Source organism: Corallococcus sp. AB018, assembly GCF_003986945.1.
GTDB classification, from domain to species: Bacteria; Myxococcota; Myxococcia; order Myxococcales; family Myxococcaceae; genus Corallococcus; species Corallococcus exiguus.
The window spans coordinates 1-57671 of sequence record NZ_RAWR01000021.1 but is presented as its reverse complement, the minus strand read 5'-3'; the positions used below and the strand labels follow the sequence as shown (position 1 = coordinate 57671).

Genomic DNA, 57671 nt, shown 5'->3' with positions numbered 1-57671 from the left:
GGCGTTCACCAGACAGGTGCCGCGCTCGATGATGGCGCGCGCTCCAATGAGAGCCCCCGGGCCGATCCGCGCACCGGCGCACACGAGCGCCTGGGGACCGATGAGCACGGGAGGGTTCACCTCGGCGCCGCGCTGGAGGAGGGCGCCGCGCGCCACCCAGACCCCTGGTGCCCGTTCGGCCGCGTGGATGAGGAGCCGCGAGGTTCCTTCCGCCCGCGGCAGCCGCCCCAGCAGCGCCTTGCAGGCCAGCCGCAGGGCCGCGCCCGGCGTCTCCAGGCGCGCGCCCCACCCGGGCAGCTCCTCCTCCGTGACGGGGCCGGTGGCCGCGGTGATCAGGTGCACCTCGGCTGGCGCGAAGGGCTCCACGGCCGGTGGTGGCGTCAGCCGGCCCACGCGCACGCCCCGCTCTGGCGCCCGGCGGTAGAAGGCCGCGAGGTCCGCGTTGCCCAGGACGGTGTCCGGCACCACGAGGAAGGGCGCGTGGGCGGGAAAGCCCGCCGAATCCGCGATGACGCCCGGCGGGAACCGCGAAGCCGTGGGGACGAAGATGACGTTGCGGGCCAGCGCCTCCTGCTGCGAGACGAGGCTTCGCAGTTCTGCTCCATGGGCGTCCGCGCCGATGTCGATAGCCACCTTCTCGAAGCCCGACGCGCGCAGCCACTGCAACTGGCGGGTGACGAGCGGGGGCCCGGCCACGGACAGGAACCCGGCGCCAGGAGCCGCGGCGCTGCGATGGATGACGGCGAACATGGTGTCGTCGGTTCCGTTCCTGGGGGGCCCGCCGGACGGAGGGCTGCCCTGTGATGACGCGCGCGAAGGCGTCTTCCTCTCAGCGCGGCTCCTTTCGCGGGACGGGCCCTTCCATGCCCCTCGACGCTCTGGATCCGGACCAGAAGCCCATGACGTCGCCCACGCGATCCGGATGGGTAGCAAGGTCGGTGCCGAGCCCCACCACCACGAAGCCGACGCACGCCTCGCTCCCGAGCAGGCGCCGCAGCGCCCACACCTCGAACACGGAGTGCGCGCCGGAGCTGGCGAGGACGAGCACCCGCGCTCCCGTGCGGACCGCGAGCCGCAGCGCCTGCGGACGCCGCGCCTCCTCCCACGAAACGAGCGTCGCGCCTCGCCCCGGGACGTCATCCCGGGCTGGGACGTCCATTGCCCCAAGCCGGGACAGCAGCTCCCGGGTCCGCTCCTGTTGCGATTCCCCGAGCGGCAACACCCGCGTAACGCCGCTCGCCTCGTCCAGCGCGGCCCGGAGCTCCACGACGAGCTCCTCCAGGCCCTCGGCGGTGGCGGGCCAGGGAGTGGCGGCCACCACCGGGCCGCGTCCCCAGAACGAGAACTCGGCCGGCGTCCACAGCTTGAAGCCGCGCAGCGAGGAGGCGGTGAGGGCCACCACGGCCAGCAGCGCGAAGGTGGGAGGCAGCAGCAGGGCCACCGCGCGGCGATAGGACTTCGAGGGACGCGTCGGCGGGGTGGCGGAGGTGAGCACGCGCAGCTCCATCGCTGGCTGGCGCACCTCGCCCTCCACCACCTTCTGACGCTGCTGGAGCTCGGTGAGGCGCGTCTCGGTGATGTGGATCCGCGCGAGCAGCGCGCTGGCCTGGCCCTCCAGGGCGGAGAGCCGTGCGATGCGCTCCTTCGCGGCCTCCTCCGCTTCGGCGTAGGCGCGCCACTTCTTCTGGGCCAGCTCTCGCTGTGAGCCAGCGTCCAGCAGGCTGTTCTGGAGGAAGGTCCAGGAGGGGTTGGTCCCCACGACGCGGTCGGAGACGGTGCCACCCGCGGGCCGGGACTCCAGGGCCCGCACGGCGGCGGTGAGCTGCACCACCTCGGGATGTTCCATGGAGAGATTGGCTCCGCGGGCGGCGAGCTCCGCGCGCAGCTCGGCCAGCTTGCGCAGCTCGAAGTAGCTCTCGGTCTCCGACAGCACCATCCGGCTGGGCTGCTCACGGGCCGCCTGCTTCAGCAACAGCGCCCTGGCGTCCGAGGACTCCGCTTCGATGCGGAAGCGGTTCTTCTCGGTGCGCAGCCGCGCCGCCTCCTCGATGGAGGACTGCCGGTCGAGCGTGAACTCCGCGATGCCGTTCTCCTGGCGGAAGCCGTCGTAGTGCGCCCGGGCCTCCTCCAGCTGCGCCTGGACCTTGAGCACCTCCTCGCCCAGCGCCTTCAGCTGCGCCTCGGCCCGAGTCCGCTCCGAGTCCCGCTGATGGTCCAGGAACACCTGGGTCATGGCGTCGGAGAGCCGGACGGCCTCCTCGGGGCTCGCCGCGGTCGCGGAGAGGGTGAGGATGTTGGAGCCGCGGGACACGGCGATGTCCACCCGCCGGGCCAGCGCCTCCAGGGTCACCGGCAGGCCCGTGCGCGTGCGCAGCGCCTCCAGGTTGTTGGGGAGCTTGAGCGTGTCCATCAGCGTCTGGATCTCCCGCTCGGGGTTCGCCGCCGCGCGCGAGCCCGTGGGCTCCCAAACGAGAATGGTGCGGGCGGTGAACTCGCGGGGCATCACGGTCTTGGCCAGCAGCACGCCCAGGACGATGCCCGCGACGAAGCACCCGGCGATGATCCGCCAGCGGCGCCGCAGCACCCGCGCGATGCGCAGGGGATCAACGGGATACCCGGAGCGCACCGACTCCTGTCGCACGGGCGCCGTCTGCGTTTCGGGCTCCGGGCCCTCTTCCAGCGAGAACATCCGGTGCGGACGGGTTGCACGGTGGATGCCAGCGTTCAGCCAGCCTGGATGGGCGCGGGTGGCGGAGCTCTTGCAATGTCAGACACCGTCGCGGACGGCGGGAGCGCTCGGAGCCGTCTCACATTGAGACAGAACCATGTCCCGGGAAGAGATGACACCAGGAGGAGACAGCGCCGGGGCACGGCCCTTCCGGCCGCGTCGTGTGCTCGTGGTCTTCGTCGATGCGCTGGGCCCGTCCCAGCTGGAGACCTTCGAAGGGTTGCGTGGGTTGCCGCACCGGGGCCGCCTGCGCGGCATCCTGGGCTATTCATGTGGCGCGCTGCCGACGATCCTCACCGGCGCGCCACCGGAGCGACACGGGCGGATGTGCCTCTTCGCGCACGCGGAGCGTGAGGACGAAGGCGTGCTGTCACCGCTGAAGTGGCTGGGGCTGCTGCCGCGCCAGGTGCATGAGCGGGGCATGCTGAGGCGTGCCGCGGCGCGGGTGCTGAAGAGGACGGAGGGGCTGACCGGGTACGTGGACCTGTACCGCGTCCCTCCGGAGCTGTTCCGCTGGCTCGACCTGCCGGAGCGGGAGGACCTGTTCAACGCCGAGCGCATCGGCGGGGTGGAGACGTTCCTCACGAAGGCGAGGCGCGCGGGCCTGCGGGTGTTCGCGGCGCCCTGGCAGCTGCCGGAGGAGGAGCGCTGGGCGCATACCTGCGCGGTGTTACGAGCGAGCAAGCCGGACCTGGCCTTCGCGTACGCCACCGCCCTGGACGGCGCCTTGCACCGTACCGGCAATGGCAGCCGGGACGCGCTCGCGACAGCCCGGCGGCTCACCGAGCGGATCGAGCAGGCCGTGGATGCGATGCGCGCGGGCGGAGGTGACGTGACGACGGTGATGGTGGGGGACCACGGGATGGCGGACATCCACGACGTGGTGGATCCACGGCGGATGCTCGGGGAGCTGCGTGGCACGCGGCTGTTCGTGGACAGCACGATGCTGCGGGTCTGGGGTGATGAGCGGACGCGCGAGAAGGCCCGCGAGCGGATGGTGGCGCACGGGCTCCCGGGGAGATGGCTGGACACGGAGGCGCTGGTGGAGCGACAGGCGCCGGTGCGGGGTGCTCCTTACGGACAAGCCCTCTTCGTGCTGCGGGAAGGAGCCCTGTTCGCCCCCAGCTTCGTGGGGGGCAACGTGCGAGGCATGCACGGCTACGACGTGGACAGCCCCTCGGCGTACGCCGCCATCGCCTCGGATGCGCCACTGCCCCGGGACCGAGGCGCGTTGATGGACGTGGCCGGATGGGTGTGCGCGATGCTGGGGCTGGAAGGGGAGACGAACCCGGACGGGAGACCGCCATGGGCCGCGGCTTGAGGGTCGCATGGCTCAACGACGCCGCCACCCCCGTGGGCGGCGCCGAGCGCTACGTGCGGGAGACCGCGCGGGAGCTGGGCGGGCGGGGCGTGACGTCGCTGCTCTTCTACGACGTGAACGTCTCGCCGGATCCGCACCCGGTGATGCGGGAGCCGTTCGAGGGCATCTTCCCCATCGTCGACCTGGCGCGGCAGCTGAGGGAGCTGGCGCCGGACGTCGTCTACGTGCACCAGCTCGCGAGCCTGAAGGCGCAGCGCGCACTGTTGGATTCGCCAGCGCCGGTGATCCGCTTCTTCCACGACCACCGGCTGTTCTGCCTGCGCGAGCACAAGTACACGACGCTGGGAAAGGAGCCCTGCACGAAGCCGGTGGGCGCGGCCTGCTACCCATGTCTCGGCTTCGTGGGCCGTTCGGAGGACTGGCCCGGGCTGAAGTGGGCCTCGCTGGGGAGGTTGCGGGAGGAGCAGGCGCTGGCCCGGAGTCATCACGCCTTCGTGGTGGGCTCGCGGTACATGGCGGACCACGTGGCGGCGCATGGCTTCCCGCGCGAACGAACGCACGTCGTCCCGCTGTACGCGCAAGCTCCGCTCCAGTCGCGGGTGCCGGTGGAGCGAGAGGAGGACCTGCTCCTGTTCGTAGGGCAGCTGACGACAGGCAAGGGCCTGGATGTGCTGTTCCACGCGCTGACACGCACCACGCAGCCGTGCCGCCTGGCGGTGGTGGGAAGGGGCCGGCAGGAGGAGGAGCTGCGCGCGAAGGTGGACGTGCTGGGGTTGTCGAAGCGGGTGGCCTTCCTGGGCCCGATGGCGCCCGAAGCGCTCTCCGGGCAGTACCGGCGGGCCGCGTGTGTCGTCTTCCCCAGCCGAGCGCCGGAGACGTCCGGACTGGTGGGCATCGAAGCACTGGCGCACGGGACGCCAGTCATCGCCAGCCAGGTGGGCGGAGTGGGGGAGTGGCTGACGGAAGGCGAGACGGGGCTGGGCGTGCCGCCAAATGATCCGGAGGCGCTCGCGGAGGCGATCGACAGGCTGATGGCGGCGCCGGGCCTGAGGAGGACGATGGAGGCGCACGCGCGAAGGACCTACGAGGAGCGCTTCGTCCCCGAGCGGCACGTGACGAGGCTTCTGGCGCTGCTGGAGTCGGTGGCGGGCGCGGGAGGGAGGGCGGCGTGAGGGACGGACGCTTCACGTTGAAGGGCTCGCCCGAGGTGGAGGCGAGGATCTCCCAGGTGGTGTCCGAAGCGGCGGCCGTCATCCACGGGCACGTGCGCCCGGACGAGCTGCGGACGCTGGCCCTCATTGGCGGCTACGGGCGCGGTGAGGGAGGAGTGGAGAAGAGGGACGGCGTCGAACGGCCGCACAACAACCTCGACTTCCTCCTGGTGCTGGAGCGAGCCCCGCGAGAGGGGCTGAAGGCGCGGCTGGACCTGGTGCTGGAGCCGCTGCGCGAGCGGCACGGGCTGGGGTTGGACCTGGGCGTGACGACGGTGCGGGCGCTGCGGAGGTCCCCGTGTCAGGTCATCTGGTACGACGTGCGGTTCGGCCACAAGACGGTGGCGGGGGATGCGTCGTTCCTTCCGGGGCTCGAGCACTTCACGCGAGAAGCCATCCCACCCGACGACGTGCGGAACCTGGCGGTGAACCGGGGCACGCTGCTGATCATCAACCAGGTGCTGCGGGACCAGGGCGCGCTGGACGAGGACGCGCGCCGCACCATCCTCCGGCACACGGCGAAGGCCATCATCGGCTACGGCGACGCGCTGCTGTACTTCCTGGGTGCATACGACTGGAGCTACGCGGAGAAGCGGCGGCGGATGGCGCTGCGGCACGACGTGCCGGCCGGGTTCCGGAAGCTGTACGACGAGGCGAGCGCCTTCCGCCTGGAGCCGGACTACGCGCGCTTCGCCCCAAGCGAGCTGGGGCCCTGGATGGACGAGGGGAGGGCGAGGCTCGCGGAGGTGCACCTCACGTGTGAGGCCGCGAGGCTGTCGGTGCCCGGGCTGAAGTGGTCCGGATACGCGGAGCGGGCGTTGAAGCACTCCCTCAAGGAGGGCGGCCTCCAACCGAAGGTCTGGCTGCGACGGGTGCGCAACGGCGTGAGGTTCCGGCCAAAGGCTTCACCCGAGCTGGGGCTCCGAGCGCGATTGGGGCTGAGGCTCGGAGGGCCGCGAGGGGTGCTGGCGGCGGCGTTCCCATTCGTGGCGTTCGAGGTGGGCGAGCCCCGGGACGCCGAGTTCGCGCGGCAACTGCTGGGAGCGGCAAGCCGAGAGCCAGCGGATTTTCGGCGCGCATATCTGAGGTACTGGGGCGAGTCGGGCGACCCCAACTTCGCGCACGTGGCGAGGAAGCTCGGCCTGCGCCTGGGGGATCATCCATGAGTCGCAAGGTCACCGTCATCATGCGCTCGAAGGACTCGGCCTGGGTCATAGGCCAGGCGCTCTCCGGCCTGTTCTCGCAGGCGCGCAAGGACTTCGAGTTGCTCGTGGTGGACTCGGGCTCCAGGGACGCGACGTTGGACATCGTCTCGCGCTTCCCCTGCCAACTGATCCGCATCGACGCTGGGGCGTACTTCCCAGGCGTGGTGCTCAACCGGGCCATCCGCGAAGCGCAAGGCGACATCATCGTCTTCCAGAACTCCGACGTGGTGCCGCTGACGCCGCAGGCGCTGGACCGGTTGCTGGAGCCCATCGAGCGCGCGGAGGCGGACGCGACCTTCGCGCGGCAGCTGCCCAGGCCCGAAGCGCACACGTGGGTGCGAAGGGATTACGAGGTCGCGTTCCCGGAGCAGGGAACTCCGCCGCCATGGATGACGTACTCGCTGCCATTCGCGGCGATGACGCGGGATGCATGGCTCAAGCACCCCTTCTACGAGGACGCGTGGGGTTCCGAGGACACGGAGTGGGGACACCGGGCGCGCGGCGACGGGCTCCGGGTGCGCTACGTGCCGGACGCGTGGGTGATGCACTCGCACAACTACACGCTGAAACAGTTGTACGGGCGCCGCTTCATCGAAGGAGAGGCGGATGCCTTCATCCGGGAGGAGCCCGCGTCGCTGACGGGACTGGCCCGGAAGCTGGGCGCGTCATGGGCAAGGGATGCGGTCGCGCACCTCCGGGCGCGCGACGCCGCGGGCCTGGCGCTCTCCGTTCCCCGGAGGCTCGTGTACCACTGGGCTTATTGGAAGGGACACCAGTGGGGAGAGCAGCGCCTGCGGAGCGGGAACGCGGACGCGAGCGTCGGTCAGCGGGTGGTGCTGCGGCGGCAGTGAGCTTGAGCCGCATCGAGTAGCAGTTCCTCGATGCCGCGAACGTAGGCGTCGAGTGACGCGTGTTCTCGCACGATGTCGAGCGCCCGCTGGACGAGCACCTCCTGCGCCGCCGCGTCCCGGTGGAGGGCCGCCAGCGCCTCGGCGAAGGCCTCACCCGTGCATGCCTTCACCAGCAGCGAAGCGTCGTGCCGATCAAGGAAGTCACGGGCACCGCCGCTGGGGGACGCCGCCACCGGCAGGCCACAGGCCATGGCCTCCAGATACGTGAGGCCCTGGCCCTCGTGCTCCAGCTTCGACGCGAACAGGAGCGCATCCGCATCCTGATACAGCGGAAGCAACTGCTCGCGGGGAAGTTGCCCGGCCCATGCCACGCGTCCGTCTACCCGCAGCACCCGCGCCCGTTGCCGCAAGGACGCGAGATACGCCGGATCGTCCGCCGCGCCCGCGAGCGTGAGGGTGGCCTTGACGCCGCGCTTCTCCAAGGCCGCCAGGGTGTCGATGGCCGCATCGGGGGCCTTGCTCGGATGGAGCCGGCCGACGAAGAGCAGCCGAGGCTCCGGGCGCATGGGCCGGAAGGGACGAGGGGTGAAGCGCGACAGGTCCACGCCCTGCGGCAGCACGACACCGAAGTCCAGCGGCACACCCGCCGTGAGGCACGTGCGCCGGACCGCGTCCGAAAGCCACGCGACCCCGGCGGGCTGGATGCCGGTCCAGGTTCGTGAAGGCACCAGCAGCGAGTCGAGCACGCTGCCCAGCCGAGCCCAGGGCCGCGCGTCGCGACCCACGCTGAACGCCACCGGCCAGTCGTCGTTCACCGTGACGATCGCGGGGACGCCTGCCTCGTGGAGCACCCGCAGCGGCGCGAGCCCCAGTCTCCGCAGGCTCATGACCAGCACCGCATCCGGCCTGCCATGGTCCTTCAAGTAGCGGCGCACCGCCGCCGTGTTCCGCACACCAGCCGCGAAGTGACGGAGGCGATCCCGTCCCGCGGGCCGGCCGAAGCGGCGAGCCAGGCACAGGGACCGCAGCACGCGCCCGTTCTCGGAGCCATCGCCGCTGGTGAGGACGTCGACCTCGTGGCCACGCCGCTCCAACCCCTCCACCACATCTCGTGCGAGCAGCTCGTAGCCGCCGAGGACGTCGGGCGGGTACAGGTTGGTAAGGACGGTGACTCTCACGGGCAGGCCCTTCAGCTTGCAGGGGACATGCCTCCCCGCGAGCTGACTCCTTGCCCATGCACCGCCCGGATGTCTCGGATTGAGACGTCTCGGAATGGGAATGGGGAAGGAGGGGCGCCGCGGGTGGGGCGCGGAGTGTCTGGTCCATGAATTGCGTCTTGCCCGTGCATATGACGGCTGTGGAGCGCCCCGGGCGGCGCGTGGTGCATGTCCTTCGCAAGTACGACCCGCGTGAGTGGGGCGGGACGGAGACGCACGTCGTGGAGGTAACGCGGCGGCTGGCGGCGTTGGGCTGGGGGCCAGAGGTGCACGCACCGGCGGGGCCCTCGGAGCCGGATCGAGCGCTGGGCCCCGAGGTGCCGCTGCTGCGCTATCAGGCCTTCTGTCCGTTCCTGGGCCCGGCCGAGAAGCGAAGGGCGCTCGTCGCCAATGCCGGCAACCTGGCCACCTTCGATGAGCCGCTCCGGCTCGCGAAGGACGCGGGCCTCGCCCTGGCGCACCTGCACACGGCGGGGCGCATCGGCGGAGCCGTGCGGACGGCCATGCGCCTCACGAGGCGCCCCTATGTCATCTCCGTGCATGGGCCACTGCTGGCGCGGAAGTCCTGGCTGGAGCAGGACACCGCGCGGCGGCTGTCGGGGCTCATGGACATGGGCCGGCCCATCGGGTGGCTCTTCGGTGCCCGGCGCGTCATCCACGACGCCGCGCGAGTCATCACCTTCAACGAGGAGGAGCGTCGCGCCCTGTCCGAGGTGGTCGGGGACCGGGCCGTGAGGTTGGATCAGGGGGTCGACCTGAAGCGGATGGCCACGGGAAGCGCGCAGCGGGCGAGAGAGCGTTGGCCCCGGTTCGCCCGCGCACGCGTGGTCACCCTGGTGGGGCGCATCTCTCCGCAGAAGAACCAGGTGCTAGCGGTGAGGGCCTTCGCCGTGGGGGCGCCCGAGGATCATCACCTGGTCCTCGCGGGCGCGACGGTGGACGCGGCCTATGGTGAACAGCTGAAGCGAGAGATCCAGGCACTGGGGCTCGGCGAGCGCGTCCATGTCCTCGGCAACCTGGACGCGGCCCGCGAGGTTCCGGATCTGCTGGCGCTCTCCAGGCTCGTGCTGGTGCCCTCGGCGCACGAGGCCTTCGGACTGGCGGTGTTGGAGGCGTGGGCGGCGGGGAGGCCGGCATTGCTGGCGGTGCACTCGGGCCTGGCGGATCTCGCCGGAGCCATTGGTCCGGAAGGGCTGAGCGTGCCGACCCTGGAGGTAGAGGACTGGGCCCAGGCGCTGCGGCAGGCACTCGCCAACCCCGTGCGGCTGGACGTGGCGGCGCGAGCGGGTGCCGCGCAGGTGCGTCAGCGCTTCAGCTGGGACGTGGTGGCAAGCAAGGTCGCGGAGCTCTACCAGGCGGTCCTCGAGGAAGGAGCGCGGCGATGATGGACGGAAGCCCGGTGAGGAGGGGACTTCGTCGCTTGCAGCGGCTGGCGCTGGGACGGCGAGCCCGCACGTTCAACGAGGACGAGCTCCGGTGTCCCGCGATGGTGTTCGCGCCGCACCCGGATGACGAGACGCTGGGGTGTGGGGGCGCCATCCTGCAGAAGCGGCGCGCGGGAGCGGCGGTGCGGATCGTCCTCCTGACGGACGGCGCCAGCTCACACGCGCACCTGATCTCACGCGACGAACTGAAGGCGCAGAGGGCGCAAGAGGCGCTGGGCGCGGCGAAGGTTCTGGGCGTGGAGGAGGCGGAGGTCTTCCTGCTGGGCTTTCCCGACGGCGCGCTGGACGCGAACCGGGAGGCGGCCGTGGCCAGGGTGGAGGACCTGCTGCGGAGGCACCGGCCGGAGCAGCTCTTCGTCCCGTACGCTCGGGGCGAACACGCGGACCACGTGAGCACGAACCACCTCGTGCATGAGGCAGTGGCAAGGGTAGGGCGGCCCGTCACGGTGTTCGAGTACGCGGTATGGGCCTGGAGGCACTGGCCCATGGTGGGCTTCGGAAGGACACGAAGGCAGCAGCGGTCGGTGCTGGCGGGGACGGTGTCGACGAGGCTGGGACTGCGGATGCTCAAGGACTTCCGGACGAAGGTGTCCCTCCGGGGCGTGGTGGAGCAGAAGCGCGCCGCGCTGGCGCTGCACGCCTCGCAGATGGAGCGCCGAGACGCGGAGCCGCGCTGGCACACGCTGCACGACGTGGACGGAGGCGAGTTCCTCCCGTGCTTCTTCGAGGAAGACGAGCTCTACCGGCGCATCGACATCGCGGCGCGCTGATGGAGACGAAGTTCCTCCTCTTCCTGGGCCTGTGCGCGGTCGTCATTCCCGCCGGGATTCACGCCGTCGGGAGGTCCGAACGCCTGAAGCACCTCTGCGTCATCCTGCTCGTCTGGGGCACCACCCACGCCTCGGCGGTGTCCCTCAACTTCTTCAGCCGAGCCTGGTACCGCGGCACCACGCGTGGCTTCGAGTTCAGCTGGCTCGACTTCCTGTGGATCTTCCTGTGGGTGGACGAGCTGCGGCATCGCAAGCCAGGCCAGCGGCGCGAGTGGCCCCACGGGCTGGCCATCATGGGAGTGTTCCTCGCCTACAACGCGGTGAACGTCCTGCTCTCCGAGCCCCGGTTGTTCGGCCTGTTCGAGCTGTCGAAGATGTTCCGCGCCGTCATGGTGTACGTGACGATCGCGGCCTGCGTGAAGAACGAGCGGGACCTCCGGCGCCTCGTCGCGGCGCTGGCCATCACGGTCATCTACGAGTGCTTCTGGGTGATCCACTCCCGGGTCGTGTTGGGGCACAGCCGAGCGGACGGGACGCTGTTCCACCCGAACACCGTGTCGATGTTCAACCTCATCGCGGTCCCGGTGCTGCTCGCGGTCGCGCTCTCGGACGTAGGGCCACGCCTCAAACGTCTGTGCGGCGTGGCCACCTTCCTGGGCTCCATCTCGGTGCTGTGCACCGTGTCGCGAGCGGGACTGGTTTCGCTAGGACTGCTCCTGGTGGCGGTGGCCTTGACGTGTGGGGCGTTGAAGCCAACGCCGAAGACAGCAGGGGTGGCGTTCCTGCTGTTGCTCGCGGCCATTCCCGTGGGCCTCAAGCTGGCACCGGCCTTCCAGGCCCGCTTCGATTCCGAAGGAGGACTCTCCAGTGAGTTCGGGGGCAAGGAGCACGAAGGGCGCGGCGCCTACGTCCACCTCGCCCGGTTGATGCAGGAGGACCATGTCTTCGGAGTCGGGCTGAACAACTGGTCCTACGCGGTGTCCAACCAGTACGGCCGGATGATCGGCTTCGGTTACATCCCCTACACCGGCACGGAGGAAGCACCGCCCAAGGGCCCCATCCCGGCGGGCTCGAACGTGGACGCGGCCCAGGCCCCTCCGGGACACAGCCTGTATCTCATCACGCTGGGAGAGACAGGCTGGCCCGGGGTCATCCTCTTCGCGGCGGTCTGGCTGAGCTGGTTCAAGATGGGAGCCAGCTTCTTCCTCAAGCGTTCGCCCGCGCTGCGCTCACGCTTCGGAATCGGAGTCTTCTTCGGCCTGCTGGGAGCCTTCGCCCAGAGCTTCTCCGAGTGGGAGTACCGGCAGACGCCACTGCTCTTCCTGCTGCACATCCTCTTGGGAACACTGGCGGCCGTGTACCCGGCCCGTCCGTCGGTGACGGCGCTCCCAACGAAGACTCTCTCCCGGATGGCGAGGGTGTCACTCAAACGCGAGTGAAGCGCCCCGTCCGGGTGACGGCTCCGTGTTGGAGCACGGAGCCGTCAGCGCGGGATGCAGCCAGGAGTAGGGCGGCTCCTACAGGCAGATCCACCTGTAGATTCCGGAGCCTGTGGAGATGGTGCAAGTAGCGCCCAACGGTGAGCAGGCCGTATCTGGGTAGAAGTTGGTGCAGTTGTAGTTCTGGCAGGACGGGGCCCCAAAGGTGCACGTCCCTGTGTTGGTCCATTTCCCGCCGGAGGCGACGCACGTTCCATTGCTGCACGTCTGTCCGCTGCCACAGGTCTGGACGTTGGTGGTGGAGGTGCCAGTACAGCCGCTGCCGCTGCAGAGGCCGGTGGTGGTCTTCTGGACGGTGTTGCCGTTGCAGGAGTAGCTGTCCACCGGGGAGCACGTCTGGACGTTGGTGGTGGTGCTGCCACCGCAACTGCCACCACTGCAGGAGCCGCTGGTGGTCCTCTGGACGGTGTTTCCGCTGCAGGAGTAGCTGTCCACCGGGGAGCATGTCGTGACGGGCTGCGGGCTGGACGCGCAGGAGCCTCCGCTGCAGCCGCCATTGACGACCTGGTAGACGGTGTTACCGACGCAGTAGGGGCTGCCGGTGCTGGTCGGGCACGTCTGGACGAACTGCTGGCTGGACGCGCAGGAGCCTCCGCTGCAGCCGCCATTGACGGTCTGGTAGACGCTGTTGCCGCTGCAGAAGGGGCTGCCCGTGCCGGTCGGGCAATTCATGATATCCGTGATGGTGACGCCACAGGAGCCACCGCTGCAACCGGTGCCCGTGGTCCTCCGGACGGTGTTGCCGCTGCAAGAGTCGCTGCTCGAAGTAGAGCAGGTCTGGACGGCGGTGTCGGTGGAGCCACAGGAGCCGCCGCTGCAGCCGGTGCCGGTGACCTTCCGGACGGTGTTGCCGCTGCAGTAGTTGCTGCTCGAGGTGGAGCACGACTCGATGAGTTGCGGGGTGGACGTGCAGGCGCCGTTGGAGCAGCCGCCGTAGACGGTCTGGTAGGCACCGTTGCCGCTGCAGTAGGGACCGCTGGTGCCGGTCTGGCACGTCTGCACGAGGGTGTCCGTGGAGCCGCAGGAGCCGCCGCTACAGGTGCCCGTGCCACTGGTGCGCCGCAAGTCATTGCCGCTGCAGTAGTTGGTGCTCGCGGTGGAGCACGTCTGGACGAGGGTGTCCGTGGAGCCACAGGAGCCGCCGCTGCAAGTGCCGGTGCCGGTGGTCTTCCGGACGGTGTTGCCACTGCAGTAGTTGCTGCTGGAGGTGGAGCACGTTTCGACGAGTTGCTGGCTGGACGAGCAGGAGCCTCCGCTGCAGCCGGCATTGAGGGTCCGGTAGACGCTGCTGCCGCTGCAGAAGGGGCTGCTGGTGCCCGTCGGGCACGTCTGGACGAGCGTGTCGGTGGAGCCACAGGAGCCGTCGCTGCAGCCGGTGCCGGTGGTCTTCCGCACGTCATTGCCGTTGCAGTAGTTGCTGCTCGAGGTGGAGCACGTCTGGACGAGGGTGTCGGTGGAGCCGCAGTTGCCGCCGCTGCAACCGGTGCCGGTCAGCTTCCGGACGGTGTTGCCGCTGCAGTAGTTGCTGCTGGAGGTGGAGCACGACTCGATGAGCTGCTGGGTGGACGTGCAGGCGCCGTTGGAGCAGCCGCCGTAGACGGTCTCGTAGGCACCATTTCCGCTGCAGAAGGGGCCGCTGGTGCCGGTCTGGCACGACTGCACGAGGACGTCAGTGGACTGGCAGGATCCACCGCTGCAGGTGCCGGTGCCGGTGGTCTTCCGGACGTCATTTCCGCTGCAGTAATTGGTGCTCGCGGTGCTGCAACTCAGCGCCGTGCCGCCGCAGCCGCCAGCACCGTTGCAGACGTCTCCCGTGGTGCATGTGTTGCTGTCATCGCAGCTGGCGCCCGAGGCCTTCGGCACGTAGGAACAGGTGCCGTTGGAGCAAGTGCCGGCGGACTGGTAGCACTGATTGGGCGGGCTGTTGCAGCTCAGCGCCGAGCCGCCACAGGTGCCAGCACCGTTGCAGACGTCGCCCGTCGTGCAAGCGTTGCCATCATCGCAGAGGGTGCCCGCGGCCTTCGGCGGGTAGGTGCACGCTCCGTTGGAGTACGTGCCCGGGGAGCCATGGCAGGCGTCCGGCGGCGTTGTGCAGGCCGGGACGCCCGCGCAGACGCCCGCTCCGCTGCACACGTCGTTGATGGTGCCGCCATTGCCGTCATCACAGGCCGTGCCCGCCGCCTTCGGCGCATAGGAGCACGCCCCACTGCTGCACGTTCCCGCCGCCTCGAAGCACTGGCTCGGAGGGCTGCTGCAAGCCACCGGTGTGCCCGCGCACCCGCCCGCCCCGTTGCACGTCTCATCCACCGTGCACGCATCCCCGTCATCACACGCGTCACCGGCCGCCTTGTACGAATAGGAGCACGTCCCGTCGCTGCATGTGCCCGCCGCCGCGTAGCACTGCCCCGGAGGACTGCCGCACTGGGTGGCTCTTCCCGCGCACACGCCCGCGCCGTTGCATACGTCCGTCTCGGTGCACGCATCCCCGTCATCGCAGGTGGTCCCAGCCGCCTTCAGCGCGTAGCTGCACACGCCATTGCTGCACGTCCCCGCCGCCTCGTAGCACTGACTCGGTGCGCTGTTGCACGTCACCCCAGCACATGCGTCGTACCCGTACACCTCCGCCGTCTTCAGGCTCGCGCCGGTGGCGCCAATACCGCCCGCCACCAACACCTTGGCCTGCGTCGCCAGCGACACCGCCACATGCGAATACCTCGCACCGGCCATGGGGCCCGCCGCGCTCCACTGCCGGGTGGCCGGGTCGTACACCTCCGAGCTCGCCAGTGCGGCCGTCGCTGCGCTGCCATACATGCCTCCAGTCACCAGCACCTTGCCGGTGCTCAGCAGGGTTGCCGAGTGCAGCTCCCTGGCCGTGCCCAGCGCGCCCGTCGCGCTCCACTGCCCGGTGCCCGGGTCGTATTCCTCCGCTGTCGCCAGCAGCCCGCTGCTGTTACGGCCACCCACCACCAGCACCTTGCCCGAAGGCAGCAGCGTCGCCGTGTGGTTGTAGCGCGCCGCCGCCAGGCTTCCCGTCGCCGTCCAGGTATTGCTCGTCGGGTCATACACTTCCGCCGTCGCCAGGCTCGCGCCCCCGACGCCGCCCGCCACCAGCACCTGCCCGGTCGTCAGCAGCGTCGCCGTATGGTCGCGCCGCGCCGCTCCCAGATTCGGACCCACGCTCCAGGTTCCCGCCACTGGCTCATACACATCCACACTGAGCTTGGGGCCGCCGGAGTTGCCCCCGCCCGCCACCAGCACCTTGCCCGAAGGCAACAGCGTCGCCGTCAGGGAAGCCCGTGCCACGCCCGTCGCGAAGCTCCCCGCGGAGGCCCAGGTATTGGTGTCCGGGGAATACACCGCCGTGGAAGCCAGACGGCCCGTCGCGTTCTCTCCGCCAACCACGAGCACCTTGCCCGAAGGCAGCGGCGTCATGGCGTGGATCTGCCGCGCCTCCGGCATGGAGGCGGCCGCTGTCCACGCGCCAGTAGCGGGGTCGAAGAGGGTGGAGGAGGACAGATACCCGCTGGCGTTGTAGCCGCCCGTCACCAGCACCTTGCCGGAAGGCAGCACCACGCTCGCGTGGTACTTGCGGGCCTCCGCCATCGGCGCGGTCTCGGTCCACCCTTCCACCACCAATGGGGAAGCGCTCTGGGCCGGTGTCTTCTCTTCCGGTGGTTTGCTGCTACAGCTTACGAGTACGCAGACAAATCCCAACAGCAGAGCCCTGCTGGCTCTCAACACATTCATGATAACTCCAGGGAATGGAGGCGCTCAGAGAGGCCTCCAAGGGTTTGCTTTGGCCAGCCAGCATGCCAGACAGAGAACCCGCATGCCTATGCCCCCTGGGGCATGATCAATGATTCATGGGATGGCGCTCTGTTTGGGTGCATACGGCAGCCCCATTCGTGGTCGTGGGACAGCTACCCGTGAGTATTCATTGAGCGCCCGGGGGTGTTGACTGACTCATTCGCGTCGAGAGCCAGCAACTCGGTCTGGCCGACGGCGTGCCCGAGCATTCGTTTCCGGCGAGGGTCTGGGCGTGTCGATACGGACACCGGATCGACCCATGTTCCATCGGAAGGCTGGATGTCTTCGAGGGTGATAGCGGCCTGAGGGTCCCACCGACCCCACGAGCGAGCCCCGTCAATGTATGCGCTTGGGCTGGCTGCTGGATCAATGACGCGCGGAGCAATACCGATAACGCATCACGCGATGAGACAGGCTGACGGATGTCTTCTTCGGCCTGCTGGCGCCTTCGCCCTTGGGTTTTCCGGGTGTACACCCCGTCGAGCCAAAGCCTCCGTGCGTTGGGACGCACGGAGGCTTCGACGCTGAATTCAACGGGTGTGACTGGGTTGATTCCTACTCACACTTCGACTCAGTACGGCGCGCACTTCCATTCGTTACGACCGGTGGGACCGCCGTAAGCGAAGCAGGTAGAACCCACCGGCCTGCAGTCCTGACCTTCCGGGTTGACGGGGGGCCAGCATTCATTGGATGGGCACCTCGTGCTGCACGAACCCACCAACTGCCAGAGCCCATCGTTGGAGACGCAGGCGCCATCGCTGCACATCTCAAATTGGCTGTTGCACGTCTGGACCAGGGTGTCGGTGGAGCCGCAGGTGCCGCTGCCGCTGCAACCGGTGCCGGTCGTCCTGCGGACGGTGTTGCCGCTGCAGTAGGTCGTGCTCGCGGTGGAGCACGTCTGGACCAGGGTATCGGTGGAGCCGCAGTTGCCACTGCTGCAACCGGTGCCGGTCGTCCTGCGAACGTTGTTGCCGCTGCAGTAGGTCGTGCTCGCGGTGGAGCACGTCTGGACGAAGGAATCGGAGGAGCCACAGGAGCCGCCGCTGCAACCGGTGCCGGTGGTCTTCCGCACATCATTGCCGCTGCAGTAGTTGGTGCTCGCGGTGGAGCACGTCTGGACGAACTGCTGGCTGGATGAGCAGGAACCTCCGCTGCAGCCGCCATTGACGGTCTGGTAGACGCTGTTGCCGCTGCAGAAGGGGCTGCTGGTGCCGGTCGTGCACGTCTGGACGAGCGTATCGGTGGAGCCACAGGAGCCGTCGCTGCATCCGGTGCCGGTGGTCCTGCGAACGGTGTTGCCGCTGCAGTAGTTGCTGCTCGCGGTGGAGCACGTCTGGACGGCGGTATCAGTCGAGCCGCAGGAGCCACCGCTGCAGCCGGTGCCGGTGACCTTCCGGACGGTGTTGCCGCTGCAGTAGTTGCTGCTGGAGGTGGAGCACGACTCGATGAGCTGCTGGGAGGACGTGCAGGCACCGCTGGAGCAGCCGCCATAGACGGTCCGGTAGGCACCGTTGCCACTGCAGAAGGGGCCACTGGTGCCGGTCTGGCACGTCTGCACGAGGGTGTCCGTGGAGCCGCAGGAACCGCCGCTGCAGGTGCCCGTGCCACTGGTGCGCCGCAAGTCATTGCCGCTGCAGTAGTTGGTGCTCGCGGTGGAGCACGTCTGGACCAGGGTGTCGGTGGAGCCGCAGGAGCCGCCGCTGCAAGTGCCGGTGCCAGTGGTCTTCCGGACGGTGTTGCCACTGCAGTAGTTGCTGCTGGAGGTGGAGCACGTCTCGACGAGTTGCTGGCTGGACGCGCAGGCGCCTCCGCTGCAGCCGGCATTGAGGGTCCGATAGACGCTGCTGCCGCTGCAGAAGGGGCTGCTGGTGCCCGTCGGGCACGTCTGGACGAGCGTGTCGGTGGAGCCACAGGAGCCGTCGCTGCAACCGGTGCCGGTGGTCTTCCGCACGTCATTGCCATTGCAGTAGTTGCTGCTCGAGGTGGAGCACGTCTGGACGAGGGTGTCGGTGGAGCCGCAGTTGCCGCCGCTGCAACCGGTGCCGGTCAGCTTCCGGACGGTGTTGCCGCTGCAGTAGTTGCTGCTGGAGGTGGAGCACGACTCGATGAGCTGCTGGGTGGACGTGCAGGCACCGTTGGAGCAGCCGCCATAGACGGTCTCGTAGGCACCATTGCCGCTGCAGAAGGGGCCGCTGGTGCCGGTCTGGCACGACTGCACGAGGACGTCGGTGGACTGGCAGGAGCCGCCGCTGCAGGTGCCGGTGCCGGTGGTCTTCCGGACGTCATTTCCGCTGCAGTAATTGGTGCTCGCGGTGCTGCAACTCAGCGCCGTGCCGCCGCAGCCGCCAGCACCGTTGCAGACGTCTCCCGTGGTGCACGCGTTGCTGTCATCGCAGCTGGCACCCGAAGCCTTCGGCACGTAGGAACAGGTGCCGTTGGAGCAAGTGCCGGCGGACTGGTAGCACTGATTGGGCGGGCTGTTGCAGCTCAGCGCCGAGCCACCGCAGGTGCCGGAGCCATTGCACACATCACCGGTCGTGCACGCGTTGCCGTCATTGCAGCTGGCACCCGAAGCCTTCGGCACGTAGCTGCAGGTGCCGTTGGAGCAGGTTCCCGCCGCCTCGTAGCACTGGCTGGGAGGGCTGTTGCAGCTCAGCGCCGAGCCACCGCAAGTGCCGGAGCCGTTGCACACGTCACCGGTCGTGCACGCGTTGCCGTCATTGCAGCTGGCCCCCGAGGCTTTCGGCACGTAGCTGCAGGTGCCGTTGGAGCAGGTGCCCGCGGCCTCGTAGCACTGGCTGGGCGGGCTGTTACAGCTCAGGGCCGAGCCGCCGCAGGTGCCGGCACCGTTGCAGACGTCTCCCGTCGTGCACGCGTTGCCGTCATCGCAGCTCGCACCCGAGGACTTCGGTGCATAGCTGCAGGCACCGTTGGAGCAGGTGCCGGCGGCCTGGTGGCACTGGCTGGGAGGGCTGTTGCAGCTCAGGGCCGCACCACCGCACGTGCCCGCACCGTTGCAGACATCGCCCGTCGTGCAGGCGTTGCCATCATCGCAGAGGGTGCCCGCGGCCTTCGGCGGGTAGGTGCACGCTCCGTTGGAGTAGGTGCCCGGTGAGGCGTGGCAGGCATCCGGCGGCGTCGTGCAGGCCGGCACGCCCGCGCAGACGCCCGCTCCGCTGCACACATCGTTGATGGTGCCGCCATTGCCGTCATCACAGGCAGTGCCCGCCGCCTTCGGCGCATAGGAGCACGCGCCCTCACTGCACGTTCCCGCCGCCTCGAAGCACTGGCTCGGAGGGCTGCTGCAAGTCACCGGCGTGCCCGCGCACCCGCCCGCTCCGTTGCACGTCTCATCCACCGTGCACGCATCCCCGTCATCACACGCGTCACCGGCTTCCTTGTACGAATAGGAGCACGTCCCGTCGCTGCATGCCCCCGCCGCCGCATAGCACTGCCCCGGAGGACTGTCGCACTGGGTGGCGCTTCCCGCGCACACGCCCGCGCCGTTGCATACGTCCGTCCCGGTGCACGCATCCCCGTCGTCGCAGGTGGCCCCAGCTGCCTTCAGCGCGTAGCTGCACACGCCATTGCTGCACGTCCCCGCCGCCTCGTAGCAGGCCCCCGGGGCGCTGTTGCACGTCACCCCAGCACAGGCGTCGTACCCGTACACCTCCGCCGTCTTCAGGCTCGCGCCGGTGGCGCCAATACCGCCCACCACCAACACCTTGGCCTGCGTCGCCAGCGACACCGCCACATACGAATACCGCGCACCGGTCATCGGCGTCGCCGCGCTCCACTGCCGGGTGACGGGGTCGTACACCTCCGAGCTCGCCAGTGCGGCTGTTGCTGCGCTGCCATACATGCCGCCCGTTACCAGCACCTTGCCGGTGCTCAGCAGGGTGGCCGAGTGCAGCTCCCTCGCCGAGCCCAGCGCGCCCGTCGCGCTCCACTGCCCGGTGCCCGGGTCGTATTCCTCCGCTGTCGCCAGCAGCCCGGTGCTGTTGCGGCCACCCACCACCAGCACCTTGCCCGAAGGCAGCAGCGTCGCCGTGTGGTTGTAGCGCGCCGTCGCCAGACTTCCCGTCGCAGCCCACGTATTGCTTGACGGGTTGTACAACTCCGCCGTCGCCAGGCTCGCGCCCCCGACGCCGCCTGCCACCAGCACCTGCCCGGTCGTCAGCAGCGTCGCCGTATGGTCGCGCCGCGCCGCTCCCAGATTCGGACCGACACTCCAGGTTCCCGCCACCGGCTCATACACATCCACAGTGAACTTGGGGCCGCCGGAGTTGCCACCGCCCGCCACCAGCACCTTGCCCGAAGGCAACAGCGTCGCCGTCAGGGAAGCCCGTGCCACGCCCGAGGCAAAGCTCCCAGCGGAGGCCCAGGTATTGGTGTCCGGGGAATACACCACCGCGGAAGCCAGGCGGCCCGTCGCGTTCTCTCCGCCAACCACGAGCACCTTGCCCGAAGGCAGCGGCGTCATGGCGTGGATCTGCCGCGCCTCCGGCATGGAGGCGGCCGCTGTCCACGCGCCAGTAGCGGGGTCGAAGAGGGTGGAGGAGGACAGATACCCGCTGGCGTTGTAGCCGCCCGTCACCAGCACCTTGCCGGAAGGCAGCACCACGCCCGCGTGGTACTTGCGAGCCTCCGCCATGGGCGCGGCCTCGGTCCACCCCTCCACCACCAACGGCGAAGCGCTGTGGGCCAGCGTCTTCTCTTCCGGTGGCTTGCTGCTACAGCCTGCTGCGACAAAGCCCAATCCCAGCAGCAGGACCCTGCTGGCTCTCATCACGTCCATGACAACTCCAGGGAATGGAGGCGCTCAGAGGGGGCCTCCATGAACTTTGGTGTAGCCAGCCAGCATGGCCGTCCCGCTCTGAAACACAAACATTTTGGCGAATGGTCAACACTTCATTTGGGTTCATACGTCGGCCCCTTTCATGGTCGATGCCTCCACCCGAGGTGGCCGGGTGCCAGGGGACTCATTCGCGCCGAGTTCGGGCGTGTCCAAAGGGACACCACGCAGGCCGATGCTCCAGCGGAAGGCCCGATTCCTCTCCAGGAGGAGGTAGAGGCCCAGGGGCCCCATCAGCCCTCCGAACACGCCCAGCGCCAGGTGCAGCGCGAGCGGCGCTCCTGGCAGCACCTTCCCCAAAGCCAACCTCACTCCGGACACGAAATAGATGTGGAAGAGGTAGAGCGGCATGCTGATCGAGCCCAGGTAGACAATCCACCTCGCCAACCCCTTCCACGTCGCACCCAGGCTCCGGGCAACACCCAGGAGGAAGAAGGCCAGGGTGAATTGCAGGCAGAAGCCCAGCGGCCCCGTGAGCAGGCGCGGATCCAGATGCCCCTCCGCGAGCCCCGAGACATGGAAAGAGACCAGCAGCCCCAGGAACCCCGAGGGCACCAGTCCCTGGAGCGCCAGAGGCAACTGGGACAGCCGGGTGCGCGCCAGCGCCAGCCAGGGGGACAGGCTCATTCCCAGACCGAAGAGGCAGTTCCAGAAGAGGATGAAGCGGAGGTATCTCATCCCAATGTCAGACATCGGAGATTCCAGGAACTCGACAGCGGCATAAGACACCCAGGACAGTGCCAGGTAGCTCAGTCCGTTCCAATTGTACCGGGCGGGCACGATGCGCTGATACACCCACGCCAGACAGGTACAGCCCACCAGGGCGTGAATGAACCAGAAGATGGCGTACGGAGGGAACCAGGCGGCGGGGAACCGGCCCAGCAGCGCCAGCCATCCGCCAGGTGTTCGCGGGCGCGCCTGGGTGAGCTCATGGGCAATGAGGAAGACGGGCGCCCACACCAACATCGGGACGACGAGCTTGCGCAGCTTCTTGTGCGCGAACTCCCGGAAGGACCTGTCCGGCGCGCCGAAGAGTGACACAGCCACGCCCGAACCGATGATCATCACCGCCATGTTGAAGCTGTGGATGAACTCCGAGGCGAACCGGAGCTCCGCTCGCTCCGGGGAGAAGAGCTTGCGCACTCCCTGGAAGGGCTCCACGCCGATCACATGGACCAGCACCACGAGCATCAGGCTCATGCCGCGGACGAAGAACAGTTCCTCGGAGAGTGTCTTGCGAATCACCGGCTTGCGCATTCACATGTGTCCCACGTGCTTCCTGCTGCCTGCGCCTCCATGCAGGTATCGTGCTCCATGCTTCACGGCCTCACCGCCGGCTGATTGTCCCTGCTGTCTCATGCTGGGACGTCAGGCTGTCTCGGATTGAGAGTCCATCGAGGAGGGCTCGCTCCCTCGAGAGGGTCGCCCGTCTCGGCTGTCCAGGGTCGAAATGAGGGGCCGTCCCCGAAACGGACGAGCGGAACTCGAAGGCCCGGATTGAGCTGCCGCTGGCTGGAACGGCAATTGCTCGGTCAGGCTCGTGCCTTCTTTCATGAGTCCCTTCAAGGATGGAGCGAGGGAGCCCGTGAAGATGCGGGGCCTCTTCGCCGCCTGGTTTCCGCGCGAGGAGCGACGGTGGCTGGGCGAGTTCCTCTCACCGGAGCGCTTCGCGTGCGCCTACGTGGGCCTGGAGGAGCCGGTTGACGCGACCCGGAAGTGCACGCCCGCTCAGAAGACGCACCAGGACGAGTCGAAGGAGCCGCTGCTGCGGACGCTGAGGCTGCTCGGCAGGATTCTGAAGGCTCAGCTCAGTCCGACCGCGAGGGTAGGGGGGGGCAAGGACTGGCTCCACTCTCGTGCCCACCTGCCCCGGGCCTGGCGGAAATGAGACTTCTCTGGCCAGGCTCGTGGTTTCCCCCCGTCCAGCCGCTTGGGCCGCGGCGTGATGACGACAATCGCCTGCGCTTCGTCGTCCGTGTGGTGGTCATTGCCTCCCTTGCCCTGGCCTTCGCGCGCGGCGTCGTCTTCAAGCGTATCGAAACAGGTGACGAGGGCGTCAATGGCACGATGGCCCTCAACATGTGCCGTTCGCTGGCGCTCGTGGTGCGGCCCTCGTACATCCCTGGCGGCTCGGAGGATTGGGTTGGCTTCGATCTGCCAGGCATCGGCAACACTCCATTTCACTCGGTGCTCCTCGCACTCGGAGGCTGTCCCCTGGGCGGCCGGCCCGAAGCCATGGGGCTCGTCTCATTCGCGGCGCTGGCCGCCACCCTCTGCTTCACCTACCGGCTCGTCGCCCTGTGGGAGCGTCGTGCGGCGCTCCTGACGACGCTCCTGCTCGCGCTCTCTCCTGCCGTCCTGTGGCAATTCCGGCTGATGGAGGCCGAGCCTGTCCTCGTGGCGTGGGGCATGGCGGGCACGTACTGGATTGCGCGAGGAGAGCTCACCGGGAGGAATTGGCACTCCCTGCTGGGTGGCGCATGCCTCGGCCTTGGCTTCTTGACGAAGCTGTGGCTCGTCACCCCCTTCGTGCTGGCTTCGCTAGGGCTCCTTGCCAGCGTGCGTCTCCAGCGGCGTCAATGGGCGCTGGTTCCTGTCGCCTGCATCGCCGCCGGCTTTCTCGCCACGGCGTCCCTTCACATCGCCTTCGTCGCTCTGCGGTCACCCACGGATGTCGCCCTCTGGCTCACCCAGGTCTACTTCGCACCCTTCCTGGGGCAGAGCATCGGAGGGTCGAAGCTGGCTGGGGCGGGCGTGCCCACGGAATGGAGTCATCCCTTCTGGTACTACCCGGCGATCCTCTACCGGGAGCACTTCTTCCTCTGCCCCCTCCTTCTGGCTGCGCTCCCCGCCTTGAAGCGGCGTGCGCCGACCGCGGCCGGGCTCTTCGGCGCCATCGGCTTCGGGCTCGCAAGCCTGGTTCCCCTCTCGCACCCCGCCATCAAGGAGTCGCTCTACATCCTGGGAGTCTTGCCATTCCTCTATGGGCTGGCCGGGCTTGGTGCTTCGGCGCTCCTTGCCGGGGAGGGCACCCTCGAACCACGGGGGGCATCGGGCCGTCGAGCCCTCAGGGTCGCGGGCGTCTTCTCGGCCGCGGCGGTGCTCCTCATCGGGGCGGCTCATGCTCGGGGGCTGAAGCGCGATGACATCACGCCTGTCTATGTTGGCGCGCACACGCTCGGGGTGGGGGGCGCCTGGCTCCTGGCGTATGCGGCGGCTCGCCTCGAGCGCGCGCGAGCGACGGCGCTCATCGGTGGCCTCTCCTCGCTGTCACTGGCTGGTTTCGGGGCGTACGAGCTCACTGCGCCTCAACCACCGTACAAGGAGATCTCGGAGATCCTTCGCCCCTATCTGGAACCACTGCCGCCCGGGCATGAGAGCTTCATCTCGCCCCGGTACAAGGTTCTTCAGCTCTACCTGTTTCGCAATGGTCGCTACTGGCAGTCCTTCTACACGGAACTCCGGCCGGAGACGCTCGTGGCGAGCATCGCGTCCGGCGAGTACTGCGCCTTCGTCTTCGGCCCGGAGGAGCGTGAAGACCCCCGGCTCGTGCAAATGGAGCGGGACATCGCGCTGCAGGCCTTGGACTTGAGCGCGGAGTTGCCGGAGGGCGCACGCGGGGGATTCCGCGTCTTCGTGAACCGAGCATGCATGCAGGAGGGCGCGAAGGGTTCACGCCACGCGGAGGGATGACGCCAGCATTCAACGCCGGCTGTCTTCAACGCGCCTTTCCCACCCACACCACATGACCAGCGATCGCTATAGCTGCTCCATGACTGCTCCTGTTGAGTCATGACATGACGTCGAAGCACCACGGCCCGTTCTGGAAAGTCCAGAGCGGGCCGCGGTAGGTCAAGGGCTGGAAGGTGGCGGCGTGGTCGGCGCTCTGTCCAGCGTCGTCAACGTTCCGGCCGGACCTTCAGTCCGCGCGGGCCTCCGCGCTGCTCAGGCCCCGGTGCCTCACCCTGCTACAGGTGTTCGCCTTGCTCCGGAATTGGTGTTCGGCTTGTCCCGGAGCCGGTGTTCGGCTTGCTCCGGAATCGGTGATCGGGATCGTCCGGAGCACGCATCCACCCTGAAGGGATGACGTTGAACCCAGAGGTGTCGCGGGCGCGTGACAGGTGGGCAGCGCCAGGGCGCTTCCTGGGGCAGGGAGAATTTCATGCGAGGGTGGCCCGGATGCGCGTTAGCCTGGAGTTCGCTTTACCAGCCACATCCCGCGCAACCATCGTTGAGATCCCTGCGCCTGCTCGGCGCGGAGAGGGAGAACCATGCAGCGCTTTGTCCTCTTGGGTCTTGCACTGCTCACGGCCTGTGCAACGCCTGTCCATCAGGCCGCATCGCCGGTCCAGCCCAGCCCGGTCTACGTGTTCGAAGGCGTGGAGGTGTTCGGCTCACGCAAGGTGCCCAAGGGCAAGCTGCTGGAGGTCATTGGGATGCCTGCGCCCGGCGCGCGCTTCAACCTCGAGAAGGGGGAGTTCACGCCGTACCTCATGGAGAGCAAGCCGCGGCTCCTGGCGGCCTACAAGTTCGCGTTCTGCAGGTACTCGATGGTGGCCTACCCGCCGACGCGGACGTTCCGGGTGACGGTGGATCTGGTCGATGCCGGAGATGAGTGGCGTATGCCCTTTTCACCCGCGCCGCAGGGCGATATCCCGGAGCCGGAGGGCCTCCTCACGGCCTGGGATGAATACCAGACGGCCTACTGGAAGCTGAGCAGGGAAGGGGCTGTCCCCGAGTACGGCAAGAGCAAGTGCCATGCCCTCAACTGCCATGGAGGATTCGACCACCCCGAGCTCGCGCCGCTGGAGCAGCGCTTCATGGATGGTGTTCCCCGCAATCTCGACACGCTGGTGCGGGTGCTGCGTGAGGATCGCAACGACTCCAAGCGAATGGCCACGGTCATGCTCCTGCCCTACATCAACTCACGCGAGCAACTGGTGAAGCTCGTTCTCCCGTCGGTGCGCGACCCCTACGAGGGTGTGCGCAACGAGGCGCTGCGCCTGCTGGGAACGATGCAGGAGGGACAGCCGCGGGTCATCATCCCGCTGGAGCCCGTGCTCGAAGCGCTCTGGTACCCGCTCGAGACCGACCGCAACAAGGCAGCCTGGGCGCTCGTGCACATCGTGGAAACCGAAGGCGCCGCCCATCAGCGGCAGATTCTCGACAAGGCGGGCGCGGTGCTGGTGGAGATGGCTGGAATGCAGCAGAAGACCGATGCCGAGCCTGCTCGCAAGGTGCTCGCCATCCTGGCGGGGCGGGACCTGGGTGACGAGCCGGCGGCCTGGCACCGTTGGGTCGAGCAGACGCTCGGCTCGAACAGTGCCCATCGGTGACGAAGATGCTGCGAAGGCGGCAGTACGGGGGGCGTAACCCCTGGAACGCATTGGCGGTAGGGCACGGGAATCGAACTCGCCAGGGACTGCTCTCGTAGCCCCTCACCGGTTTTGAAGCCCCGCCACACCGATCCGCGAGGTGCCCGGGAGGATTGAGGGGTGGCCCGTTTCCCTCTGGCGCGGGGTGGACCGCGAGTCCGTAAAGGTCCACCCGCGTCCGTTCATCTTGGGTACAGCTTGGGTACGCGGGTGGGGACGGCAGGGGTTAGGGGGCATTGGCTGCACCGGGGCCGGTCACGTCCGTGAACTTCGTGCCGGTGATGACCGCGCGCTCCAGGGCCTCCTTGATCTCCTCGGACACGATCAAGGCCACGGTCCAGCCCCAGGTGCGGAACACCTTGGCGCCTTCCACCTTCGCCGGGTCGATGCGCATCCCGGACACGGAGGAGTACGTACCCACCTTTTCGGGCATCCCGTCCTCCGGGGTCCAGTAACGCACCTCCTCGCACGCTGCATCGTCGATGCACTTCACCAGCCGGGTGGCGTTGAGGATGAAGTGCTGAGCGGGCTGGGAGTCGATCTCCACCGGGATGAGCTTCATGTCGTCGGGTGCCAGCTCGGTGAAGAAGGAGGCCGCCCGGGCGTGGACGACGGGGATGCTGAATGCCGCGTGGGAATAGTCGAGCGGTTTGCCGGAGATCTTGATGGGGATCCTGATGCGCTCGTCCGAGTGAGCCCGCTGCCCGATCCTGAACTGCCACGGGTCATAGAGCTTGCGCCCTTCCTGATCGAGAGGATGCCCCAGCTCCCACCGGCCGGAGAGGTACACATCATCGGTCAACTTGAAGAACCGCGTCGGCATGAGGTCGTCCATCCGAGGCGGGCTACTCTGGATCGAGCGCCCAGGTTCCTTCTTCCCAGCGCTTCAATGCCTGCCCGGCTTCAAAGGGAACGAGCCCCTTGCCCTTGGCGGCTTCCTCCAGAACCGCCTTCGCTTCGGCCGTCCGGTAGCGGAGCAGATGGGCGGCGGCCATGACACGCACATCCATGCGCTCATGCTTGAGCAGGACGAGGAGGGCATCACGTCCTGCGTTTCCATGGGCCAGGAGCTTATCGACGGCTGCACCGTACTTCCTGGCGTGCTTGTTTCCCGTCTTGGCATCTCCCCGGAAGATGGCCTCGGTCTGTGCCGCCACGTTCAGGGCGAACTGCTCGACCAATCTCTCCAACGTCATCACCAGACCCCCTTCGCCACGTTCTCCATGGCCAGCAGCCCGAAGTCACGCTGGGCCTCGTAGGACTGCGTGCTCAACCATTGCCTCACGGTCAATGGCGAGCCGGTGATACTACGCCGGATCGACGAGTAGAGCGCGCTGACGTCGGTGTGCAGGATCTTGTCCAGTGGGATGAGGTTCTCGGTGTTGTGGAGGGCCTGGGGGCCGAAGCGCTTCACGTTGCCCGGAGTTTGCTCGACGATGTGGTGCCACTCCTTGTTCTTGCCCGCCGGGCCCATGGCCTTCTTGAAACCACTGAACGAGCTCCAGGCCCTGTAGCCCAAGGGACGCGCCTTGGCGGAGGCGCTGCCGCCCGTGGCTTTGGCCCCCATGGCCACCGCGCCGGGCGCGAGGGCGATGGTGACGGTCTCGGCGCTCACGGCCACCGTTCCCACGTCCGCGACCGCCGCGAGCCTGATGCCCATTTGCGCTTCAGCCTGGACCGCCGCCTGCGCGGCGCCTGGGAGCATTGGCACCTTCGACCCCAGCCCCGCCGCCGTGTTCCCAAGGGCGGCCGTTGCCAACATGGCGAACGCGCGCGCCGCGTTGCGGCCCATGACCTTGCCGTAGCGCTCACCCGCCTCGCGGAGTTCGTCAAACGTGGTGGCCCGCTCCGCCTCCTCCACCAGCTGCTTGAAGCCCAAGATGAGGCTCCAGAACGTATCGACCCCCACGTAGGCAATGAGGGAGGCGGTCATCACGGCGGCCACGCCCTTCGAGAAAGGCTCGGGCACCGCGAGCAAGATGCAGTACGTGGTCCACGTCCAAAGAACCGCAGCCATCATGGCCTGGGGATCAGCCATCTCCTTGAAGGCGTCCATCATCTCGTCCCGCACGACGCCTTGGGCCAAGGCCATGGCCAGGGCGTAACGGCCATCTCCGGTGACAGTAGGGCTCTCCACCAGGAGGCGCAGGCAATCGCCGGGTTTGCTCGTTCGCTCGCACCAGCGCAGGTATGCGCGCGTCAGATCCACCTCTGTCGAGGGGAGATCACCGTCCAGGTGTTCGCCCGGTCCCAGCGGGATGACACGGTGGCTGCGCGGCTCGTACAGGTACGAACCGCTGCGCGGATCCATCTCGAAAAACCGCCGGGCCGTTTCCTGGGGATGAGTGGACGGCCGCACGTTCCGGGCGAGCACTGCTACGACTTCAACGAAGTCGTCTTCGTCCAACTCCACCGGCGCGGCATCGCCGCTGCGTGGGGTGAGGACGATGGGGTCGCCGTGGCCCGTGTGTAGGCGCACGGACTTCGTGGTGCCGCTGCATCCGGCCAGCATCACGATCAGTAGGGGAATCGACCATCGTGGCAGCATGCGGAGCCCTCCTGGCGCTGGCGCTCTTTGCTCGGGAGCGCATCGGTGGCGCAAGGTCGGGTAATACCAGGTAGAACTGACAAGCGCTCCGGGTGGTCACCGGCTGTCGTCGAGCGTGCGGGCCGACGGCGTGCCGGAAGTGTTCAGGTGCAGTGCGCCCAATGACTAGATTGCTTCCATGGGAGCATCCGGTCTGTCCAAACGCGCCTGCCAGCAGAGGTCCCACGATAGCCCACAGGACCAGCCGCCGTGCTGTTTTCCCGAGAGCCAAGCGACTCTCCATTGCCATGGGTTCACAGTGACTGGGGGCGATGCTGATCGTCAGGCCCAAGTCAGTCGTTCAAATCTAGTTCGGCATACTAGGGGAGCCGGACTGTCCCGATGTGAACTCCAAGTGAGAGGAACGCGTCTCGTCGTACGAGCCCATACTTTCCAGCGGATGAGCCGCGACCGGCCGACTCGCGGGTATGTTTGGAATAAATGCTGGACGGTAGTGACCAAATGTCAAAGCTGCCGTCGCTCTGTTGGAAAGCACCGAATACGCGGGACACGCGTGCAAGCATCTTGAAGGTGACACCGACGGTGTCGGTGTCAGGTTTGGCGCACTTGATCACAATCAATTCGTCGTCGAGTAGCGCCTCATTCGAGATGTTGCTGAGTGGCTTGGCTCCTAGCTTTTCGGCGAGCTGTCGAGCTGTATCACGGCCCCATTGAGCGGCAGTTGCGCCACTTTCCTTATCCTGTGGCATTTGTGCGTCGACCTCTTGGTAGCTGCTGGCTGGTGACGATGAATCGCTAACCGGATTGCAGAGGTGTGGCGGTAGGGCACGGGAATCGAACTCGCCAGGGACTGCTCTCGCAGCCCCTCACCGGTTTTGAAGACCGGGCCGGCCACCAGGTCCGGAGGCCCTACCGCTTCCGATTACCGCCGCTCCGCCCCAGTCCGTCAACCACGGTCACGGCTTGCGCGCGGACACCACGGCGTACTCGTCGCAGTTGAACAGCGCGGGCCACTGGAGCTGCTCCGGTGTCATCCGCATCGCCTTGTGCACGTCCGCGCGCACCTGGTGCAGCGACGTGCTCCCCGGATTGCGCTCCAGCTGCGTTATGCCCCGCAGCGCCACCAGCGCCGTGTTCACCGCCGGGTACACGTCGTCCGCGATGGACTCCACCTTCGCGTCCTGGAACCCCGCCCGCCGCAGCTCCTCCCGGTAGCGCTCCGTCGACCAGACGTTCTCCTCCGGGAAGGCAATCAGCCCCCGCCAGTAGCGGTAGCGCAGCCGTGCTCGGAGTCCGGCTCCAGCCTCACGGTCCGTCTTCTGCGCCATGTCCGCCATCACCAGCCGGCCTCCCGGCTTCAGCACCCGGAAGGCCTCGCGCAGGAAGTCCTGCCTCATCCGGAAGTGCATCGCGGACTCCAGCGCGAACACCACGTCGAACGCTCCCTCCGGCCCCGGCAGCGCCGTCGCGCTCCCCACCTCCAGCCGGACCACACCCTCCAGCCCCGTCAGCTTCACGCGCTCCCGGCCCACCTTCACCTGGTTCGGCGTGATGTTCACCCCGACGATGCTCGCGGGCTTGAACTCCTCCGCCCACAGCAGGTCCTGGTCCGCGTACCCGAAGCCGCAGTCCAAGACGGCATCCCCGGGCCCCAGCTTCGCCGTCCTCGCCAACAGGCGCGCCATCTCCGCCTGCGCGGACCGGAACAGCTCCCCCACGCGCTCCACGTTGGCGTCGTCCACCTTCTCCACGTGCTTCCAGTAGCCCAGGTTGATCCAGAAGGGCTCCCGGCCCGTCGTCACCCGGATGTCGCTCGGCGCCGGCATCCCCGCCACCCAGGCCCCTGTCTCGTTCGTATAGAAGCGCTCCGGGTCCGCCAGGAACGCACTCTTCAGCCGCGTCGCGACCTGCCTCACGTTGACCATCGCCAGCCTCCTGGGCCTTCCAACCGATGGCCGGAACCCTAGCCCGTGTCACGGCAATTCCAGGCTTGGCCTGCATGGCGGTTTTCACTGGTGAATGAAGCGGGGCCGCTCGCCCGGTGTCCCAGGGGGCGCCTTGCCCGGCGCGTCATCCGGGCTCCATGATGAGCGCCCTTCCGCCATGCGCCGAACCTTCCGTTCCGTCCTCCTGGCACCGGGCTTCCTTCCGGTGTCCATCCTGCTGCTGTGTCTGTGTCTGTCCTTGAGCGCGGGGGCAGCACCGGCGGCGACGAACGCCAGGCCGTTCCGCGTTGGGCCTCCCGCCGCGTGGGTGAAGCCGCTTCCCATTCCTCCAGACCCCGGCCCGACGCCCGAGGGCGAGGAGGAGACCAGCGTCTCCCGGCTGCTGATCGAGGAACAGGTGCGCGTGTCCGGCCCGTCGCGCGTGCACTACCTGCACTCGGCCCAGAAGGTCCTCTCGCCGCGGGGCATCGACCGCGTCACGGACATCCAGTTCCGCTTCGATCCGACGTACCAGAAGCTCACCGTCCACGGCATCTGGCGCATCCGCGATGGCCGCCGCGAGGACGTCTTCCAGCCCGCCGAGGCCCGCGTCATCCAGCAGGAGACCGAGCTCCAGAACCGGCTCTACAACGGCAACCTCTCCGTGGTGCCCTTCCTCCGCGACGTGCGCGTGGGCGACACCGTGGAGGTCGCGTACTCCTTCGAAGGCGCCAACCCCGTCTTTGGCGGACGCTTCTCCGACGTCGTCGGCGTGGGCCACTCCTATCCCGTGGTCCACTTCGCCTACCGGCTGCTGTGGCCGGAAGGGCGGGGGCGCACGCTCTTCATCCGGGACTTCGCCGCGCCGGGCCTGTCGCGCTCGGAGTCGATGCTGAACGGCGAGCGTGAAATCATCCTGGAGCGCCACCACGTGCCCGCGGTCCGCCACGAGGACAACGTCCCCGGCTGGCAGCCCGTCTACCCGTGGATCCAGTTCAGCGAATACAAGGACTGGAACGACGTCGCGCGCTGGGCCTCCACGCTGTTCCAGATGCCCGCCCGCTCGAAGTCGCTGGAGCAGGAGGTCCGCCGGCTGTCGAAGGAGCCCACCCCGGAGGCTCGCTTCCTCGCCGCGCTTCGCTTCGTCCAGGACGAGGTGCGCTACCTGGGCATCGAGATGGGCCCCAACTCCCACCAGCCCCATCCGCCCGACGAGGTCCTCCAGCGCCGCTTCGGCGACTGCAAGGACAAGTCGCTCCTCTTGGTGTCGCTCCTCAAGGGGCTGGGCATCGACGCGCAGCCGGCGCTCGTGAGCACGGACCTCACGCAGCTTCTGGACGGATTGCGTCCCACCGCCACCGCGTTCAACCACGTCATCGTCCATGCCACCGTGGCCGGCCGCGAGCTGTGGGTGGATCCCACGGCGACGCTGGAGCGCGGCGGGCTGGAAAGCTACGAGCCGCCCTCCTACGGCCGGGCCCTCCTCGTCGCCCCCGCCACCACGGCGCTCTCCGTCATCCCCACGCCCACGCTGACGGAGCCCTCCCTCTTCGTGGACGAGACCTACGTCGCGATGGGCCGCGACGGGGCCGCGACACTCGACGTCGTCACCACGCGCACGGGGGCGGACGCCAACTCCATGCGCCGCGCGCTCGCGGGCACGTCCCTGTCCGAGGTGTCCCGCCTCTACTTCAACTACTACGCGAAGACGGACGCGGACATCTCCATCGCGAAGCCCATGTCGGTGGACGACGACACCGTGACGAACGTGCTCGTCACGCAAGAGCACTACCGCATCGAGGACTTCTGGACCTCGGACGGTCGCCGGGAGTTCCGCGCGCATGGCCTGCGCCAGCACCTCTCCGTGCCGAACTACTCCCACCGCGCCTTCCCGCTGGAGGTGGAGCACCCCGTCTTCGCCCGCCACCGCATCACGCTGAAGGCCGGCGAGCTGCCCCCCGTCAAAACGGAGTACGAGGTCGTGGACGGTCCGGCCTTCCGCTTCGTGGCCGACACCCGCGCCGAAGGCAAGACGCTGCTGCTCGACTACAGCTATCGCAGCACCGCGGACTCGGTCCCGCCCGAGCGCATCGCCGAGTACGTGAAGGCCGTGCGCGCCACCGAGGCCCAGCGCGGCTACGCCATCCAACTCAGGAGCCGGGCCGCCCGCGACCAGGCCTCATCCGTTCCGTCCGGCGAGGCGGGTGCCATCCTCCTGGGCGTCATCGCGACGTGCCTCGTGCTGTGGTTCGTCATCGCGCAGGGCGGCCCGGTGGCGCTCTGGCGCAAGGGCCGCGCCTGGGGCCGGCGCCGCGCCTTTGCACGCAAGTTCGACGCGGACCACCGGGGCGACAGCGCAGGAACCGCCATCCCCATCACCAGCCCCCAGGAGCTGCTGTCCACGCTGGGCCGGCTGCGCTGCGCCTGTGGAGCCACCAGCGAGGCCCCACGGGAGTCGCTCCGCCACGAGGCCGTCGTCCTGGGCGACCGCCACCTCACCCTGGTGCAGTGGCAGTGCCCCACCTGCGCCCGAGCCCGCCGCGCCTACTTCGAGGACATGGGCTCGCGCGCCGCCTGACGCCTACTGGCAGATGCCCGGGCAGTCCGCGCTGCCCCCGGGCTGGCACGTGTCGGACGGATCATCCACGCAGGTGTTCCCGGACACGTTCCCCGCGCAGCCCCCGAAGAGGCCGCCGCAGCACTCGACGTACCCCTCCGGCACGTCACACGGCGTCGGGAAGGACTGGCACGTCTCGCTGTCCGAGCGCGCGAACACCACCACCTGCGGACACGTGCGCGGCTCTTCGTCGTCGTCGCCCAGACAGCCCGTCAGACCCAGCACCGCCATCAGCCCCAGCTTCGTCCATGCATGCATGGCGCGCATCAGGGCAGGGGAGAACGGCGCTAGTCCAGCCCCCGCTCCCACAGGTCGTCTTCATCCAGACCCATCAAGTGACCGACTTCGTGCATCACCGTGATGCCAATCTGTTCGATGAGTTCCTCGCGGGTCCGCGCGAAGCGCTCCAGGTTCTTCTGGTACAGCACGATGGAGGGCGGGAAGTGATCCGCCGCGTCCATCACGCTGCGCTCGCCCACGGGCGTGCCCCGGAACACCCCCAGGATGCACGGTGACAGTGGCGGCTGCTGACCCAGCAGGTCCTCATCCGACGGCAGGTCCTCCACCGCCAGCGTCACGTTGTCCATGTACTGCTTCACCTGCGAGGGCAGGGCGCGCATCGCGTCCTCCACCGCGCGGTCGAACGCCGCCTCCTCCAGCGCCACCGGCGGCGGCAGCTCCTCCGGGGCCAGCGCCTGCGCCCGGGAGAAGCGCTTCTTCGCCTCCTTCGCATCCTGGCGCCGCTCCGCGACCAGCCCCAGGTAGTGGTGCGCCCAGGCCTCGTCCGGCGCGTCCTTCAACACCCGCTCGAAGGCCTCCTGCGCGGGCGCGAAGCGGCACAACTCGAACAGCGCGATGCCCCGCTCCAGCTGCGCGTCCGTCGAGCGCGGCATGTGCGTCAGCGCCTGGTCCAGGATTTTCAGCGCGGACTCACATTCCCCCAGCTGGTTGAGGCCCATGCCCTCCAGGAGGAGGAACTCGTAGACGAGCTCCACGTCATCGGCCCGCTGCGCCAGCTTCCGCCCGCGGCCGCACCACTCCAGCCCTTCCTCCACCGCCTCGCGGTCCTCGCCGGTGCGGCACACGAGGAATTCCGCCGCGCCGAAGAGGATCTCCAGGTCTTCCGGGGCCATCTTGAGGGCGGCGCCATAGGCCTTGCCCGCGTCCTCCAGGCGTCCCACCTCCACCAGCGCGGCGGCCCGGTAGTGCAGGGCTTCTGGTGAGTCCGGAACGTCCCGGAGCAGGGCGTCGGCGCTGGTGAGCGCGGCCTCGAAGTCCCGCGCCTCGAAGGCGTCCGCGACTCCCTCCAGCCGCGCGTCCATGTCCCGCGCCTCCCCTTGCTTCGCCATGCGCTTCGCCATTCGGGCCGGCAGCTAAGAAGCCGTCCTTCGCGTTGTCAACGACCGGCGTCGCTGTTACCTTCCAGCGCCCCGTTTCGGCCCGAACCCCGTGAACATCCTGGTCGTCGACGACGATTACGAGCTGTGCACCATGCTCTCTCGCTACCTGGAGATGCATGGCTACACCGTGTTCTCGGCGTCGGACGCGCTCCAGGCCCTGGACATCATGGAGCGTCACCCCGTGGGGCTGGTCATCACCGACTACCTGATGCCCCACCTGGACGGCATCCACTTCACGGAGATGCTGAAGGCGGACCCCCGCTTCCAGCGCATCTCCGTCCTGATGATGACCGCCAGCACGGACGCCAACATCTCCGACCGGGGCCTGCGCAAGGGCGTCGCCATCACCCTGCAGAAGCCCCTGGACATGGGGCAGCTGCTCAACCTCGTGCGCTTCGCGGAGTAGGGCCTTCCCAAGGCGGCCCGGCCCCCCACCCGGGCGGGCCAGTAGGCGTCCTCAGGCCCACACGGCTGCCCCTTTCCGTTGACATCGTCGATGCGGCCCTTATGTTGGCGCTCGACATGGCCGAGTGCTAACGGCCATCCCCATTTGTAGAAATTCCCCAAGTATTATCGGAGGTTACGATGGCAGCGAAGGAAATCTTCTTCCATCAGTCCGCGCGCGATTCCATCCTGCGCGGCGTCCGTGTCCTCGCGGATGCGGTCGCGGTGACGCTCGGTCCCAAGGGCCGCAACGTGGTCATCGAGAAGAGCTTCGGCTCGCCCACCATCACCAAGGACGGCGTCACCGTCGCCAAGGAGATCGATCTCGAGAACCGCTTCGAGAACATGGGCGCGCAGATGGTGAAGGAGGTCGCGTCGAAGACCTCCGACAAGGCCGGCGACGGCACCACGACGGCGACCGTGCTCGCGCGCGCCATCTATGAGGAGGGCCTGAAGCTGGTGGCCGCCGGCCACAACCCCATGGACCTCAAGCGCGGCATCGACAAGGCCGTGGAGGTGGTGGTCGCGGAGCTGAAGAAGATGTCCAAGACGACCACGGACAAGCAGGCCATCGCGCAGGTGGGCACCATCTCCGCCAACGGGGATGAGACCATCGGCCAGACCATCGCGGACGCGATGGAGAAGGTCGGCAAGGAGGGCGTCATCACCGTCGAGGAGGCCAAGGGCCTGGAGACGACGCTCGACGTGGTGGAGGGCATGCAGTTCGACCGTGGCTACGTGTCGCCGTACTTCGTCACGAACCGCGATCGCATGGAGGTCGTCATGGACGACCCCTACATCCTCATCAGCGAGAAGAAGGTCTCGTCGATGCAGGACATGATTCCGTTGCTGGAGCAGGTGGCGCGCTCGGGCAAGCCGCTGCTCATCATCGCGGACGACATCGAGGGCGAGGCCCTGGCCACCCTGGTGGTGAACAAGATCCGCGGCGTGCTGAACGTGGCCGCGGTGAAGGCGCCGGGCTTCGGCGACCGCCGCAAGGAGATGCTCAAGGACATCGCCACGCTGACGGGCGGCATGGTGGTGAGCGAGGAGCTGGGTCACAAGTACGAGAACCTGACCCTCACCGACCTGGGCCGCGCCAAGCGCATCACGGTGGACAAGGACAACACCACCATCGTGGACGGTGCCGGCCAGAAGGCGGACATCGAGGGCCGCATCAAGCTCATCCGCACGCAGATCGAGACGGTCACCAGCGACTACGACCGCGAGAAGCTCCAGGAGCGCATGGCGAAGCTCGTGGGCGGCGTGGCGGTCATCAACGTCGGCGCGGCGACCGAAGTGGAGATGAAGGAGAAGAAGGCCCGCGTGGAGGACGCGCTGCACGCGACCCGCGCGGCCGTCGAAGAGGGCATCGTCCCCGGCGGCGGCGTGGCCTACATCCGCAGCCTCAAGGCGCTGGACGGCCTGAAGCTGGGCGGCGAGCAGGACTTCGGCGTGGACATCATCCGCAAGGCGCTGCAGGAGCCCCTGCGCAAGATCTCCAGCAACGCCGGCGTCGAAGGCGCCGTCGTCATCAACAAGGTCAAGGACGGCACCGGCGCGTTCGGCTTCAACGCCCGCACGGAGACCTACGAGGACCTGGAGAAGGCCGGCGTCATCGACCCGACGAAGGTCGAGCGCACCGCGCTGCAGAACGCCGCCTCCGTGGCGTCCCTGCTGCTCACCACCGAGGCGATGATCGCCGAGCGCCCCAAGAAGAAGGCCAAGGGCGGCGCGGGCGGCGGCGCCATGCCGGAGTACGGCGGCGACGACATGGACTACTGAGCCGACGTAACGGCTCCGTAGCTTCGTAGGGTTTCCGGCCCCGGTGGGCTCCGCGAAAGCGGGGCGCCCGGGGCCGGAGTCTTTTTCAGGAAGCGGTCTTCTTGAAGGCCAGGCCCAGCTCGCGGCTGAGCGCCGTGGTGTCGGAGAGCAGCTTGGGCAGGCACGCGGCGGCCCCGGCGCGCAGCGACGCCAGCGCCGTGTCCATGGTGAGGTGCTCGGCCAGGACGACGAAGGGCGCGCCCTGGCTCAGGGCCCGGGCCAGCTCCAGCGCCTTCTTGCCGTAGGCCGGCGCGAAGTCCCAAGACACCACCACGCCCATGGGCGGCTCCATGGTGGCCACCTCCGCGCCCGCGACGACGCGCGCCTCCAGGCCCAACAGCGTCAGCGCCTCTGAAATCAGCCGCGCGGTGGCCGGGTTGTCCTCCAGCACGTCCACCCGGCGCACGCCAGCGCTGGGGGCGGGGACAGGCGGCGCGGCCGGCGTGTACAGCGCCTGCCGCAGCAGCGCGCGCACCTGGCGGATGTCGTCGAAGGGCTTGAGCAGGTAGTCCACCAGGCCCAGCTGCAGCGCCTGCTGCGTCGTCACCAGCGAGGGGTAGCCCGTCATCAGGATGACGCGCGACGCGGGGTCCAGCTTCCTCGCGTGCTGGGCCAGCTCCAGGCCGGAGATTCCGGGCAGGTTCTTGTCCGTGACGATGAGATCCACGCGCGACGAGCGGAGGATTTCGAGCGCGGCTTCGCCCGTGGCCGCTTCAATGACTTCGCACTCCTTGTCCATCAGGTCCTTGAAGACCATCCGGATGATGCCCTCGTCGTCCACCACCAGCAGGCGCTTGCGCGGCGGGCGCGGCGCGTCCGTGGGCGGGAAGAGCACGCGGAACACGGTGGCCGGGGGCGGCACTTCGCGCAGCGTCGTGGGCGGCACCAGGGCAATCTGCGCGTGGTGCTCCTGCGCGATGCGACGACAGACGGCGAGCCCCAGGCCCGTGCCGCGTTTGCTGGCGGAGACGTAGGGCTCGAAGATGCGCGTCTTCAGCTCGTCCGGGATGCCCGGTCCCCAGTCGGAAACGTAGAGGGCCGCGGAGGCGCCATCGCGCGTGAGCGTCACCTTCACGCGGCCCCGGCCGGACATGGCGTCGCGGGCGTTGTTGAGCAGGTTGAGCGTGAGCTGCTCAATCAGCCGCGCGTTGCCCTGGATGGTGAGGTCCTCGGGGGCCTCCACCTCCAGTGAGATGCGCGCCGAGTCCGGGTTGACGCTGAACACCTTCGCCGCCGCCCAGATGGGCGCGGCCAGGGACAGCCGCTGCTGCGGGGCCGGCCGCTCGCTGGCCAGGCGGATGAAGTCGGAGACGATCTGCTCCATCCGCTCCACCTGCGCGAGCAGCAGCTTCAGCGGACCGCTGGAGCCTCCTTCCTCGGCGAGCAGCTGGGCGTAGGCCTTCGCGCCCAGGAGGGGCTGACGCAGCTCATGGAGGACCTCCGCGGCGACCTGATGGGTGTGGGCGTTGGCGCGTTGCAGCGCCACGGCCGCGACCCGTGCCTTCTCCAGGTCCCCCGCGTCCAGGGCCTGGAGCAGCTGCGCGAGCGGCGAGGGGGTCTCCATGCGCGGGAGCATGGCGGAGGCAGGTGTTCACGCGCAACGCACCCCCAGCGGGATTCGGTTGACCGCGCTCGCGACCGAACGGATGCTCGCGCACGTCCTCCAGCCCGGCCTGACGGAACGTCGTTGCCCGCTCGCCTGTTGGGGACTCTCCCTGTCGCTGAGGTCCTCATGCCGCAGACGAACCCGTTCCACTCGCTGGTGCCCCGGAAGCTGACGGACTCCGAACTGGCCCGCTCCATCCGGCTCAACATCGAGGCGGAGCTGGACGCCATCAACCTCTACGCCGCGCACCTGGACGCGACGGACAATGAGGAGGCGAAGGCCATCCTGCGGCACGTCATGGACGAGGAGCGCGAGCACGCGGCCCTCTTCTGGCAGCTCATCGCGCGGTTGGATCCGGAGCAGGCCCAGCACGACCGCGAGGCGTCGCAGAAGTACCGCCTCATCACCACCGGCGCGTCCCACGAAGAGGTGGAGGCGGTGGGCGAGGGCGGCGGCGGCGTGCCCGCGGAAGTGGAGCTGCCCAAGCACCTCACCGTGGGCAGCCTGCGCAAGTAGCGCGCGTCCGGCGTTCAGCCCTGGCCCTGCGGGGGCGGGGGATTCTGACGGCGCTCGGCCGGGGTGGCTTCCAGGTCCTGCGCCGCCATGTAGACGACGTTCCGGGTGCCGCGCTTGCCCCGGTACATGGCCCGGTCGGACAGGTCCAGCAGGTGGTCCTTGTCCTGGGCGTGCTCCGGGAAGCTGGCCACGCCGATGCAGGTGGTGAGCTTGAGCGCCAGCCCCTCGCGGCCCAGGAACTGATGGGTCTCCATGGTGCGGCGGATGCGCTCGGCGACCTTGAGGGCCCCGCCGGAGTCCGTGCCGCGCAGGAGCACCACGTACTCGTCGCCGCCGAAGCGCGCCACCACGTCCGGGTCGCGCACGCAGCCCTTGAGCACGCGCGCGGCCTCCACCAGCACCCGCGAGCCCACCAGGTGCCCGTGCGTGTCGTTGATGGCCTTGAAGCGGTCCAGGTCCAGGAACAGCAGGGAGAAGGGGCGCTCCGTCTGCAGGGCCTCGTTCACCTCGCGGTCCAGCACCAGGTGCAGGTAGCGCGTGTTGAACAGGCGGGTGAGGTCATCGACGTAGGCCAGGTCCTCCACGGCGGCGAAGCGGCCCAGGTTGCGCAGGGCCAGCGCCCAGTTGCGCACGAGGAAGCCCACGGTCTCCGCGTGGTGCTCCGCGGGCGCGTTGTCGTGGAAGAGCACCGCGTGGCCCAGCACCAGCTCGCCGTCCACGGCGGGGAAGGAGAGGGTGCGCGGCCAGGGAACTTGAAGTCCGTCGAGCTCCACCTGCGTGCGCGTGCCCGAAAGCCGCTCGATGAGCAGCGGGACGAGCGCCTCGTGCAGGTCCACCGGCAGCCCGCGCATGCCGTGCGAGCGGAAGCCCGTGCCGCCGGGGTCCCGCTCCAGGAGCATCACCGCGGAGGCGTTGGCCATGGACTCCAGCGCGTCGGACGCGGCCGTGGACAGCCGCTCGCGGTCGAGCGTGGTGGCGATGCGCTGGCCCGCCTCCAGCAGCGCGACGTGCTGGCGCAGGGACGCGTTCTCACGCATCAGGTCGCGCGTGGTGAGCGCGCGGCGCAGCGCGTGCTCCAGGGCCTCCGGCGCCACGGGCTTGACCAGGTACTCCGCCGCGCCGCTCTTGATGGCGCGCACCGCGGGGGCCACCTTGTCCAGGCCGGTGATGACCAGCACCTCCACGCCGGGGTAGCGCTCGCGCACGTGGCGAAGCACCTCCATGCCGTCGCCGCCGGGGAGGATGAGGTCCGTCACCACCGCGTCGAACCGCGCCGCGGAGAGGGCTGCCTTCGCGTCCGCCACGGTGGGCACCGCCGTGACCAGGTGTCCCGCGGCCGTGAGGTAGTCGCCGTAGAGATTGCGGGCGATCTTTTCGTCGTCGACGAGGAGCAGTCGCGCCATGACTGTTCAGGGCTTAGCACCCAACGCTGGAAGGCTGCTAGGGTCCCGGGCCGTGCCCTTTGAAAGCGGACGGCGGCTCTGCCTGCTGGTGGAGGCCGGAGAGACGCGCTACGCGGTGGAGGCCACCTCCGTCATCGAGGTCGCGATGCCGGGCGCTCGCGGCGCGAGTCTGCGCGGCGTACTGGAAGTGAAGGACCTCGCCGCGCTGCTCGGCGGCCTGCCTGAGGAAGTGCCGGGCATGGTGGTGGTCCTGGACGTCAGCCCCACGCTCGCGGTGCGGGTGCGCGCCGTGGTGGAGGTCGCGGACGTCGCGAGGGACCCGTTCTTCCTGCTGCCTCCGGGCCTGGCGGACTCGCTGGCGCCGCTGAGCCGGGGCGCGGTGCTGCACAAGGACCGGCTGTACCTGGAGCTCATCGTGGAAGCGCTGCCGCACCGGGCGGGCCCCCGGGCGACCCCGCCAGAGCCCCGGCCCGTGCACTATGCGGACGCGCCCCCGGAGCGGGCGCTGGTGCTGGAGTCCCAGGGGGTGCTGTTCGGCGTCCCGCTGGGTTGCGTCTCCCAGGTGGTACCCCGGGGCGAGGCGTTCAGCGTGCTCCCGGTGCAGAGCGGGCCGGTGGCGGGCGTCTATCCCCACGCGCAGGCGCTATGGCCCATCTGTTCGATTCCAGCGCTGCTGGGTGCGCCGGCCCAGGCGGAGGAGCTGTTCGTCCTCACGGAACTGGCGGGGCGGAACGTAGGGCTGGCGGCCACCCGGGTGCTGGGTGTGCTGCAGAAGTTCAAGCCGGCCGAGCTTCCCGGAACGTTCCGGGCGCCGGGGCTGCCGGATCCGGTGATGTTACTGGACCTGCAGCGCATGTTTTCTTGATCGGCCCAACGCGCGAATCCTAAGCTTCTCCGATTGACACAGGGCGTGCAGGCAGGCTTGCTCGCCCGAAATCTCAAACGAATTCAGGGGGGTATGCGCCCCCCGAGGCCGGAGCCGATGCCCAAGAATCTACTGATCGCCGACGACTCGCTCACCATCCGCAAGGTGATCGGGATGATCTTCGCGACGGAAGACTTCCAGGTGACCGCGGTGGACAACGGGCTGGACGCCATCTCCCGCACGCGCGAGCTGCGTCCGGACGTGGTGCTCGCCGACGTGATGATGCCGGGCAAGAGCGGCTACGAGGTCTGCGAGGCGCTCAAGGGCGACCCCTCCACGCAGGCCATCCCGGTGCTGCTGCTCGCCGGCACCTTCGAGGCGTTCGACGAGAACCGCGCGAAGGCCGCCCGGGCGGATGACCACATCACCAAGCCCTTCGAGAGCCAGATCCTCCTCGACAAGGTGAAGGCGCTGGTGGGCCAGAAGTCCAACACGATGCCCGCGTCCGCCGCGACGCGCATTCTGCCCCAGACCTCCGCCCCGAGCGCTCCGGTCAGCGCGCCGCCCGCCGCCGCCGTGCCGCCGGGTGCGCGTCCCGCGGGTGCGCCGCCTCCGGGCGCCATGCCGCCGGGTGCGCGTCCTCCGCCGGGTGCGCCGCCTCCGGGCGCGCGTCCTCCGGGCGCCGGTGTGCCTCCTCCTCCGGGTGCGGCGCGTCCGCTGCCGGGCGCTGTTCCTCCGGGCGCGCGTCCTCCGGGTGCGCCGCCTCCGGGCGCCATGCCGCCGGGTGCACGTCCTCCGCCGGGTGCGCCGCCTCCGGGCATGGGCGCGCGTCCTCCGGGTGCGCCGCCTCCGGGCGCCATGCCGCCGGGTGCGCGTCCTCCTCCGGGTGCCGTGCCTCCGGGCGCGCGTCCGCCGGGTGCGCCGCCTCCGGGCATGGCCGCGCGTCCTCCGGGCCCTGGCGCCCCGAACATCCCGGGCGGCTTCCCGCGTCCTCCGGGCGCCGCGCCGCTGCCGTCCGCGCCCCCGCCCGCCGCGGTGCCTCCGGCCGCCCGTGCCCGGGATCCGTTCGGGCTGGGTGCTCCGGCCGCCCCTCCCGCCGCGCAGGCCCGCACGGAGAGCATCCGCATCGAGGACTCGCTGCCCGAGCCCAGCGGCGCGGAGGAGATCTCCCTGGACATCGGCGGTCCCTCGCCGGCGACTCCGCCCGCGCGCGCCCGTCCGGCCGCGGATGGCGGAGAGGCGCTGCTGCGCGAGGCGCTGTCGAAGGCGTCCCGCGAGGTCATCGAGAAGATTGCCTGGGAGGTCGTTCCGCAGCTGGCGGAGACCATCATCCGGGAAGAGCTGGAGCGGCTCATCAAGGACCGCGAGACCCAGCATTGATTCGCAGTCCCCTCTGATTCCCCGCCGGCCCCGTCGGGGGCCGGCCGCTTGCAATGACTGACACGACTGAACTGTCCAAGGCCTACGAGCCCTCCGAAGTGGAGGCGCGGTGGTACAACCACTGGCTGGAGCGCGACTACTTCCGCGCCGAAGCCCCTTCCTCCAAGCCGCCGTTCAGCATCGTGCTGCCGCCGCCCAACGTGACGGGCAGCCTGCACATCGGCCACGCGCTCACCGCGACCATCCAGGACATCCTCACGCGCTGGAAGCGGATGAGCGGCTTCAACGCGCTCTGGCTGCCGGGTACGGACCACGCGGGCATCGCCACGCAGATGGTGGTGGAGAAGGAGCTGAAGAAGACGGAGGGCAAGAGCCGCCACGACCTGGGCCGCGAGGCGTTCCTCGAGCGCGTCTGGACGTGGAAGGGCAAGTTCGGCGCGCGCATCGGTGAGCAGCACCGCTACCTGGGCGCGTCCCTGGACTGGAGCCGTGAGCGCTTCACCATGGACGAGCAGTCCTCGGCCGCGGTGCGCGAGGTGTTCGTCCGGCTGTACGAAGAGGGCCTGATGTACCGGGCCCAGAAGCTGATCAACTGGTGCCCGTCCTGCCGCACGGCCCTCTCCGACCTGGAAGTGGAGCACGAGGAGAAGAACGGCTCGCTCTGGCACATCCGCTATCCGGTGAAGGGCACGGAGCGCTTCCTCACCGTGGCGACGACGCGCCCGGAGACGCTGCTGGGCGACACGGCCGTCGCCGTGCACCCGGAGGATCCGCGCTACCAGGACCTCATCGGCAAGAGCGTGGCGCTGCCGCTCACCGACCGTGAGATTCCGGTCATCGCGGACGGCGAGCTGGTGAACATGGAGTTCGGCACCGGCGTGGTGAAGGTCACGCCCGCGCACGACTTCAACGACTACCAGACGGGCCTGCGCCACAAGCTGCCGATGCTGTCCATCCTGGACGAAGCGGCGCGGATGACGAAGGACACCGGCAAGTACGCGGGCCTGGAGAGCCGGGAGGCGCGCAAGCAGGTGCTGGCGGACCTGACGGAGCTGGGCCTGCTGGAGAAGGAGGAGCCGCACAAGCTGAACGTGGGCACCTGCCAGCGCTGCACCACGGTGGTGGAGCCGCGCCTGTCGCCGCAGTGGTTCATCAAGATCGAACCGCTGGCGAAGCCGGCCATCCAGGCCGTGGAGGAGGGCCGCACGAAGTTCGTCCCCGAGTCGTGGACGAACACGTACTTCCACTGGATGAACAACATCCACGACTGGTGCGTGAGCCGCCAGCTGTGGTGGGGCCACCAGATCCCCGCGTGGTACTGCGCGGCGTGCACCCCGGCGGAGGAGCGCTCCAAGGACACGGCGGACGTCATCGTGTCTCGCACGGCGCCGGAGTCCTGCCCGAAGTGCGGCGGCAAGGAGCTGACGCAGGATCCGGACGTGCTGGACACCTGGTTCTCGTCCGCGCTGTGGCCGTTCTCCACGCTGGGCTGGCCGAAGCAGACGGCGGACCTCCAGACCTTCTACCCGACGTCCGTGATGGAGACGGGCCACGACATCATCTTCTTCTGGGTCGCCCGGATGATGATGATGGGCCTGCACTTCATGAACGATGTGCCCTTCCGCACCGTGTACCTGCACGCGATGGTGCGCGACGAGAAGGGCGAGAAGATGTCCAAGACGAAGGGGAACGTCATCGATCCCCTGGACGTCATCCTCGGCGCGAAGGCGGAGTCGCTGCAGCCGTCCTTGCGCAACCGCTTCCCGCAGGGCATGCCGGCGCACGGCGCGGACGCGCTGCGCTTCACGCTGGCGTCGCTCACGCAGCAGGGCCGTGACATCAAGCTGTCGATGGACCGCCTGGGTGGCTACAAGGCGTTCTGCAACAAGCTGTGGAACGCCAGCCGGTTCGCCCTGATGAACATGGGCGACTTCAGCCTGGACAAGACGCCGCTCGAGGGCCGCAAGCTGACGCTGGCGGACCGGTGGATCCTCTCCCGCCTGCAGAAGGCCACGGAGGAGACGCGCGCGTCGCTGGAGGCGTTCGGCTTCGCGGAGGCGGCATCCACGCTGTACCAGTTCCTGTGGGCGGAGTTCTGCGACTGGTACATCGAGCTGGCGAAGGGCTCGCTGTACGGCGACGACGCGGAGGCCAAGGACACCACGCGCGCGGTGCTGGTGACGTGCCTGGACCGCATCCTGCGGCTGATGCACCCGTTCATGCCGTTCATCACCGAGGAGATCTGGCAGAAGCTGCCGATGTCCCGGCCCACGGAGAGCATCTGCATCGCGGCGTACCCGGCGCCGGAGACGGCGTGGGTGGACGCGGCCGCGGAAGGCGAGATGGCGCCGGTCATCGCGGCCATCGAGGGCCTGCGCACGCTGCGCGGCGAGAGCAACCTGCCGCCGTCCGCCAAGGTGAAGGCGGTGGTGCAGAGCCCGGACGCGACGACGCGCGAGCTGTTGGAGCGTTGGCGCGCGTACCTGATGCCGCTCGCGGGCTTGTCCGAGGTGGTGGTGGGCCCCCCGGGCGCCAAGCCTCCGCAGGCGGCGGCGTTCGTGAGCGGCAACCTGGAAATCTATGTGCCCCTGGCGGGCCTGGTGGACCTGGACGCGGAGCGCGACCGCCTGAAGAAGGAGATCGTCCGCTCCGAGCAGGAACTCACCGGTTTGCAGCGCAAGCTGGACAACCCGAACTTCGTGGCCCGTGCTCCGCCGGACGTGGTGGAGAAGGACAAGGCCCGGGTGGCGGAGCTCCAGGAGCGCACGGTCAAGCTGCAGGATCACCTCCAGCGCATCGCCCCGGAGCCCCCCATGTCCGAGACGCCGTCGCCGTTGCCGGGCAGCACCGAGTCCGAAGCCCCTGAAGCGTCCGAGTCCCCCGCGCCCGAGAGCGCCCATGTGAAGGTGGCCACCGAGCCGCAGGCACCGAAGGACGATGCGGTGAACCTGGGCCAGGAGCTGAAGGGCGAGATTGAAGCCGAAGAGGCTTCGCAGGCGCCCCAGGCCGCGGATCCGGTGGTGGAGGAGGCCCTCAACAAGCTGCGCGAGGGCACCAAGGAAGGGCTGTCCCCGGCGGACCACCACGACCTGGGCGTCGCGTACATGAGCATGGGCCTCGTGGACGACGCGATGCGCGAGTTCGACCGGGCCAAGGAGGGCGGCGACGCCCGCGAGGCGCCGGAGGGTTCGGCGAAGCCAGTGAAGAAGGCTCCGACGAAGAAGGCCTCCGCGAAGAAGGCGGCGGTGAAGAAGGCCCCTGCGAAGAAGGCCTCCGCGAAGAAGGCGGCGGTGAAGAAGGCCTCCGCGAAGAAGGCGGCGAGCAAGAAGTCCGCCGCGAAGAAGGCCCCTGCGAAGAAGGCTTCCGCGAAGAAGGCTTCCTCGAAGAAGGCAGCGGGCAAGAAGACGGCCGCGAAGAAGGCGGCGGTGAAGAAGGCTCCTGCGAAGAAGGCTTCGGCGAAGAAGGCGGCGGGGAAGAAGACCGCCGCGAAGAAGGCCGCGGCGAAGAAGACCACTCGGGGCAAGCCGGCTCGCAAGGCGCGCCGGTAGGAGGCGGAAGTGCAGCAGGATTATCTCGATCGGCTCATCGCGCTGTCCCTCGACGAGGACCTGGGTGCTGCGGGGGACGTCACCTCGCTGGCGGTGGTCCCCGCCGAAGCGGAGGGCAGCGGTGAGCTGGTCGCGAAGGAGCAGATGATCGTCGCCGGCCTGGACGCCTTCGTCCGCGTCTTCCACATGGTGGACGCGGAGGTGGAGGTGGAGGTCCTCAAGCGCGACGGCGAGGAGATCAAACCGAAGGTGGTCGCCGCGCGCGTCCACGGCAAGCTGCGTTCGCTGCTGGCCGCGGAGCGCACGGCGCTCAACCTGGTGCAGCGCGCCGCCGGCATCGCGACGCTGGCCCAGCAGGCGATGACCTCCGTGCGAGGCTCGAAGCTGCGGGTGCTGGACACGCGCAAGACGCCGCCGGGAATGCGGGGCCTCGCGAAGCACGCGGTGCGCATGGGCGGTGCGTCCAACCACCGGTTCGGCCTCTTCGACGGCATCCTCATCAAGGACAACCACATCGCGGCGGTAGGTGGCGACATCACCGAAGCGGTGCGCCGCGCGAAGCTGAACGGTCCCCGGCTGGTGAAGATTGAAGTGGAGGTCACCAACTTCAAGCAGCTGGAGGAGGCCATCGCCGCGGGCGCGGACGTCATCATGTTGGACAACATGGACGACGCGCAGATCCGCGAAGCGGTGAAGCTGACGGCGAGCCGCGTGCCCATCGAAGTGTCGGGCGGCGTCACGTTGGACCGGCTGCCCCGGCTGGCGAAGCTGGGCGTGGACTTCGTGTCGATGGGCGCGCTGACGCACTCTGCGCGGGCCATGGACCTGTCGCTGGAGATCGCGACGACGAAGAAGTCCACGCGCAAGCCCCGCTCCGCGCAGGGCTGAAGCGTTCAGCGGTCTTCACGAATCCGTAGAAGAGAGCCTCCGAGTCCAGGGACTCGGAGGCTCTTTGTTTTGCCAGCTTCGGTGTTTACGGCTGGGTGCAGCGCCAGACCCCGCAGGAACCGCCGCTCGTGCCGCACTCCATCTGGGTCGAGCACGGCTTGCAGGTGCGCGAACAGATCATCTGGACCGCGGACGTCTGGTTATCGGTCGTCTCCGCCGTGGAGCCGGGAACCATGGCCAGGGCCGTACCCGCCATGATGCCGATGATCAGCGCGAATCCAGGAATCGTCTGCTTCAGTCGCGATGCCTTCATGCTTCCTCCGGGGTGGGGGCCACCGGGCCGGAGCATCCTGGCCCGCTGACAGGAGGGCATTCGAACAGACGCCGCGACGCAATCCAAGCTCACTCAGTCGCGGATCCAGCGGAAGGTCACGCGGTCGCCACCGGTGAGATGATCACCCAGACCGCCCAATGAATACATCTCCGTGTGGATGCCGAAGAGCTTGGCCTTGCTGGGAACGACGACGCGAGCCGTGCGCGCTGGTCGTTCGAAATGCGCTCCACTCTGGAACACCGCGCACCGGAATGGAGCGAGTGTCCGTGCCAGTCCGGAGCGGTGCATCGCCGTTCCAGGGCGGAGCGATGACGGCATGGGGCTCGCAATGACTCGCGGCCGAACCCCACGCCCGCGAGCAGGTGTCCCATGCCGTCCGCCCCCAGCACCGAAGCCATCCAGCGCATCTCCCTGAAGAACCGCGAGTACGCATACATCGAGGACGCCAACCGTGGCGTCGTGCTGATGGAGGTGGGCCCTCGCGTGCTGACGCTCGAAGCGCACCTGACGCTCGTGGCGAAGGAGCGGATGGTGGAGCTGGGCGCCGGCAGCTGGTGCGTGGTGCGCAACCCCGTGGTGCGCGTGGACGGCCAGGTGGCGCTGGACGACTTCGGCCAGGCCCGCGTCGCGGTGGGCGACCGCGAGGTCCGCGTGGGCCCGAAGGTGTTCCCGCTGTACCCCGGCGAGGAGCTGGAGGGCGACATCGTCCCGGAATACGTCCTGGGCGTGTCGGAGGCGCTGCGGCTGCGCGCGCTCACCGCCTTCACGGACACCCACGTCCCGGACGCTCCCCGCCGCCGTGAAGCGGGTGACGAGTGGCTGGTGCGCGGCCCCGGCCGCTACGTGCCCGGCGAGTCCGTCACCGTCGTGTCGCTGGAGAAGGCCCGCGTCCTCAAGGAGACCGAGTACTGCGTCATCCTCAATCCCGTGGACCGCGCCACCGGCCGCGTCCAGGAGGGCCGCCGCAAGGTCGTCTCCGGTCCGGATGTCTTCTTCCTCGAACCCGGCGAGGCGCTGGAAGGGGACGTGCGCCGCAAGCATGTCCTGTCGGAGCTGCAGGGCCTGAAGCTCCAGGCACTGGACGACCTCTCCGAGAACGAGGGCGGCGAGCCGCGCGCACGCAAGGCCGGTGACACGTGGATCGTCCGCGGCCCTCGCACCTACGTGCCCAGCGAGAAGGTCCTCATCCACCGGGAGATTGCCGCGCTGTCATTGGGTCAGGGGGAAGGCCTGTACGTGCGCGACCTGCGCTCGGGCAAGGTGTCGCTCGTCCAGGGACCGTGCCAGTTCATGCCGGAGGCGCACCAGGAGCTGCACGAGAAGCGATTGTCTCCGGACGCGGAGGCCCTGCTGGGCCTCACGCCGCCGCTGCCGCTCGCGGAGGCGAAGGACGCCCGCGCGCCACGGCCCACAAGCGCGACGGAGAAGGGGGACCGTACTCGCGCAATCGTGCTGCGCATCGAGGACAACACGGCGGTCCTCATCAACGACTTCGAGTCCAATCACGCGCGCGTGGAGTTCGGCCCCGCGAAGGTGATGTTGCGTCCGTACGAGGACGTCACCGTCCTGGATTTGTCCGGCAGCACGCCCAAGCGCCCGCGTCAGCTCAAGGTGCTGATGCTGCGGCTGGGGCCGGACTTCGCCACGGACCTGTTCGAGGTGGCCACTCGCGACCACGCGCGGCTGCGCATCAAGCTTTCCTACAAGTGGCAGTTCGACGTGCAGGGCGACCCGGAGAAGGACAAGGCCATCTTCCGGGTGAACGACTTCATCGGGTACGTGTGTGAGAACCTCGCGTCGCGCATCCGCCAGGTCGCCGCGGAGAACGAGTTCGAGACCTTCCACAAGAACGCCAGCGTGCTCATCCGCCGCACCATCTTCGGCATGGATGACGCGGGCCGCGCTCGCAAGGACCGCCTCTTCTCCGAGAACCAGCTGCGCATCATCGACATCGACATCAAGGACATCGCCCCCGTCGATGAGAAGACGGCCCTGAAGCTGCGCGAGGCCATCGACACCAACATCCAGATCCAGCTGGACGCCTCACGCCAGGAGGCCCAGGCCGCCGCGGAGCTCAAGCGCATCCGCAGCGAGGAGGAGAAGCAGCTCGCGGACATCGCCAGCCACCGCAAGTCGGAGGCGGAGCGCCAATCCCTCATCGAATTGCAGAACCGCAACCACCAGCTGGAGACGCTCAGTCGCGCCAAGGTGGAGGCGGAGGCCCAGCTGGAGCGCGCCCGCGTGGAGAGCGAGGAGGCCCTGGCCCGCGCCGAGTCCGACGCCCGCGCCTCGCGCATCCGCTCCGAAGCGGAGATCGAGCGCGAACGGCTCACCACCCAGGTGGCCCTGGATCGCCAGCAGCGCCTCAATGACCTGGAGGTGGAGCGCCAGTCGCGCCTCGCGGAAGTGGAAGCCGGCCAATTCCGTCAGCGCGTGGAGTCCCTGGGGGGCGGGGAGAACTTCGTGAAGGCCGTGGCCGCGCAGGCCCAGGCCGCCGTCGTCGGAGGCCTGGACAAGGTCGTCTTCCTCCCCAGCGGCTCCAACCTCAACCTCTTCGACGCCATGCAGGGACTCCTGGGGCCCGGCGGACAACAACCCCGCCTGTCTGCCCACAACGCCCCGAAGTCGCCCGGCGACACTTCGGCCTGAAAACGGGCCGTCGATATTGAAAATGAGAATCGTTATCGAATAGAGATCGTCCCCATCGAACGGCGGCGGGTCTCCGCGGCGAAAGGTGACGACGATGAGCAACCCCGAAGGGGCGGTCCGGAAGAGCGGTGCACGGTGGTTCGGCAAGGGGGCCCTGGCGGCCCTCGCGCTGGCCGTGGTGGCGCCGGGATGCAGCAGCGACGAGTGCGTGGATGCGTTCGACTGCCGCGATGAGGGGGCGGCCCCCGCGGGCAAGGCATGGACCTGCAACGCGGACAAGAAGTGCGAGCAGCGCACCCTGACTCCGACCGAAGAGCCTGAGACGGACGCGGGCACGGGCGGTGAGACGGACGCGGGCACCACCACTGACGCCGGGACGACCACCGACGCGGGCACGCCTCCCGCGGATGGCGGCGCGGAGCTGTGCCGCAACGCCGTGGCCTGCACGGAGCAGAGCATCGACAAGCTCCGGCTCCGCACGGTCGTCTCCGACGGCGGCGTGATCGAAGAGGGCACGACGGCGGGCGAGCACCTCACGTACCTGGATGGCCGCGGGGGTGGCACGGCGGTGCCGGACTCGTACACCTACGCGCGCTTCACGGCGACGGGGCTGGAGAAGGTCTACATCGATGACCAGTCCTCGCTGGATTCGACCGCGTGGGACGTCGCGGTGCGCCGGTACGTCGTCCGCTTCAACAGCGGCGTGTCCGGCCCGTCGTGCGTGACCGTGGCTCAGACGGCGGACGGCACGACGTTCGAGTCGGTGACCTCCGTGCCCACGGATGCGCAGTTCGTGGCGGAGAACTACTACACGCCCGACACCTGCACGTTCACCGGGGACTCGTTTGGCCTTCAGAGCCCGGCGACCCAGACCCTCTCGTACTGGGACTACGCTTCCTGCCTGCAGATGACGAACAAGGTCTACCTGGTCCAGCTGGCGGACGGCCGTCACGTGAAGCTGCAGGTCAAGGACTTCTATGAGCCCGCGATCCAGGAGGAGTGCAACACGACGGGCAAGGTGAGCTCGACGGCCAGCGCCGGGTCGATCCGCCTGCGGTGGTCCTTCCTGCCGTGATGACCCCCGGGGTTCCCACGCTGCTCCTGCTGCTGGCCGGCGCGGGAACCCCGCGCGGCCTCCCGCACGAGCGGGAGGCCGTACAGAAGCGGGTCGCCGAGTCCGGGCGGCCCACCTCGCCTGGCGCGCAGGCGCCGCGCTATGAGCCCGAGGACACGGTGGAGTCCGTCGTGTCGCCGGGCGGGCGCTTCCGCATCCACTTCACCCGCCAGGGCACGCACGCCGTGCCGCCAGCGGACGCGGATGGCACCGGCGTGCCCGACTTCGTGGAGCTCGTCGGGCGCACCTACGAACACGTGGCGACGTTCTACGTGGACCTGGGCTTCCGCCTGCCGCCCGACGACACGAATCCGGCCGGGGACGACGGCGGCGACGGCCGCTTCGACGTGTACCTGGTGGACTTCGCGAGGATTGGCGACGGCGCCTTCCGGCAGGAGACCTGCCTGGAGGGCGTCACGCGCTGCACGGGCTTCATGCTCCAGGAGAACGACTTCACGGGCTACAACTACCCGTCCGACGCAGAGGCCGTGGAGATCCTGGCCAGCCACGAGTTCTTCCACGCGGTGCAGGCCGCCTACCGGCCCGACCTGGGCGGCGTCGCCTCCGAGGGCACCGCCGTCTGGGCCACCGAGCGCTTCGAGCCCGCGCTCGACGACCTGGAGCACTTCACCCGCGGCTACATGCTGACTCCGGACAGCACGCTGGTGCTGGACCCCGCGGGGCCGGGCGTGACCTTCATCTACGGCGCGGGGCTCTTCTTCGAGTTCGTCGGTGAGCGCTACGGTGACGGCGCGCTCGTCGCGTTGCTGGAGGAGTCCGTTCGGCAGCCGGAGGCCCGCTGGCCGGTGCTGCTGGACACCTGCCTGCGCCGCGACTTCGCCTCCAGCTTCGACGCGGCCTTCGCCCAATTCGCCACCTGGAACCTGGGCACCGGCCCGCGCGCGACGCCAGGGTTCGGCTACGCGCGAGGGGAGGGCTATGCACCGGTGGCGAAGACGACAGCGGAGCTCCCCACCACGATCGACCGCGTGCGCGTCGCGGCGGCGGCCTCGCGGATCTTCGAGGTCCCCGGCGGCGCTTCCTTCGTGGGCGCCTCGTTCGAGCCCGAGCCGGGCATCGACCCGGCCACGGTGCACCTGGTCATCGCGGCCGTCACGGATGACGCCGTGCTGCGGGTGGCGACCGTGGACGGGCCGGACGCCCTGCGCGCCCAGGTGGCCGCGGATGACGCCACGCGCGTGATGGTGGCGGTCGTGGACGGCCGGATGGAAGGGCTGGGCCGCTATGGCCGGCTGTGCATCGCGGCCACCGGCCAGGCCGCGTCCTGCGCGCCGCTCGAGTCGATGGACGCGGGCACGGACGCCGGATCCGACTCTGGGACGCCTGATGCCGGCGCGGACGCGGGCACCTCCGATGCGGGGACCGTGGACGCGGGCAGGCCCGTGGATCCCATCGATGATCCGCGCACGCCCTCGGATGACGGTGGCTGCCAGGCCGCGGGTGGCCCCCTGTCCGGTGCGCTCGTCGCGCTGCTGCTCGGCGGGGGCCTGCGGGCCCGGCGGCGTTCACGGGCGCGTTAGCGCTCGAACTCGTCGCACCCCGTCTCCTGCTTGGACGGGAAGGCGGACTTCTTCTCCTGGCGCACGTAGTCGTGGCTCTGGGAGAAGAGGTCCGGGCTGCTCACGGTCACGGTGCCCTTCGCGGCGTCGGCCGTCTTCCACTGGAGCGCCTCCGGCTTGCCGTCCGCGGCCGTGAGCCCCAGCACCCAGGCCCCGGCGCCCTTGCCGGCCTCCACGGACGTCACCTTCATCGTCGTGGCCTCCTGGCCCAGCTGCACCTCCACCTCGCCCGTCGCGGGCTTGACGGTGAAGCTGCGCGTCGCGGCCGAGCAGGGCTTGAGCACCACGAAGCCCTTGCCCTGACGCGTCAGCTCCACCCACGTCCCCGCGAACGGCTGGAGCTTGTCCGCGGCCACGGGAGCCTTCGCGGCCGTGGGCGCGCCTTCCGCCGCGCAGTCCAGGTCCTCGCGCTTGAGCAGCCCCGCAGTGGCCTTCTGGGGCCCCTGGAAGCGCGCGGCGAGGAAGTCCGGCTCCACCGGGTCGACGTAGGCCTCCACCGCGTCCCCGGACACCACGAACGCCTTGCGCGGCGTGTTGGCCGCGTCAGACGCGTGGAAGACCGCCTTGGACACCTTCACCTTGCAGATGCTCAGCGGCTTGGAGGTGCTCCGGGCGAACGTGTCCTTGCCTGAATAGCCGGCGCCGCAACAGGACGGTGACGGACCCGACTCCAGGACGAATTGCTTGGGATTGACGCGCAGCGTCCAGGCGTCTTCCTCACCCGCCTGATGAAGTGACCAATTCGTGGCTGTCTTCTTCTGGACGACCAGGGCGCAATCGCAGGTGCCCGCGCTGCTGCCCTGCGGGAACGAGCCCGCGAAGTGCACGAGCGTCTCGTTGCTGCCCTCGACGATGGCGAGCGTCCCGCTCTTGTTCGAATAGACCCCCGTGAGTCCCTCGGACCCCTGAGCCGAGGCGTCCGGGACCGCGCTCGTGACGCAAATGGCAAACAGCAATGCCAAATTTTTGAATTCCGGTTGGATCCTGGGCATCGGACTGGTCCTCCTGGGCAGGTTCTTCAGTCTCAGCGGATCGATCCGCTGAAACTGAAGTTGCTGGAATCACTGGTTTCACACGATTGTGACTGGGAATGCGAAACTGATCGCATTGCCTTTCGATAATCCGGGCAATCCAAGCACGTCCGCGGCGCCTTTGGTCGCGGCCAGACATAGAGGGGTCTTCTCCGTGACCGTCTCCAACATCCGCGTCAATTCGGGCGACACGCTTTCCGGCCTCGCGAAGCGCTACAACACGACCGTTGACGCGCTGGCCAAGGCGAACAACATCAAGGATCCGAACAAGATCCTGGCCGGCCAGACGCTGAAGGTGCAGGACGGTTTCGACACGAAGGGCACCAACAAGTCGAGCGCGGGGACGAAGACGTCGGGCGACAGCTTCACGCAGTCCACGGACGGCGCGAAGGCGACGACGCCCGCGACGAACACGTCATCCAGCAGCGCGACCAACGGGGAGCTGGGCGGGCTGAGCCGCAAGTATGAGGCTCGCGGCCCCGGCACCGTGTCCACGGGCAAGGGTGACAAGGGCGGCGTGTCCTACGGCTCCTACCAGTTCGCCTCCGCGAACGGGTCCGCGCAGTCGTTCGTCAACTCGCTGAAGAAGACGAACCCGGAGTTCCACAAGGCGCTGTCGGGCAGCAAGCCGGGCACCGCGGAGTTCTCCGCCGCGTGGAAGCAGCTGGCCGCGAAGGACCCGAAGGGCTTCGACAAGGCGCAGCACGACTACATCAAGACCACGCACTACGACGCGGGCGCCGCCAACATCAAGAAGGCGACGGGCATCGACCTGGACAAGCGCTCCGCGGCGCTGCGGGACGTGGCCTGGTCCACCTCCGTGCAGCACGGCCCGGGCAAGGCGGACGACATCTTCAAGAAGGCGCTCAACGGGCGCGACCCCGCGAAGGTGAGCGACGAGCAGCTCATCAAGGACATCTACGCCGAGCGCGGCCGCACCAACGCCAGCGGCACCCTGGTGCACTTCTCCGGCAGCTCCAAGGATGTGCAGAAGGGCGTGGCCAACCGCTTCAAGTCGGAGGCGAAGGACGCCCTCGCGATGCTGAAGCAGGAGAAGTCGGGCACCACGACGAAGCCGGCCAACACCAACACGGGCGTGGTTCCCCCGTCCGTGAACAACGGTTCGAAGCCGGGCACCACGGAAGGCAAGCCCACGACGCAGGGCACGAACACCTCCAAGCCCACCACGGAGGCGGCCCCCGCGAACACGGAGCAGGTGGCCCCGTCCAAGGACAAGCCGGCGGTGCACGTGAAGGTGCCGTACTACAGCCAGTTCGAGAACGGCCACGGCTACACCGCGAGCGACACGGCGTGCTTCAAGGCCGCGACGGCGATGGCGCGTGACTCCGGCGCGACCGTGCTGGGCCCCGACCGCCGCATCCAGGTGGGCAAGAGCGAGAACGGCGTCGGCGCGCTCAACGTGGACTCGAAGAAGGCCGCCGAGGGCCGCAGCTACATCGACAAGCAACTGGAGGCCGGCAAGCCGGTGGTCGTGGGCGTGAGCCACAAGGACGCGAGCTACAACGCGGACGGCCTCACGGACCACTTCGTGACCATCACGGGCCGCGGCGTCGACGACAAGGGCCGCACCTACTACACGTTCCACGACCCGGGCACGAAGAACGCCAGCACGGGCAAGGACACGAACCCGAACAACCGCTTCTACGTGGATGACAAGACCGGGAACATGTACCGCCCCGGCAAGGCCGCGAACGGCTACGTGACCGAGCGCCACTACGACGTGGCCATGGTGCGCATCAACAAGTAGCCCCGGCGGCGAAAGCCCCGGAAGTGATTCGGCCCGGCGACCTCGTGAAGAGGTCGACCGGGCCGTTATGCGTCATCCGTCTGGGATTCGAAGCGACGGGTCCTACGCCTGCGCCGCCTCGCGCCTCGCGGGCACCTCGCCGCGCAGCTCCGCGACCTCGGCGCGCAGGAGCCAGTCGGTGGGGAAGTCCGTGGACGCGCGGGCGATCTGCTCCAGCCGCTCGGCGGCCAGCTGTCCCGTCTCGCGGATGCGGCGCACCTCCGTGTAGAGGGCGGCCAGCGACGGGGGCAGGGCCTGCGCCTTGCGCTCGCGCGCCTGGGCCTCGCCGTCGCCCGCGGTGAAGGCGTCCATCTCCCCGAACCACTCGTCCCACGTGCCCGGGTCGGCGGGGCCGCCCGCCACGGACGGCAGCCGCTCCGTCAGGTACAGGCGCGCCATGGACGGCAGCGTCAGCTCTTGTCCGGCCAGCGTGCCGCGCAGGGCAATCACTTCTCCGCCGCCCACCGCGAAGCCCTCCAGCACCAGCCCGCTGTCGAGCGTGAGCGTGAAGTTCCCGCGCTCCGGCAGGGTGCCCTGGCCAAAGGCGACCAGCGCCGCGCCGCTGAACGGCTTGTCCAGGGCGTGCCCGTTCATGGACGTGAGGATGGGGCCCTCCAACCGGGCCAGCGCGGTGGACAGGCCCGGGGCCACGTCCTTCGCGGCGGGCAGCAGCTCCACCACCTTGCCCGTCACCTCGCGGCCGTCCGCGAGCACCAGGTGGTTGACCGTGCGCGCGCGCAGCGCCTCGTTCAGGCCGAGGTCTCCGCCGCGCTTCCACGCGAGCGTGGACTCGAACTCGGACAGGACTTCGAAGAGGTGCTCGAAGTCGCGCGCCACGAAGAGCTGCGGCTGCATGCGGGTGATGTCGTAGTCCGTGTCCGCGCACGCCACGCCCAGGGGCAGCTTGTGCACGGCGGACGTCAGGCAGTGCCGGGCCTCGCCGATGCTGGACAGCAGGCCCGCGCCGTAGATGCGCGGGTGCTTCAGGTCGCCAATCAGTCCGTACTCCGCGGTCCACCAGTACAGGCGGCTCGCGCGGGTGCTCTCGCTGATGTAGCGGTGGCTGGCGTTGGCGGCCTCCAGGCGGGCCTGGGCGTGGGAAATCTCCTCCTCCGTCGCGGTGGGGTCCTCCTTCACCACGGAGAGGTTGCGGATGGCCTCGAAGACGGCCTGGTCCTCCACGCTGGCGATGGCCTTGAAGCCCACCAGCCCCACGGCCTTGAGGTACTGGGCATAGCGCGCGTTCGCGATGATGGGCGCGTGGCCCGCGCTCTCATGGACGATGTCCGGCGCGGGCGTGTACTGGATGTGCTCGTGCGTGCGGATGTCCGCCGCGATGGCCAGCACGCCCAGCGCCTGCAGCTCCGTGAAGACGGCCGGCGGGATGAAGCCGCGCACCGCCACGCAGGACCAGCCCAGCTTGGACAGCTTCTCGTTCATCTCGTCCAGGCTGGGGATGGCCTCCGCGCCAATGCCCGTGGCCTCCAGGCCCTCCAGGTAGACGGGGTGCGCCTTGTCGCTCAGGTGCTCGCGCAGCTGCCCCAGGATGTGCCGCCACACCGCCTGATCCCTGGGCGTGTACGCCGCGTAGTCCTGGCCCACCACGTAGCGGCGCAGGTGGGCGGGAAGGCGGGCAATGGTCCGTTCCGTGGGCGTCATCGCGAGCGGCTCCTTCAGGAGATGCAGGACTCCTGAAGAATACGCACCCCACTGCAAGACGGAAATCCGGCAGAATTCGACGTCTTCGTCGGATTATCGCCGTTTGTTCAGGCGGCGACGCAGCCCGTCAAGGATGGATTGGACGGCGGGGCTGAGGCCTCCGGAGGGCCAGACGGCCACCACCTCCACGACCTGGGGCTCCTGTTCGCGCAGGGGCCAGACGTGGAGGTCCGAGGGGAAGGGCTGGGT

The 57671-nt window shown here is 68.8% G+C and carries 40 protein-coding genes and 2 tRNA genes (1 of these 42 running past the window's edge); 22 read left to right on the top strand and 20 right to left on the bottom strand.

Features of this window, described 5'->3' with window-relative positions:
• Together D7Y11_RS07325 and D7Y11_RS07320 are read right to left on the bottom strand one after the other, a co-directional pair.
• Positions 1 to 750, bottom strand: the 5' portion of a protein-coding gene (locus tag D7Y11_RS07325; protein WP_126933335.1) for a hypothetical protein. It extends 183 nt beyond the left edge of the window; the window shows 750 of its 933 coding nt (coding positions 1-750); the start codon lies at positions 748 to 750; its stop codon lies beyond the left edge, outside the window.
• A 79-nt stretch (positions 751 to 829) separates the two neighbouring features.
• The gene (locus D7Y11_RS07320; protein WP_126933334.1) at positions 830 to 2689 is read right to left on the bottom strand and encodes a hypothetical protein; all 1860 of its coding nucleotides are present in this window, start codon (positions 2687 to 2689) and stop codon (positions 830 to 832) included.
• Positions 2690 to 2825: 136 nt separating this feature from the next.
• Here D7Y11_RS07320 and D7Y11_RS07315 point away from each other — a divergent pair, with 136 nt between their 5' ends.
• The 4 genes from D7Y11_RS07315 to D7Y11_RS07300 are packed head-to-tail and all read left to right on the top strand — an operon-like array spanning position 2826 to position 7316.
• Complete coding sequence (locus D7Y11_RS07315; protein WP_126933333.1) at positions 2826 to 4049, top strand: alkaline phosphatase family protein; 1224 nt, start codon at positions 2826 to 2828, stop codon at positions 4047 to 4049.
• On the top strand, positions 4034 to 5221 hold the full coding sequence (locus D7Y11_RS07310; protein ID WP_158641898.1) for a glycosyltransferase family 4 protein: 1188 nt from the start codon (positions 4034 to 4036) through the stop codon (positions 5219 to 5221). The genes D7Y11_RS07315 and D7Y11_RS07310 overlap by 16 nt, the downstream gene beginning before the upstream one ends.
• Positions 5218 to 6426, top strand: coding sequence for a hypothetical protein (locus tag D7Y11_RS07305; protein WP_126933331.1), 1209 nt, complete (start codon positions 5218 to 5220; stop codon positions 6424 to 6426). The genes D7Y11_RS07310 and D7Y11_RS07305 overlap by 4 nt, the downstream gene beginning before the upstream one ends.
• Positions 6423 to 7316: a glycosyltransferase family A protein gene (locus D7Y11_RS07300; protein WP_121754860.1), complete on the top strand. Its 894-nt coding sequence runs from the start codon at positions 6423 to 6425 to the stop codon at positions 7314 to 7316. The genes D7Y11_RS07305 and D7Y11_RS07300 overlap by 4 nt, the downstream gene beginning before the upstream one ends.
• Here the strand turns inward: D7Y11_RS07300 and D7Y11_RS07295 are convergent.
• Entirely contained in the window at positions 7289 to 8494 is a 1206-nt protein-coding gene (locus D7Y11_RS07295; protein ID WP_158641897.1) for a glycosyltransferase family 4 protein, read from the bottom strand. The genes D7Y11_RS07300 and D7Y11_RS07295 overlap by 28 nt on opposite strands.
• A gap of 170 nt (positions 8495 to 8664) precedes the next feature.
• Between D7Y11_RS07295 and D7Y11_RS07290 the strand changes: the two genes are divergently transcribed.
• The 3 genes from D7Y11_RS07290 to D7Y11_RS07280 are packed head-to-tail and all read left to right on the top strand — an operon-like array spanning position 8665 to position 12187.
• A complete protein-coding gene (locus D7Y11_RS07290; protein ID WP_233605159.1) occupies positions 8665 to 9918 on the top strand; it encodes a glycosyltransferase family 4 protein in 1254 nt (417 codons plus the stop codon).
• The gene (locus tag D7Y11_RS07285; protein ID WP_121754858.1) at positions 9915 to 10748 is read left to right on the top strand and encodes a PIG-L deacetylase family protein; all 834 of its coding nucleotides are present in this window, start codon (positions 9915 to 9917) and stop codon (positions 10746 to 10748) included. The genes D7Y11_RS07290 and D7Y11_RS07285 overlap by 4 nt, the downstream gene beginning before the upstream one ends.
• The gene (locus D7Y11_RS07280) at positions 10748 to 12187 is read left to right on the top strand and encodes an O-antigen ligase (protein ID WP_126933329.1); all 1440 of its coding nucleotides are present in this window, start codon (positions 10748 to 10750) and stop codon (positions 12185 to 12187) included. Before D7Y11_RS07285 ends, D7Y11_RS07280 begins: the two co-directional genes overlap by 1 nt.
• A 78-nt stretch (positions 12188 to 12265) precedes the next feature.
• Here the strand turns inward: D7Y11_RS07280 and D7Y11_RS07275 are convergent, their stop codons facing one another.
• The 3 genes from D7Y11_RS07275 to D7Y11_RS07265 form a co-directional block, all read right to left on the bottom strand.
• Complete coding sequence (locus D7Y11_RS07275) at positions 12266 to 15850, bottom strand: kelch repeat-containing protein (RefSeq protein WP_158641896.1); 3585 nt, start codon at positions 15848 to 15850, stop codon at positions 12266 to 12268.
• A gap of 775 nt (positions 15851 to 16625) precedes the next feature.
• A complete protein-coding gene (locus D7Y11_RS07270) occupies positions 16626 to 20852 on the bottom strand; it encodes a kelch repeat-containing protein (RefSeq protein WP_126933327.1) in 4227 nt (1408 codons plus the stop codon).
• Positions 20853 to 20975: 123 nt separating this feature from the next.
• Complete coding sequence (locus tag D7Y11_RS07265) at positions 20976 to 22166, bottom strand: acyltransferase (RefSeq protein WP_120580349.1); 1191 nt, start codon at positions 22164 to 22166, stop codon at positions 20976 to 20978.
• A gap of 295 nt (positions 22167 to 22461) precedes the next feature.
• Here D7Y11_RS07265 and D7Y11_RS07260 point away from each other — a divergent pair, with 295 nt between their 5' ends.
• The 3 genes from D7Y11_RS07260 (at position 22462) to D7Y11_RS07250 (ending at position 26245) form a co-directional block, all read left to right on the top strand.
• A complete protein-coding gene (locus D7Y11_RS07260; protein ID WP_120580350.1) occupies positions 22462 to 22797 on the top strand; it encodes a hypothetical protein in 336 nt (111 codons plus the stop codon).
• Complete coding sequence (locus D7Y11_RS07255; RefSeq protein ID WP_126933326.1) at positions 22794 to 24602, top strand: glycosyltransferase family 39 protein; 1809 nt, start codon at positions 22794 to 22796, stop codon at positions 24600 to 24602. Before D7Y11_RS07260 ends, D7Y11_RS07255 begins: the two co-directional genes overlap by 4 nt.
• Positions 24603 to 25180: 578 nt before the next feature.
• Positions 25181 to 26245 carry a HEAT repeat domain-containing protein gene (locus tag D7Y11_RS07250; protein ID WP_126933325.1) on the top strand — a complete coding sequence of 355 codons (1065 nt, stop codon included), beginning with the start codon at positions 25181 to 25183 and terminating at the stop codon, positions 26243 to 26245.
• A 51-nt stretch (positions 26246 to 26296) separates the two neighbouring features.
• Here the strand turns inward: D7Y11_RS07250 and D7Y11_RS43190 are convergent.
• The 6 genes from D7Y11_RS43190 to D7Y11_RS07225 form a co-directional block, all read right to left on the bottom strand.
• A tRNA-Sec gene (locus D7Y11_RS43190) sits at positions 26297 to 26390 on the bottom strand.
• A gap of 120 nt (positions 26391 to 26510) precedes the next feature.
• Complete coding sequence (locus tag D7Y11_RS07245; protein WP_120576623.1) at positions 26511 to 27107, bottom strand: DUF1629 domain-containing protein; 597 nt, start codon at positions 27105 to 27107, stop codon at positions 26511 to 26513.
• Positions 27108 to 27129: 22 nt separating this feature from the next.
• Entirely contained in the window at positions 27130 to 27480 is a 351-nt protein-coding gene (locus D7Y11_RS07240) for a DUF2019 domain-containing protein (protein ID WP_120576599.1), read from the bottom strand.
• A complete protein-coding gene (locus D7Y11_RS07235) occupies positions 27480 to 28832 on the bottom strand; it encodes a hypothetical protein (protein ID WP_120576600.1) in 1353 nt (450 codons plus the stop codon). Before D7Y11_RS07235 ends, D7Y11_RS07240 begins: the two co-directional genes overlap by 1 nt.
• A gap of 815 nt (positions 28833 to 29647) precedes the next feature.
• A tRNA-Sec gene (locus D7Y11_RS07230) sits at positions 29648 to 29746 on the bottom strand.
• A gap of 42 nt (positions 29747 to 29788) precedes the next feature.
• Entirely contained in the window at positions 29789 to 30757 is a 969-nt protein-coding gene (locus D7Y11_RS07225) for a cyclopropane-fatty-acyl-phospholipid synthase family protein (RefSeq protein WP_126933324.1), read from the bottom strand.
• A 178-nt stretch (positions 30758 to 30935) separates the two neighbouring features.
• On the opposite strand from D7Y11_RS07225, the gene D7Y11_RS07220 reads away from it, so the two are divergent.
• Positions 30936 to 33335, top strand: coding sequence for a DUF3857 domain-containing protein (locus tag D7Y11_RS07220; protein ID WP_158641895.1), 2400 nt, complete (start codon positions 30936 to 30938; stop codon positions 33333 to 33335).
• 3 nt (positions 33336 to 33338) lie between these two features.
• Here the strand turns inward: D7Y11_RS07220 and D7Y11_RS07215 are convergent, their stop codons facing one another.
• Complete coding sequence (locus D7Y11_RS07215; RefSeq protein ID WP_120576624.1) at positions 33339 to 33632, bottom strand: hypothetical protein; 294 nt, start codon at positions 33630 to 33632, stop codon at positions 33339 to 33341.
• A 29-nt stretch (positions 33633 to 33661) separates the two neighbouring features.
• Positions 33662 to 34735 carry a metallopeptidase family protein gene (locus D7Y11_RS07210; protein ID WP_169825497.1) on the bottom strand — a complete coding sequence of 358 codons (1074 nt, stop codon included), beginning with the start codon at positions 34733 to 34735 and terminating at the stop codon, positions 33662 to 33664.
• Between the two features lie 88 nt (positions 34736 to 34823).
• Here D7Y11_RS07210 and D7Y11_RS07205 point away from each other — a divergent pair, with 88 nt between their 5' ends.
• Positions 34824 to 35180: a response regulator gene (locus D7Y11_RS07205; protein WP_120576603.1), complete on the top strand. Its 357-nt coding sequence runs from the start codon at positions 34824 to 34826 to the stop codon at positions 35178 to 35180.
• A gap of 179 nt (positions 35181 to 35359) precedes the next feature.
• Positions 35360 to 37003 (top strand): chaperonin GroEL, encoded by a 1644-nt coding sequence (groL, locus tag D7Y11_RS07200; RefSeq protein ID WP_120576604.1) that lies wholly within the window; start codon positions 35360 to 35362, stop codon positions 37001 to 37003.
• Between the two features lie 85 nt (positions 37004 to 37088).
• Here groL and sinK read toward each other — a convergent pair whose 3' ends face one another.
• Positions 37089 to 38606 (bottom strand): hybrid histidine protein kinase/response regulator SinK, encoded by a 1518-nt coding sequence (sinK, locus tag D7Y11_RS07195; RefSeq protein ID WP_158624395.1) that lies wholly within the window; start codon positions 38604 to 38606, stop codon positions 37089 to 37091.
• A 168-nt stretch (positions 38607 to 38774) separates the two neighbouring features.
• Here sinK and D7Y11_RS07190 point away from each other — a divergent pair, with 168 nt between their 5' ends.
• The gene (locus tag D7Y11_RS07190; RefSeq protein WP_120576606.1) at positions 38775 to 39164 is read left to right on the top strand and encodes a demethoxyubiquinone hydroxylase family protein; all 390 of its coding nucleotides are present in this window, start codon (positions 38775 to 38777) and stop codon (positions 39162 to 39164) included.
• Between the two features lie 14 nt (positions 39165 to 39178).
• Here D7Y11_RS07190 and D7Y11_RS07185 read toward each other — a convergent pair whose 3' ends face one another.
• Complete coding sequence (locus D7Y11_RS07185; protein WP_120576607.1) at positions 39179 to 40567, bottom strand: diguanylate cyclase; 1389 nt, start codon at positions 40565 to 40567, stop codon at positions 39179 to 39181.
• Positions 40568 to 40619: 52 nt separating this feature from the next.
• Between D7Y11_RS07185 and D7Y11_RS07180 the strand changes: the two genes are divergently transcribed.
• From D7Y11_RS07180 to nadC, 4 genes are all read left to right on the top strand, one after another.
• The gene (locus D7Y11_RS07180; protein WP_233596962.1) at positions 40620 to 41432 is read left to right on the top strand and encodes a chemotaxis protein CheW; all 813 of its coding nucleotides are present in this window, start codon (positions 40620 to 40622) and stop codon (positions 41430 to 41432) included.
• 117 nt (positions 41433 to 41549) lie between these two features.
• On the top strand, positions 41550 to 42812 hold the full coding sequence (locus D7Y11_RS07175) for a PleD family two-component system response regulator (RefSeq protein WP_120576609.1): 1263 nt from the start codon (positions 41550 to 41552) through the stop codon (positions 42810 to 42812).
• 53 nt (positions 42813 to 42865) lie between these two features.
• Complete coding sequence (locus tag D7Y11_RS07170; protein ID WP_126933322.1) at positions 42866 to 46360, top strand: valine--tRNA ligase; 3495 nt, start codon at positions 42866 to 42868, stop codon at positions 46358 to 46360.
• A gap of 9 nt (positions 46361 to 46369) precedes the next feature.
• Positions 46370 to 47248 (top strand): carboxylating nicotinate-nucleotide diphosphorylase, encoded by an 879-nt coding sequence (nadC, locus tag D7Y11_RS07165; RefSeq protein ID WP_169820991.1) that lies wholly within the window; start codon positions 46370 to 46372, stop codon positions 47246 to 47248.
• An 85-nt stretch (positions 47249 to 47333) separates the two neighbouring features.
• On the opposite strand, the gene D7Y11_RS07160 is transcribed toward nadC, so the two are convergent.
• Positions 47334 to 47561 carry a hypothetical protein gene (locus D7Y11_RS07160; protein ID WP_120576611.1) on the bottom strand — a complete coding sequence of 76 codons (228 nt, stop codon included), beginning with the start codon at positions 47559 to 47561 and terminating at the stop codon, positions 47334 to 47336.
• A 93-nt stretch (positions 47562 to 47654) separates the two neighbouring features.
• Entirely contained in the window at positions 47655 to 47870 is a 216-nt protein-coding gene (locus D7Y11_RS07155) for a hypothetical protein (protein WP_120576612.1), read from the bottom strand.
• An 81-nt stretch (positions 47871 to 47951) separates the two neighbouring features.
• Between D7Y11_RS07155 and D7Y11_RS45145 the strand changes: the two genes are divergently transcribed.
• From D7Y11_RS45145 to D7Y11_RS07140, 3 genes are all read left to right on the top strand, one after another.
• On the top strand, positions 47952 to 50231 hold the full coding sequence (locus tag D7Y11_RS45145) for a hypothetical protein (protein WP_126933321.1): 2280 nt from the start codon (positions 47952 to 47954) through the stop codon (positions 50229 to 50231).
• A 94-nt stretch (positions 50232 to 50325) separates the two neighbouring features.
• Positions 50326 to 51306 (top strand): HmuY family protein, encoded by a 981-nt coding sequence (locus D7Y11_RS07145; protein ID WP_126933320.1) that lies wholly within the window; start codon positions 50326 to 50328, stop codon positions 51304 to 51306.
• Positions 51306 to 52886: an MXAN_6640 family putative metalloprotease gene (locus tag D7Y11_RS07140; protein ID WP_126933319.1), complete on the top strand. Its 1581-nt coding sequence runs from the start codon at positions 51306 to 51308 to the stop codon at positions 52884 to 52886. The genes D7Y11_RS07145 and D7Y11_RS07140 overlap by 1 nt, the downstream gene beginning before the upstream one ends.
• Here the strand turns inward: D7Y11_RS07140 and D7Y11_RS07135 are convergent.
• Positions 52883 to 53887 carry a hypothetical protein gene (locus tag D7Y11_RS07135; protein ID WP_233607220.1) on the bottom strand — a complete coding sequence of 335 codons (1005 nt, stop codon included), beginning with the start codon at positions 53885 to 53887 and terminating at the stop codon, positions 52883 to 52885. The two genes, D7Y11_RS07140 and D7Y11_RS07135, sit on opposite strands and share 4 nt — an antisense overlap.
• A 223-nt stretch (positions 53888 to 54110) precedes the next feature.
• Between D7Y11_RS07135 and D7Y11_RS07130 the strand changes: the two genes are divergently transcribed.
• Entirely contained in the window at positions 54111 to 55724 is a 1614-nt protein-coding gene (locus D7Y11_RS07130) for a LysM peptidoglycan-binding domain-containing protein (RefSeq protein ID WP_126933317.1), read from the top strand.
• Between the two features lie 102 nt (positions 55725 to 55826).
• Here D7Y11_RS07130 and D7Y11_RS07125 read toward each other — a convergent pair whose 3' ends face one another.
• Positions 55827 to 57422, bottom strand: a complete 1596-nt coding sequence (locus D7Y11_RS07125; protein WP_126933316.1) for an aromatic amino acid hydroxylase — start codon at positions 57420 to 57422, stop codon at positions 55827 to 55829.
• Positions 57423 to 57671 lie beyond the last annotated feature (249 nt).

What these genes read in the sequence shown, in the direction of transcription:
- D7Y11_RS07185 (WP_120576607.1), bottom strand. Translation starts at nt 40,567, where the DNA reads ATGGCGCGACTGCTCCTCGTCGACGACGAAAAGATCGCCCGCAATCTC.
- D7Y11_RS45145 (WP_126933321.1), top strand. Translation starts at nt 47,952, where the DNA reads ATGCCGTCCGCCCCCAGCACCGAAGCCATCCAGCGCATCTCCCTGAAG.
- D7Y11_RS07170 (WP_126933322.1), top strand. Translation starts at nt 42,866, where the DNA reads ATGACTGACACGACTGAACTGTCCAAGGCCTACGAGCCCTCCGAAGTG.
- D7Y11_RS07175 (WP_120576609.1), top strand. Translation starts at nt 41,550, where the DNA reads ATGCCCAAGAATCTACTGATCGCCGACGACTCGCTCACCATCCGCAAG.
- D7Y11_RS07210 (WP_169825497.1), bottom strand. Translation starts at nt 34,735, where the DNA reads ATGGCGAAGCGCATGGCGAAGCAAGGGGAGGCGCGGGACATGGACGCG.
- D7Y11_RS07250 (WP_126933325.1), top strand. Translation starts at nt 25,181, where the DNA reads ATGCAGCGCTTTGTCCTCTTGGGTCTTGCACTGCTCACGGCCTGTGCA.
- sinK (WP_158624395.1), bottom strand. Translation starts at nt 38,606, where the DNA reads ATGGAGACCCCCTCGCCGCTCGCGCAGCTGCTCCAGGCCCTGGACGCG.
- D7Y11_RS07145 (WP_126933320.1), top strand. Translation starts at nt 50,326, where the DNA reads ATGAGCAACCCCGAAGGGGCGGTCCGGAAGAGCGGTGCACGGTGGTTC.
- D7Y11_RS07270 (WP_126933327.1), bottom strand. Translation starts at nt 20,852, where the DNA reads ATGGACGTGATGAGAGCCAGCAGGGTCCTGCTGCTGGGATTGGGCTTT.
- D7Y11_RS07215 (WP_120576624.1), bottom strand. Translation starts at nt 33,632, where the DNA reads ATGCATGCATGGACGAAGCTGGGGCTGATGGCGGTGCTGGGTCTGACG.
- groL (WP_120576604.1), top strand. Translation starts at nt 35,360, where the DNA reads ATGGCAGCGAAGGAAATCTTCTTCCATCAGTCCGCGCGCGATTCCATC.
- D7Y11_RS07260 (WP_120580350.1), top strand. Translation starts at nt 22,462, where the DNA reads ATGAGTCCCTTCAAGGATGGAGCGAGGGAGCCCGTGAAGATGCGGGGC.
- D7Y11_RS07140 (WP_126933319.1), top strand. Translation starts at nt 51,306, where the DNA reads ATGACCCCCGGGGTTCCCACGCTGCTCCTGCTGCTGGCCGGCGCGGGA.
- D7Y11_RS07320 (WP_126933334.1), bottom strand. Translation starts at nt 2,689, where the DNA reads ATGTTCTCGCTGGAAGAGGGCCCGGAGCCCGAAACGCAGACGGCGCCC.
- D7Y11_RS07315 (WP_126933333.1), top strand. Translation starts at nt 2,826, where the DNA reads ATGTCCCGGGAAGAGATGACACCAGGAGGAGACAGCGCCGGGGCACGG.
- D7Y11_RS07285 (WP_121754858.1), top strand. Translation starts at nt 9,915, where the DNA reads ATGATGGACGGAAGCCCGGTGAGGAGGGGACTTCGTCGCTTGCAGCGG.
- D7Y11_RS07155 (WP_120576612.1), bottom strand. Translation starts at nt 47,870, where the DNA reads ATGCACCGCTCCGGACTGGCACGGACACTCGCTCCATTCCGGTGCGCG.
- D7Y11_RS07300 (WP_121754860.1), top strand. Translation starts at nt 6,423, where the DNA reads ATGAGTCGCAAGGTCACCGTCATCATGCGCTCGAAGGACTCGGCCTGG.
- D7Y11_RS07290 (WP_233605159.1), top strand. Translation starts at nt 8,665, where the DNA reads ATGACGGCTGTGGAGCGCCCCGGGCGGCGCGTGGTGCATGTCCTTCGC.
- D7Y11_RS07240 (WP_120576599.1), bottom strand. Translation starts at nt 27,480, where the DNA reads ATGACGTTGGAGAGATTGGTCGAGCAGTTCGCCCTGAACGTGGCGGCA.
- D7Y11_RS07220 (WP_158641895.1), top strand. Translation starts at nt 30,936, where the DNA reads ATGCGCCGAACCTTCCGTTCCGTCCTCCTGGCACCGGGCTTCCTTCCG.
- D7Y11_RS07280 (WP_126933329.1), top strand. Translation starts at nt 10,748, where the DNA reads ATGGAGACGAAGTTCCTCCTCTTCCTGGGCCTGTGCGCGGTCGTCATT.
- D7Y11_RS07255 (WP_126933326.1), top strand. Translation starts at nt 22,794, where the DNA reads ATGAGACTTCTCTGGCCAGGCTCGTGGTTTCCCCCCGTCCAGCCGCTT.
- D7Y11_RS07160 (WP_120576611.1), bottom strand. Translation starts at nt 47,561, where the DNA reads ATGAAGGCATCGCGACTGAAGCAGACGATTCCTGGATTCGCGCTGATC.
- D7Y11_RS07310 (WP_158641898.1), top strand. Translation starts at nt 4,034, where the DNA reads ATGGGCCGCGGCTTGAGGGTCGCATGGCTCAACGACGCCGCCACCCCC.
- D7Y11_RS07265 (WP_120580349.1), bottom strand. Translation starts at nt 22,166, where the DNA reads ATGCGCAAGCCGGTGATTCGCAAGACACTCTCCGAGGAACTGTTCTTC.
- D7Y11_RS07225 (WP_126933324.1), bottom strand. Translation starts at nt 30,757, where the DNA reads ATGGTCAACGTGAGGCAGGTCGCGACGCGGCTGAAGAGTGCGTTCCTG.
- D7Y11_RS07245 (WP_120576623.1), bottom strand. Translation starts at nt 27,107, where the DNA reads ATGCCGACGCGGTTCTTCAAGTTGACCGATGATGTGTACCTCTCCGGC.
- D7Y11_RS07275 (WP_158641896.1), bottom strand. Translation starts at nt 15,850, where the DNA reads ATGGCGGAGGCCCGCAAGTACCACGCGAGCGTGGTGCTGCCTTCCGGC.
- D7Y11_RS07190 (WP_120576606.1), top strand. Translation starts at nt 38,775, where the DNA reads ATGCCGCAGACGAACCCGTTCCACTCGCTGGTGCCCCGGAAGCTGACG.
- D7Y11_RS07235 (WP_120576600.1), bottom strand. Translation starts at nt 28,832, where the DNA reads ATGCTGCCACGATGGTCGATTCCCCTACTGATCGTGATGCTGGCCGGA.
- D7Y11_RS07125 (WP_126933316.1), bottom strand. Translation starts at nt 57,422, where the DNA reads ATGACGCCCACGGAACGGACCATTGCCCGCCTTCCCGCCCACCTGCGC.